The 41,542-nt window shown below is 69.6% G+C and carries 37 protein-coding genes and 13 pseudogenes (1 of these 50 running past the window's edge); 26 read left to right on the plus strand and 24 right to left on the minus strand.

The window, feature by feature from the left end:
* From Sdagh_RS36125 to Sdagh_RS36150, 6 genes and pseudogenes are all read left to right on the plus strand, one after another.
* A protein-coding gene (locus Sdagh_RS36125) for a helix-turn-helix transcriptional regulator (RefSeq protein ID WP_190078148.1) crosses the window boundary here: on the plus strand, positions 1-661 show its 3' portion. 194 nt of this gene lie to the left of the window's left edge; 661 of the gene's 855 nt are visible here — the last part of the coding sequence; its start codon lies off the left edge, out of view; the stop codon is at positions 659-661.
* Between the two features lie 600 nt (positions 662-1,261).
* Positions 1,262-2,060 (plus strand): annotated as a pseudogene (locus Sdagh_RS36130) (FAD-dependent oxidoreductase); the annotation flags it as partial.
* Complete coding sequence (locus tag Sdagh_RS36135) at positions 2,057-2,218, plus strand: hypothetical protein (RefSeq protein WP_226536247.1); 162 nt, start codon at positions 2,057-2,059, stop codon at positions 2,216-2,218. The pseudogene Sdagh_RS36130 and the gene Sdagh_RS36135, both read left to right, overlap by 4 nt.
* Before the next feature lie 268 nt (positions 2,219-2,486).
* Positions 2,487-2,708, plus strand: coding sequence for a hypothetical protein (locus Sdagh_RS36140; protein ID WP_226536249.1), 222 nt, complete (start codon positions 2,487-2,489; stop codon positions 2,706-2,708).
* Positions 2,709-2,860: 152 nt separating this feature from the next.
* Positions 2,861-3,724 carry a DUF1963 domain-containing protein gene (locus tag Sdagh_RS36145; RefSeq protein ID WP_226536251.1) on the plus strand — a complete coding sequence of 288 codons (864 nt, stop codon included), beginning with the start codon at positions 2,861-2,863 and terminating at the stop codon, positions 3,722-3,724.
* A gap of 192 nt (positions 3,725-3,916) precedes the next feature.
* Entirely contained in the window at positions 3,917-4,039 is a 123-nt protein-coding gene (locus Sdagh_RS36150; protein WP_372478508.1) for a hypothetical protein, read from the plus strand.
* On the opposite strand, the pseudogene Sdagh_RS36155 reads toward Sdagh_RS36150, so the two are convergent.
* Positions 4,006-4,286 (minus strand): annotated as a pseudogene (locus tag Sdagh_RS36155) (IS256 family transposase); the annotation flags it as partial. The gene Sdagh_RS36150 and the pseudogene Sdagh_RS36155 overlap by 34 nt on opposite strands.
* Positions 4,287-4,439: 153 nt before the next feature.
* On the opposite strand from Sdagh_RS36155, the pseudogene Sdagh_RS36160 reads away from it, so the two are divergent.
* A pseudogene (locus Sdagh_RS36160) lies at positions 4,440-4,541 on the plus strand (IS5/IS1182 family transposase); the annotation flags it as partial.
* A 296-nt stretch (positions 4,542-4,837) separates the two neighbouring features.
* On the opposite strand, the gene Sdagh_RS36165 reads toward Sdagh_RS36160, so the two are convergent.
* A complete protein-coding gene (locus Sdagh_RS36165) occupies positions 4,838-5,197 on the minus strand; it encodes a winged helix-turn-helix transcriptional regulator (protein WP_190011785.1) in 360 nt (119 codons plus the stop codon).
* A gap of 98 nt (positions 5,198-5,295) precedes the next feature.
* Between Sdagh_RS36165 and Sdagh_RS36170 the strand changes: the two genes are divergently transcribed.
* Together Sdagh_RS36170 and Sdagh_RS36175 are read left to right on the plus strand one after the other, a co-directional pair.
* Positions 5,296-6,135 carry an enoyl-CoA hydratase/isomerase family protein gene (locus Sdagh_RS36170; protein WP_189422397.1) on the plus strand — a complete coding sequence of 280 codons (840 nt, stop codon included), beginning with the start codon at positions 5,296-5,298 and terminating at the stop codon, positions 6,133-6,135.
* Positions 6,136-6,229: 94 nt separating this feature from the next.
* Positions 6,230-6,855 (plus strand): annotated as a pseudogene (locus tag Sdagh_RS36175) (transposase family protein); the annotation flags it as partial.
* Positions 6,856-6,960: 105 nt separating this feature from the next.
* Here the strand turns inward: Sdagh_RS36175 and Sdagh_RS37210 are convergent.
* The 5 genes and pseudogenes from Sdagh_RS37210 to Sdagh_RS36195 form a co-directional block, all read right to left on the minus strand.
* Positions 6,961-7,059 (minus strand): annotated as a pseudogene (locus Sdagh_RS37210) (IS5/IS1182 family transposase); the annotation flags it as partial.
* A gap of 42 nt (positions 7,060-7,101) precedes the next feature.
* Positions 7,102-7,404, minus strand: coding sequence for a transposase (locus Sdagh_RS36180; RefSeq protein WP_226536253.1), 303 nt, complete (start codon positions 7,402-7,404; stop codon positions 7,102-7,104).
* A gap of 103 nt (positions 7,405-7,507) precedes the next feature.
* Positions 7,508-7,603: pseudogene (locus tag Sdagh_RS37130) on the minus strand (transposase); the annotation flags it as partial.
* A 205-nt stretch (positions 7,604-7,808) separates the two neighbouring features.
* Complete coding sequence (locus Sdagh_RS36190; protein ID WP_306888635.1) at positions 7,809-8,681, minus strand: PaaX family transcriptional regulator; 873 nt, start codon at positions 8,679-8,681, stop codon at positions 7,809-7,811.
* Positions 8,682-8,923: 242 nt separating this feature from the next.
* A complete protein-coding gene (locus tag Sdagh_RS36195; RefSeq protein WP_189422401.1) occupies positions 8,924-9,229 on the minus strand; it encodes a hypothetical protein in 306 nt (101 codons plus the stop codon).
* 309 nt (positions 9,230-9,538) lie between these two features.
* On the opposite strand from Sdagh_RS36195, the gene Sdagh_RS36200 reads away from it, so the two are divergent.
* Positions 9,539-9,997: a phenolic acid decarboxylase gene (locus Sdagh_RS36200; RefSeq protein ID WP_229879917.1), complete on the plus strand. Its 459-nt coding sequence runs from the start codon at positions 9,539-9,541 to the stop codon at positions 9,995-9,997.
* Between the two features lie 79 nt (positions 9,998-10,076).
* Here Sdagh_RS36200 and Sdagh_RS36205 read toward each other — a convergent pair whose 3' ends face one another.
* Genes Sdagh_RS36205 through Sdagh_RS36220 form a run of 4 tightly spaced genes read right to left on the minus strand, consistent with a single transcriptional unit; the run spans position 10,077 to position 13,856 of the window.
* On the minus strand, positions 10,077-10,532 hold the full coding sequence (locus Sdagh_RS36205; protein ID WP_189422403.1) for a MaoC family dehydratase: 456 nt from the start codon (positions 10,530-10,532) through the stop codon (positions 10,077-10,079).
* The gene (locus tag Sdagh_RS36210) at positions 10,529-12,052 is read right to left on the minus strand and encodes an acyl-CoA synthetase (RefSeq protein WP_190078149.1); all 1,524 of its coding nucleotides are present in this window, start codon (positions 12,050-12,052) and stop codon (positions 10,529-10,531) included. The genes Sdagh_RS36205 and Sdagh_RS36210 overlap by 4 nt, the downstream gene beginning before the upstream one ends.
* 11 nt (positions 12,053-12,063) lie before the next feature.
* Positions 12,064-12,939, minus strand: coding sequence for an amidohydrolase family protein (locus Sdagh_RS36215; protein ID WP_189422407.1), 876 nt, complete (start codon positions 12,937-12,939; stop codon positions 12,064-12,066).
* Positions 12,936-13,856, minus strand: a complete 921-nt coding sequence (locus Sdagh_RS36220; protein WP_306888639.1) for an SDR family oxidoreductase — start codon at positions 13,854-13,856, stop codon at positions 12,936-12,938. The genes Sdagh_RS36215 and Sdagh_RS36220 overlap by 4 nt, the downstream gene beginning before the upstream one ends.
* Positions 13,857-14,139: 283 nt before the next feature.
* Between Sdagh_RS36220 and Sdagh_RS36225 the strand changes: the two genes are divergently transcribed.
* The 5 genes from Sdagh_RS36225 to ppk2 all read left to right on the plus strand — a co-directional run bounded on the left by Sdagh_RS36225 (position 14,140) and on the right by ppk2 (position 18,934).
* Entirely contained in the window at positions 14,140-14,565 is a 426-nt protein-coding gene (locus tag Sdagh_RS36225) for a MarR family winged helix-turn-helix transcriptional regulator (protein ID WP_190011823.1), read from the plus strand.
* A gap of 103 nt (positions 14,566-14,668) precedes the next feature.
* Complete coding sequence (locus tag Sdagh_RS36230) at positions 14,669-16,027, plus strand: MFS transporter (RefSeq protein WP_190011780.1); 1,359 nt, start codon at positions 14,669-14,671, stop codon at positions 16,025-16,027.
* Complete coding sequence (locus Sdagh_RS36235; RefSeq protein ID WP_190078150.1) at positions 16,024-17,391, plus strand: prolyl oligopeptidase family serine peptidase; 1,368 nt, start codon at positions 16,024-16,026, stop codon at positions 17,389-17,391. Before Sdagh_RS36230 ends, Sdagh_RS36235 begins: the two co-directional genes overlap by 4 nt.
* Before the next feature lie 295 nt (positions 17,392-17,686).
* A complete protein-coding gene (locus tag Sdagh_RS36240) occupies positions 17,687-17,929 on the plus strand; it encodes a DUF6411 family protein (RefSeq protein WP_190011778.1) in 243 nt (80 codons plus the stop codon).
* 36 nt (positions 17,930-17,965) lie between these two features.
* Positions 17,966-18,934, plus strand: a complete 969-nt coding sequence (gene ppk2 / locus Sdagh_RS36245) for a polyphosphate kinase 2 (protein WP_189422424.1) — start codon at positions 17,966-17,968, stop codon at positions 18,932-18,934.
* Positions 18,935-19,020: 86 nt separating this feature from the next.
* On the opposite strand, the gene Sdagh_RS36250 is transcribed toward ppk2, so the two are convergent.
* The 4 genes and pseudogenes from Sdagh_RS36250 to Sdagh_RS36265 all read right to left on the minus strand — a co-directional run.
* The gene (locus Sdagh_RS36250) at positions 19,021-19,182 is read right to left on the minus strand and encodes a hypothetical protein (protein ID WP_226536255.1); all 162 of its coding nucleotides are present in this window, start codon (positions 19,180-19,182) and stop codon (positions 19,021-19,023) included.
* 174 nt (positions 19,183-19,356) lie between these two features.
* Positions 19,357-20,165 (minus strand): IS5 family transposase gene (locus tag Sdagh_RS36255; protein ID WP_190078151.1). Its coding sequence is split into 2 segments (ribosomal slippage): positions 19,357-19,829 and positions 19,829-20,165, totalling 810 coding nucleotides; the frame shifts between segments, so codons are not numbered across the junction.
* Positions 20,166-20,292: 127 nt separating this feature from the next.
* Complete coding sequence (locus Sdagh_RS36260; RefSeq protein WP_190078152.1) at positions 20,293-20,760, minus strand: hypothetical protein; 468 nt, start codon at positions 20,758-20,760, stop codon at positions 20,293-20,295.
* A gap of 146 nt (positions 20,761-20,906) precedes the next feature.
* Positions 20,907-21,420: pseudogene (locus Sdagh_RS36265) on the minus strand (ATP-binding protein); the annotation flags it as partial.
* Here Sdagh_RS36265 and Sdagh_RS37135 point away from each other — a divergent pair.
* Together Sdagh_RS37135 and Sdagh_RS36275 are read left to right on the plus strand one after the other, a co-directional pair.
* Positions 21,404-21,604, plus strand: a complete 201-nt coding sequence (locus Sdagh_RS37135) for a transposase (protein ID WP_372478499.1) — start codon at positions 21,404-21,406, stop codon at positions 21,602-21,604. The pseudogene Sdagh_RS36265 and the gene Sdagh_RS37135 sit on opposite strands and share 17 nt — an antisense overlap.
* A 664-nt stretch (positions 21,605-22,268) precedes the next feature.
* The gene (locus Sdagh_RS36275) at positions 22,269-23,108 is read left to right on the plus strand and encodes an SDR family oxidoreductase (RefSeq protein WP_190011773.1); all 840 of its coding nucleotides are present in this window, start codon (positions 22,269-22,271) and stop codon (positions 23,106-23,108) included.
* Positions 23,109-23,149: 41 nt separating this feature from the next.
* Here Sdagh_RS36275 and Sdagh_RS36280 read toward each other — a convergent pair whose 3' ends face one another.
* The 4 genes and pseudogenes from Sdagh_RS36280 to Sdagh_RS37145 form a co-directional block, all read right to left on the minus strand.
* Positions 23,150-23,773: an ATP-dependent DNA ligase gene (locus Sdagh_RS36280; RefSeq protein WP_264201213.1), complete on the minus strand. Its 624-nt coding sequence runs from the start codon at positions 23,771-23,773 to the stop codon at positions 23,150-23,152.
* A 109-nt stretch (positions 23,774-23,882) separates the two neighbouring features.
* Positions 23,883-24,086: pseudogene (locus tag Sdagh_RS36625) on the minus strand (ATP-dependent DNA ligase); the annotation flags it as partial.
* A 382-nt stretch (positions 24,087-24,468) separates the two neighbouring features.
* The gene (locus tag Sdagh_RS37140) at positions 24,469-25,008 is read right to left on the minus strand and encodes an IS5 family transposase (protein ID WP_372478500.1); all 540 of its coding nucleotides are present in this window, start codon (positions 25,006-25,008) and stop codon (positions 24,469-24,471) included.
* 167 nt (positions 25,009-25,175) lie between these two features.
* Positions 25,176-25,310 carry a transposase gene (locus Sdagh_RS37145; RefSeq protein WP_372478501.1) on the minus strand — a complete coding sequence of 45 codons (135 nt, stop codon included), beginning with the start codon at positions 25,308-25,310 and terminating at the stop codon, positions 25,176-25,178.
* Between the two features lie 131 nt (positions 25,311-25,441).
* Between Sdagh_RS37145 and Sdagh_RS36290 the strand changes: the two are divergent.
* Positions 25,442-25,817, plus strand: a pseudogene (locus Sdagh_RS36290) (transposase); the annotation flags it as partial.
* Positions 25,818-25,864: 47 nt separating this feature from the next.
* Here the strand turns inward: Sdagh_RS36290 and Sdagh_RS36295 are convergent.
* A pseudogene (locus tag Sdagh_RS36295) lies at positions 25,865-27,494 on the minus strand (ISAzo13 family transposase).
* A 56-nt stretch (positions 27,495-27,550) separates the two neighbouring features.
* On the opposite strand from Sdagh_RS36295, the pseudogene Sdagh_RS36300 reads away from it, so the two are divergent.
* The 6 genes and pseudogenes from Sdagh_RS36300 to Sdagh_RS36325 all read left to right on the plus strand — a co-directional run.
* Positions 27,551-28,373 (plus strand): annotated as a pseudogene (locus Sdagh_RS36300) (IS701 family transposase); the annotation flags it as partial.
* Between the two features lie 207 nt (positions 28,374-28,580).
* A protein-coding gene (locus tag Sdagh_RS36305) for an IS5 family transposase (protein ID WP_372478509.1) occupies positions 28,581-29,440 on the plus strand; the annotation gives its coding sequence in 2 pieces (ribosomal slippage) (positions 28,581-28,931 and positions 28,934-29,440; 858 coding nt in all).
* A 445-nt stretch (positions 29,441-29,885) separates the two neighbouring features.
* Positions 29,886-30,218, plus strand: a pseudogene (locus Sdagh_RS36310) (FCD domain-containing protein); the annotation flags it as partial.
* 240 nt (positions 30,219-30,458) lie between these two features.
* Positions 30,459-31,226, plus strand: coding sequence for an IS5 family transposase (locus Sdagh_RS36315; protein WP_190078153.1), 768 nt, complete (start codon positions 30,459-30,461; stop codon positions 31,224-31,226).
* A 45-nt stretch (positions 31,227-31,271) separates the two neighbouring features.
* Positions 31,272-32,475 (plus strand): annotated as a pseudogene (locus Sdagh_RS36320) (IS3 family transposase).
* A 426-nt stretch (positions 32,476-32,901) separates the two neighbouring features.
* Positions 32,902-34,428 carry a LamG domain-containing protein gene (locus Sdagh_RS36325; RefSeq protein WP_226536273.1) on the plus strand — a complete coding sequence of 509 codons (1,527 nt, stop codon included), beginning with the start codon at positions 32,902-32,904 and terminating at the stop codon, positions 34,426-34,428.
* A 75-nt stretch (positions 34,429-34,503) separates the two neighbouring features.
* On the opposite strand, the gene Sdagh_RS36330 is transcribed toward Sdagh_RS36325, so the two are convergent.
* The 4 genes from Sdagh_RS36330 to Sdagh_RS36345 form a co-directional block, all read right to left on the minus strand.
* On the minus strand, positions 34,504-35,472 hold the full coding sequence (locus Sdagh_RS36330) for a TniB family NTP-binding protein (protein WP_190076872.1): 969 nt from the start codon (positions 35,470-35,472) through the stop codon (positions 34,504-34,506).
* Between the two features lie 80 nt (positions 35,473-35,552).
* Positions 35,553-37,655, minus strand: coding sequence for a TnsB C-terminal domain-containing protein (locus Sdagh_RS36335; protein WP_190076853.1), 2,103 nt, complete (start codon positions 37,653-37,655; stop codon positions 35,553-35,555).
* Entirely contained in the window at positions 37,652-38,410 is a 759-nt protein-coding gene (locus Sdagh_RS36340; RefSeq protein ID WP_190076854.1) for a TnsA-like heteromeric transposase endonuclease subunit, read from the minus strand. Before Sdagh_RS36340 ends, Sdagh_RS36335 begins: the two co-directional genes overlap by 4 nt.
* 160 nt (positions 38,411-38,570) lie before the next feature.
* Positions 38,571-39,968, minus strand: a complete 1,398-nt coding sequence (locus Sdagh_RS36345; RefSeq protein WP_190076855.1) for a DNA-binding protein — start codon at positions 39,966-39,968, stop codon at positions 38,571-38,573.
* A gap of 187 nt (positions 39,969-40,155) precedes the next feature.
* Between Sdagh_RS36345 and Sdagh_RS36350 the strand changes: the two genes are divergently transcribed.
* On the plus strand, positions 40,156-40,764 hold the full coding sequence (locus tag Sdagh_RS36350) for a hypothetical protein (RefSeq protein ID WP_190076856.1): 609 nt from the start codon (positions 40,156-40,158) through the stop codon (positions 40,762-40,764).
* On the plus strand, positions 40,758-41,542 hold a 785-nt coding region (locus tag Sdagh_RS36355; protein ID WP_226534812.1), incomplete at its 3' end, for a hypothetical protein. The genes Sdagh_RS36350 and Sdagh_RS36355, both read left to right, overlap by 7 nt.

Raw genomic sequence — 41,542 nt, forward strand, 5'->3', positions numbered from 1 at the left:
CCAGCCGTCGCAGCAGATGGCGGCGGCCATCGCCCGGGGCCTGCGCCTGACCCCGGACGAACGCGACCACCTGTTCCTGCTGTGCGGGCACCGCCTCCCGACACGGCACCTACGCGAAGCGCACATCAGTCCCGGGCTGCTGCGCGTCATGGACCGGCTTCAGGACACCCCGGCACAGATCGTGGGCCCGGTCGGTGAAACGCTGCAGCAGACACCGCCCGCGGTAGCGCTGCTCGGCGACGAAACGCACCACACCGGTCCGGCGCGCAGCGCCCTCTACCGATGGTTCACCGACCCCGCCGCCCGCCATCGGTACCTGCCCGAAGACCACCATCAGCACAGCCGCGTCTATGTCTCCACCCTGCGCGCCGGCGCCACCGCGCAAGGGCCCGGGTCCTCAGCCGCGCTACTCGTGGCCGACCTGCAACACAACGAGGAATTCGCCGAGCTCTGGAACCGCCATGAAGTGGGACTGCGGTGGAGCAGCGCCAAACGCTTCGTCCACCCCCAGATCGGACGCATCGACGTGTACTGCCAGACACTGCTCGACCCCGACCAGGGACAGTCGCTACTCATCTTCACCGCCACACCCGGTACGGAGAGCCACGACAAGCTCGCCCTGCTGACCGTGCTCGGCACCGACACATTCGCAGGCTCCTGACCCACTTGCGGCTTCGGCCGTTGACCTTCGTCTCGCCGTCGAAGCCCCTGGCTGCGGCATGCACCGACGCGGCTTCACCGATCGCGCGTCGATGATGCCGGTGGCCGGCTCCGCGTCCCGGCCGGCGACCTGCTGGACCCTCTCGCGCAGCCGGTCGTGGAACTCGGCGGTCAGGATCTTGTCCCGCCAGCGCAAGAAGAAGGCGGAGCCGCGGTACCACGCGGGGAAGTCCGCCGGCATCGCCCGCCAGGTGACGCCGCCCTCGCGACCAGGTAGCGCACCGCGTCGACCAGCTGCCGGTGGCAATGGCTCTCCGTCTGCCCGCGTCGGTCCTCCAGCCAGCCGGGCACCGGCATCGCGCCGCGTACGACGGCCCACTCCGCGTCGCTCATGTCGGACAGTGCTTTGGCCGTCTGTACGGCCGGTCCCGGCGTTCCCGAACCCGTTGTTGGGACAACGACACGTTAGGGAAGCCGAGTTGGACGGCATCGAGCCCGCACGGAACTCAACACCAGGAGCCTCCTGTTGCTCGATTGGATCTGACACCCAGGAGCTGTGCGGGAGGCCACGCTTCATGCTCGGTCAGTCAGAAGATCACCCGTGCGGGCCATCGGCGACGGCCGCCACCAGGTCGACTTCGCCGACAGCGCTCACCGCCGTCGCGGACCTGCTCATCGGCGCCGACGGAGTCTGGTCGCGCGTACGACCGCTGTTCTCAAAGGCCGCTCCGGAGTGCCTCGCCGTCTGCAGCGTGGAGACGTTCCTCTTCACCGCAGAAACCCTCTACCCCGCTTCCGCCGAGGCGGTCGGAGCCGGCTCGTCGTCTGCACTCGCCCCGGGCAGGGGACTGCTGGCCCACCGTGAAGGCGGCGGAACCCTGCACACCTACGCGCAGCTGAAGAAGCCCGGGACTGGTTCACTGACTGCGACATCACCGATGCCGTAGCCCTCACCGCACGGGTTGCGAGGGAGTTCCACGGGTGGGCTCCCGCACTCACCGCCCTGATCACCGAAAGCAACACTCCGCCGGCCCTGCGCCCCAACTTCACACTGCCGGCGGGGCACCGCTGGGACCGTGTGCCTGGGGTGACCCTGCTCGGCGATGCCGCCCACCTCCGGGCGCCGAACGGCCAAGGCGCCAACCTGGCCATGCAGGGCGGCGCCGAACTCGGCCGGGCCAGCCCTCGCCGCGCACCCCGGCGATGCGGAGACCGCACTCACCGCGCACGAACAAGCCATGTTCCCCCGCGCCGCCGCTGCGGAAGCGGACGACGCCGGCTTCTACCCGATCGTGATCGACGACCGAGCGCCCCATGGCTTGCTCGTCCTGATGACCGGAGCCGTACCTGCGGCACCGCTGCCGGGGAGTCCACGCGGCACTGAGGAAAGAGGTCCATGATGCCCACGCCCGGCTTCCCGCCGCATACGCTCGATCCCGAAGGAACACCGATGTGGATCACTGGTCTGGCCTCCGACGGCCCGTACCACATCCTGCACGTCGTGCACGGCATCGAACCGGCGGAGGCGCTGGAAAGGCTCGGCGCCAAACGAGGTTGACGCAGCCCTGCGAACTGCCCGACAGCAGGCCGGACGAGTGGACGTCACTGCCGTGCGCGGCTCGGTCTGGCCCCGGGATCGTCCGCGGCGCTGTTGGCGGGACGCGTCGGGGAGTGGACCTTCGTCTACGACGACTCCGGGTTCACCTTCGAGGATGCGGCGGAGGCATTGTCCGCCGATGGACGGACGGGGGCCACGAGCGTGTTCAGCATCAACGGGAACGCCGGCCTCACCTATGCCGTCGATGGCAAGCAGGTCGCATGGGTCGATGGTCGACGTCGGCGGTCTCGCCTTGGAGGAGGAACTTCCCCGTATGCCCGCCGAACTGCGCGCGGCATTCGAAGCCGCCGGCACCGTGGAGGAGGAAGGCATCGAGCCGGGCGAGGCCGACAGCACCATCGCCATGCGTGCCGTCTGCGCTCTGGCCGGCCTCCCGCTCACCCTGAGCGCCCTGCGTCAGGTTCCCCTGGTGGTCCTGCCGTTCGGCTGACGGTGCGTCGGTCGGGCGAGCGGCACCGTCCGACCGCCGGGGGAGCCTTCGGGGGGTCTGCCCGCGGCGCCCTGCCGTCGACCTCCAACGGGTGTTTCCTGCGGGGGAGATGCGTCGACGCCGCCCTCCGCTTCGTTCGGTACGGTGCGCCCATGACATCTGCGATACGGCACCGGTTCCGTCCCTTCCGTGAAGAAGCCGAGGTCCGAGGCGTGCCGGCCGACGATGTGGAGCGGTGGCTGGCCACAGCCCGTCCCTGCGCCACCCTGACACTGTCCGACGACGACACCGGACCGGTCGTGGGACGGTTCGGCGGACCCCTGCTGCTTCCGTCCGACACCCCGGACCCCGGACACCCCTTCGTGGCCGCGGTCGACCTGGCCGCACTGCCGGCCGGCGCGACGGACCTCCTCTTGCCGCCCGACGGCCGGTTGCTCTTCTTCGCCCTGCCCGAGGCTGGGGACCGCACCTCCATGGGTACGGTGATCCACGTGCCGGCCGACGCGGCTGTCACACCTCGGGATTCGTACGCCTGGAACTCGGCGAACATCGCCGAGTACGACAGGGTGTTCGCGAGCTATCCCGAGGGGCCGCTCCGGGCGCGGACCGACGTGTCGCTCCCTCACCACCAGTTCATCGTTCCCGCCGGTGAGGAGGAAGCCGTATACCTTCCCGGGCATCCCTACTGCTCCGAACTCGTCGAGATATGGGAGGACACCAAAAACCTCATCGCTCCCTCGGCGCAGATGCAGATCGGAGGATACGCGGACGAGGAGGCCGTGGAGTTCGACCCGGTCGACGTCGCGGCGTCCCTTGCGGCGCAGGCGGTGGACGCTGGCCACTGGGACGGTCCCGTCTCGGACGACGTGGCCGACTGGGTGCTCCTCGCCGACTGGTACGCCGGCAGGGACGTGAAGAGGCGGGAAGGTGCGACCGTCCACTGGGTGATCCAGCGCGAGGACCTCGCGGCCCGACGCTTCGAGCGCGTGTTCACCACCGTCTTCTGGAACCCCTGAGCAGGCCATGACGGGGCGAGCCGGAGCGGCAGGCCGCCGGCCTTCGACCACGAGGGCGTACAAGCGGCGCACGGGACCGCTTAGGCACGTCCGGGCGATCATGTGACCATCTCTTCCTGGGGCGTTGTTGTGGGCGTAGGGCGGGGTGATCTGACGGATGCCGAGTGGGGACGGCTGCGGCCGTTCCTGACGGTGAGCAACGGCCGTTGTGGCCGGTGGCGGGACCAGCGGCAGGTGATCGACGGGATCCTGCACCGGGTGCGGACCGGGGTGCGGCGGCGGGCTCTCTTCGGCCAGGCGGATGTGCACACGTAGACATAGTCGGTGGCCGGCGACAGGCCGGCCGAGCTGCCGAGGAACTGCTCGAGCGCGGGAACGAAGCCACCGGATGACAGGCCGTGGGGACAGAGCAGGGGGAGGACCTCGCTGATCTTCGGGGACTTGCGGAACCAAGGCGGCAGGATCGCCGAGGAGAACCGCTTGGGCTCGCCGGTGAACAAAACGATCCCTCGTCGTTCACTCGTGGCGCTTTGGCCTCGACCGTTCCGGCAGCCGTTACGAGTGGTTCCGTGGGCGTTTACCAGGCTGAGCACGGGCGTGCCTTCCCAGCCGGCGTTCGCAGCGTCGGCCTACTCGGTGACCTTCAATCGATCACTCGGGAAGGTACGCCCACTGCGTGCTCCCCGAGCCCCGACCCGCAAGTCCTGAGCATTGCCGAGCCATGGCACGGCGGCAGATCTTCCGCAGATCCCGCATCAGCCCCCACCGCATGAGCGTCATCACCGAAGCCGTCCTCACCCTGGAGGGGCAACGCTGAAAACGCTTACTGGTACCAGTCGCCGGTGGCCGTACGGCCGCCCCACACCAGCCGGAGCAGCAGTCCCACCCCGATCGCCGCCAGGACCACCCGACCTGTCAGGCCGAGCCCGGCTCACCGGGGCGCGTCTCCGGCCGATGAAGGGGATGAAGAGTCTGCGTCTCGGCCCTGTCCGCGGCTCTTCTCCGTAGCTCTTCGCCCCTCCGATCACCGACTTCTGTGGGGGCAACGTTCCCACGACGCGATGGTTCCGCTTCGGTCGCGTTCACCGCGCACGGACGGCGTGGGCCTCGGCTTCAACTGCGCGTGTGCCGCTGGTCGTAGCGGGAGCGGGAGGCGTCCACCGTGTCGAGGTGATCGCCCACCCACCTCAGCAGGGTCTGCAGAGGGTCCTGGAGGGTGCGCCCCAGAGGCGAGATGCGGTACTCGACCGCCACGGGCTCGGTGGACAGGATCACTCGCTCGATCACGCCGTTGCGTTCCAGCCGCCGCAGGCATGCCGTCAGAGATTTCGGGGTGACCGCGGGCAGGTGCTGGCGAAGCTCGTTGAAACGCCGGGGGCGATCGCACAAGGCGTCCAGCACCAGTAGCGACCACTTGTCGAAGAGCTGGTCGAGTAGTTGTCGGCCGTTGTCACCGAGCTCTATGTGGGTCACGCCGGTCTCCTCGGGGATACCTGATTTCGTTGCAGTATACCGGAACTACTAGATATACCTTGGATATCTAGTAGTTCGTTCCGTGAGGAAGGCTCCCTATGGCCGACACCTACTCGACCCTGCATGTCTCTGTCACCGACGGTGTGGCGTATGCCGTCATCGACAACCCTCCCGTCAACCTGCTCGATGCCGCCCTCATGACGGACTTGGACCGGTTCACGGGCGCCATGTTCGCCGCTGACGACGTCCGAGTGATCGTTTTCGACAGCGCGGACCCGGACTTCTTCATCGCGCACGGAGACATGCGCATCGCCGAGGACCCTCAGTCGTTCGCGGCGCTTGATGTCGCCTCGGAGCAGGACCCCTCCTTGAATCCGATGATGCGCCTGCACGAACGCATCCGGACCCTGCCGCAGATCACCATCGCCAAGCTGCGCGGGCTGACACGCGGAGGCGGTGCGGAACTGCTGTCCGCGATGGACATGAGGTTCGCGGCTCGTGAGCATGCCGGCTTGGCCCAGCCGGAGGACATGATGGGCATCATCCCGGGCGCGGGAGGCACCGTCTATCTGCCCGGCCTCGTCGGCCGCGCACGCGCGTTGGAGATCATTCTCAGCGGCCAGCTGGTCGATGCCCCGACCGCGGAACGGATGGGCTGGGTGAACCGGGCCGTGCCGGCTGCCGAGCTCGACCACGTCGTCGACACCCTGGCCGCCCGCATCGCCACCCTGGCGCCCGGCGTCGCCCGCGCCACGGTCGAGGCGGTGGACGCCGCAGCGGTGTCCACCGCCGGTGGCCTGGCCACGGCGAACGAACTGTTCGGCCAGCTCTTCAGCACTCCCCACGCGGGCCGCCGCGGAGAGGCGGCACTGGCCGCCGGCGCGCAGACCCGGGACGGGGAGCGCCGCCTCGAGGCCCTGATCGACGGCCTCGCCTGAAGAAGCTTGGTGAACCCTTCTCATCCTGGGGTGTGAGGCTGATGACGAAGGGCTGATGGGAGTGCGTGACGTGGCAGGGCTCCTGGTCGTTCGGCTGGTGATCTCACTCATCAACGTCTCGACGCAGGAGCCCTGCTGGTCCCGTATCGAGCCACGCTCGACCATCCCGCACAGGTGGTTGAGCATGTTTCCTGGCTCATCTACGCCCGAAGGCGTGAACTGCGTTCGCCTTGGCGGCGGCTGAGCTGCTTCCAGCAGGCTTCCCTTGTGCTGGTGCACCTGCGCAAGAACGAGACGCTGCACCAGGTGTGCGTCGGGTTCGGTGTCTCCACCGCCACCGCCACCGCCATCGCCCGACGGTACGTGACCGAGGCCGTCGACATTCTGGCCGACCATGCGCCCACCCTGCTGGACGCGCCGCAAGACCATGACCCGAACGAGTTCCTCATCCTTGGCGGCACTCTGATCAGGACCGACCGGGTGGCCGCCGACGAGCCGTACTACTCGCGAAAGCACCGCCACCATGGGATGAACGTCGCGGTCCTGGCCCGGCCGGACGGCACCGCACGGTGGTACTCGCGTGCACTGCCCGGACGCACCCACGACCCCATGGCCGCCCGCGCCCACGGCGTGATTCAGGCATGCTTGACCAGGCAGATCCTCGTACTCGCCGATCGCGGATACCGCGGAGCCGGCGCCACGGTCGGCACTCCCTACTACGGCCGTGATCAGTGGACGAAGAGGGCGTCTGAGAAGCCGGTCAGCGGGCTGGTCTTGTGAGGCGACGCGGCAAGGAGCATGTCCATGGTGAGGTTGACGGCGTTTCTCTGAACACGCGCTCGGGTACTCGTAGTCCTTCGACAGACGGCGGCACCGTCCCAGCCAGGCGAGCGTCCGCTCTACCACCCAATGCCCCGGGACCACCGCGAGGAGGGGCGCGGCCGGAGGCGGTGCCCCTGACTTCACTCAGGTCGAGCGGAATCCGCCGTCGCGGCGCTGCACGACCTCGACGTTGATGCCGGTGGTCTCTCGCGCCCAAGCGTGAAAAGGCGACGCAGCGATAGCCCTGGTCCGCCCACACGTGCGAAGCCGCGGGAAGGTGTCGGCGGCCCGGGAGAACAGCACTGCGGCGCCGTCGCGATCGCCGGCCTTCGCCGGGCTCACGCAAGCGGTCAGGACGGTGCCGCGGGTGTCGACGAGCAGGTGGTGCTCGATGCCGCTGATCTTCGTGCCGCCGTCGTACCTGTCCGTGCAGGCCACCGCGTTCACCGGTCCGCACGCTCTGGCTGTCCACGATGGCCGCGCTGGGAGCGGAATCCCGGCCGAGTCGCACCCGCTCGCGTTCGCGCAGCGCCGTCAGCATCCGCTCCCGCACACCTTCTTGCTGCCATCGCCGCCAGTAGTGGTAGACCGTCTGCCACGGCGGCAGATCACGCGGCAGCAGTCGCCAGGCGCGGCCGGCCCGCAGTCAGTACGCCAACGCGTTCAGGATCTCGCGCCGGTCGTCTCGTTCCCTCAGGGGCAAGCAGATCCAGTATCAGCGTGTCCACCACTCAGGGGGAGGCCCCGTCTCCGACGGCGGACGGGTGCCGCAGGGGCACCCGTCCGGTGCGTCTTGCCGGCTGTGCTGGTGTCCGCGGGCACCAGGAGTGAGCGGCGTGGGGCCGCGCCGCTCAGCCCTGTCCGCTCGCCGGCTCGGCCGGGATGGTATCCAGCACCGCGTCGGCCAACTGCTTGGCCGGTGCATCGTACTGCGCGGACAGGGTGCGAAAGACGCGCTCCGCTCGGATGGCGGGCCAGTCCGCGGGAAGGTGCTCGGCGGGCAGCCGGGGGTCGGAGCGGACGACCTGGAGCCAGTCGGTGTGCAGGAGCAGCTGACGGGCCAGATCGTCGGGGGCCGACGGCAGCGGGTTCGGGTGGTCCCACTGGCCGAGGAAGGCGCGGTAGCGCTCGGCGATGGCGCCCGTGTCGAAGGCCCGATGGAGCAGCTGGGACGCCTCGGTCGGCTCGGCCGCCTGTCCGCGCAGTACGTTGAGGTGGTCCTCCAGGCCGAGCCCGGCGACGACGGCGGGGACGTCCAGGTGGCCCGGTGCGATCCACAGGCCGTTCTGCAGGGGGCCGAAGCCTGCCCACATCAGGCGTGAGCGTAGGTCGTGCCGCTGGCTGCGCCAGGCCTCGGGCAGGGAGAAGCCGACAAGGGTCCAGGTGCCGTCCCAGTCGTGGTTGACGGCTCCGGCACCCCAGATGCGGTCGTGTCCGTCGCGCAGGACGTCGATGGAGCGAGCGGTGAGTCCGAAGTACATCTTGCGGCCACGGCGGTGGCGGGCCAGCAGGTCGCGTTTGACCATCCGGGTCAGGGTGGAGCGCACCGCGTCCTCGGAGACCCCCACACGCGCGAACACTTCGATGGCACTGCCCGAGTACACGGCGCTGCCGTGCTCGAGAACGTGCAGGCCCAGGAAGGCGAGCATCAGCGTCTGCGGCCGTGCGGAAGCCGCGGGCCCTTTCTCCTGCCCCGTCAAGGGCTCCGTTTCTGCCCTGGTCACGCGGCTCAGTGTAGGGGGCGGTGAAATAGTTCGGCACATCATTGACGGTCGCAACCGAAACACCTAGCGTCTGTCCCCCGGTGCGCCTGCAGGGCAAGGACGCACCTTCACCGCCTGAACGGCTTGCCGTGACCTGGGCGTTTGTCATCAGTGCATCGGACCAGTTCGACGTGTTCCGCGGAGCAGTCAGGAGTCTGAAGTCGTATCTGGCGGGGCTCGTCGGGACGGCATCGGTCACTCCCTCAGCCCCGCGCCTGCACGAGCGGGAAGCCGACCGGCAGGGTGTGCGCCACCTCTACCGGCTGCTGGACGCCGGTGCACCGTGGCGTGATGCTGGCATGGCCCTGCGCAGGCTGCTCCGAGGCGCTCAGAACGTGGGCTACGCCGGCACGGACCTCACCCATACGTTCAAGCGGATGGTCCTCCCGCCTGGACGGACTGGCTGCCACGGCCTCGCGGATGGGGGCCGTCAACACCGTGGTCTTCACGCCGGACGGCAGGACCATGGGACGCAACACGGACATCTCCGGGTTCACCGCCGCGTTCACCAGAGCCTTGCCCGGGGCGTCTCTGCGGCGTGTGGTGCGGGTGGCGCCGGCGCTGAGGCTGGCTTCGCTTCCTCGACCTGGGAGAGCACCTTGTCGTCGCTGATCCGGCGGCCGACCGGGCACGGGAGCTGGTCGGGGTCCTGAACAGGGGTGCGGGCGGCAAGTGGTTGCCGTCCGGTCGGGACTTCGACGGGACACGGCAGCCGTCCGCCGGGACGGAGGAAGGGAGGGCACGGTGAGTGCCGCAGCTCCTGTCACACACACCGGTGAACCGGACAGGAGCTGTCCGGGTTCACCGGCACCCACTTCATCTACACGTACGCCAACGGGTGGCGCTACGAGTGGTACGCCCGCAACGAGCGCGCGTGCGACTACCGCGTTCATCACGGTCGGCTCGGCGGCCGCTGGGTCAGGCGCCAGGAAACCGCCGTCGTGAAGTACGGCGACGGTCAGTACAAGGCCGACTGGCACGAGCCCACCGGTACCTGTGTCAACCTGATGTTCGACGTGCCCAGGCGGCTGCTGCATGGCACCGTCCTCTTCCCGCAGTGGATCGCGGGCGACGTCGGTCATCCCGAGAAGACGATGCGCTGTCAGAACGAGTTCGTCGACGACGTGCACCGCTTCCGCGACGAGGGCCCCGCGTATCCGTACGTGACGGTCCCGGAGTCCGCGCGGATCACCTACCTGGAGCAGGTTCGGCCGGGACAACGACGAGGTCGTCGCCGCGGCTCCGGGCCGACTTCCCGACGGCTGCACCGAGCGTGAGAACCGACGGGCCGGCCGTGCAGACGCCCCGGCCACGGCCGACCGTACGCCCGGCCTGGTGCCGGTCGGTGCGCGACGCTCAGGCGTAGAACCGGGACAGGCTGCGCAGCACGGCCGCGGGCTTGGCCCCGCCCTCGATCTCGATCGAGCCGTCGACGGCGATCTGCACCCCGCCGGGCACCTCCTGGACCTCGGCCAGCCTGCCCGTGAGCCTGATCCGCGCTCCCGCCTTGACCGGGGCGGGGAAGCGTACCTTGTCCAGGCCGTAGTTGACCTTGGTGGTGACGCCCTGGACGTCCAGCAGTCCGGTGAACAGGGGGATGAAGAGCGACAGCGTGAGGTAGCCGTGGGCGATGGTCGCGCCGAAGGGACCGTCCTTGGCGCGCTCGGGGTCGACGTGGATCCACTGGTGGTCGCCGGTGGCGTCGGCGAAGGTGTCGATGCGCTCCTGGGTGACCTCGATCCAGTCGCTGGTGCCGAGGTCGCTTCCGGCCAGCTCCTTCAGTTCGTCGATGCCGTTGACCGTGATGCTCATATGCCGTTCCTTGACTGGGAGTCGTTGGCGTACCGGGAGCGGACCCGGGACTTGAGGAGTTTGCCGGAGGCGGTGCGCGGCAGTTCGTCCGCGATCACGACCGACTTGGGGATCTTGTACCTGGCGAGGTGTCCGGCGAGCGACGCGAGCAGCTCGTCGGCATCCGAGGTGGCGCCCTCGCGGAGCACCACGACGGCCCGCGGCACCTCGCCCCACTTGTCGTCGGGCACACCGATGACCGCGCACTCGATGACGTCGGGATGGGCGAGGAGCAGGTCCTCCACTTCGGCGGGGTACACGTTCTCCCCGCCGGAGATGATCATGTCCTTGATGCGGTCGACGATGAACACGTAACCGTCCTCGTCGACGCGGGCGGCGTCTCCGCTGCGGAACCAGCCGTCGGCGAAGACGGCCGCCGTCTCCTCGGGCAGCCCCCAGTAGCCGGCCATGACGTGCGGGCCGCGCACGACGACCTCGCCGGTCTCGCCGACGTCCGCCGGGGTGAGGTCGGGCCGCACCACCCGGACGTCGCTGAAGAAGTGCGGCACACCGGCCGAGCCCGCCTTGGCGAGCGCGTGCTCGGCGTCCAGGAAGAGGGTGCCGGGCGCGGCCTCGGTCATGCCGTAGCCCTGGAGGAAGGTCAGGCCGCGTTTCTGGTAGGTGCCGATCAGCGGGGTGGGGACGGGTGAGCCACCGCAGGTCAGCATCCGCAGGGAGGACAGGTCCGCTTCGGTGAAGCGGGGGTGCCGGGCCACCTGGTCGAACATGGTCGGCACGCCGAACATGAAGGTGACGCGGTGCCGTTCGACCAGGTCGAGCGTCTCACCGGGGTCGAAGGACTCGGCCAGGACGCAGGTGCCGCCCTTGAGCAGCACGGGCAGGGTGAGCATGTTCAGCCCGGCGGTGTGGAACAGCGGGGCGGAGACCAGGGCGCGTTCGTCGGCGATCAGGTCGTGGTCGACGAGGACGTTGACCGCGTTCCAGATGAGGTTGGAGTGGGTGAGCATCGCGCCCTTGGGACGGCCGGTCGTGCCCGAGGTGTACATGATGACGCAGGTGTCGTCGGCGGTGACCGCCTCGTCGATGGGGTCACCGTCCGCCTGCGCGATCATCTCCTCGTACTCGGCTCCGACCTCGACACAGGCCCGGACATCCGTGCCACCGGGCAGACCGGCGACCAGCCCGGCGTGGGACGGGCCGTGGATCAGCGCCTTGGCGCCGGAGTCGGTGAGCTGGTAGGCGATCTCCGGGCCGGCCAGGCGGGTGTTGAGCGGGACGAAGACGGCGCCGAGCGTGCCCGCCGCGAACAGGGTCTCCAGGTAGGAGGGGTGATTGGGGCCGAGGTACGCGATCCGGTCGCCGCGCCGGAGGCCGCGGGCACGCAGGGCGTGGGCGAGGCGGGTGGTGCGTTCGTGCAGCAGCGCGTAGGTGACCGTCGTGTCGTGGTGGATCAGAGCGGTGCGGTGCGGGGTCTTGCGGGCCCGGCGGGCCGGCCACGACCCCAGTCCCTCGTTGCGCATGTCGCGCCCCTTTACGGTGTCGTCAGCCCGAGCAGGCGGGCGGCGTTCTCCTTCAGGATCTTCGGCTTCACCTCGTCCTTGATCGTCAGCTTGGCGAAGTCGGCGAGCCAGCGGTCCGGGGTGAGGACGGGGAAGTCCGAGCCGAAGAGGACCTTGTCCTTCAGCAGCGTGTTGGCGTACTGCACGAGCTGCGGCGGAAAGTACTTCGGCGACCAGCCGGACAGGTCGATGTGTACGCCCGGCTTGTGCGTGGCGACGGCGAGGGCCTCGTCCTGCCAGGGGAAGGACGGGTGCGCCAGGATGATCTTCAGGTGCGGGAAGTCGGCGGCGACGTCGTCGACGTGGAGGGGATTGGAGTACTTCAGCCGGATACCGCCCCCGCCGGGCACGCCGGCGCCGATGCCGGTCTGGCCGGTGTGGAAGAGGGCTATGGTGCCGGTCTCCTCGATGACCTCGTACAACTCGTACGCCACCGAGCGGTCATTGGGGAAGAAGCCCTGGATGCTGGGGTGGAACTTGAAGCCCTTCACCCCGTACTCCTCGACCAGGCGGCGGGCCTGTTTCACGCCCGCCCTGCCCCGGAAGGGGTCGATGGAGGCGAAGGGGATGAGAACGTCCGCGTTGGCGGCGGCGGCCTCGGCGACCTCCTCGTTCGGCACAGGCTCGGTGCCGGTGGCGGACTCGGCGTCCACCGTGAAGATGACGGCGGCCATCCGCCGCTCGCGGTAGTAGGCCGCGGTCTCCTCCAGGGTCGGCTTCCGTTTGCCCTCGACCTTGAAGTAGGCGGCGGAGGCGTCGTGCAGGTCGTCGTCCAGGGAGGCGCGGCCCTTGGACGAGACCTCCGCGTGGGTGTGGACGTCGATGGCGGCCAGGTCGTCGATGTTCACGAGACCTCCGGGAGCTTGGGCGCGGGGATGCCGACGGTCTGCGGTTCGGCACCGACCGAGGTGGGCCAGGCCGCGGCCAGGGAGTCGGGGGTCCAGCCGCCGTCGGCGTAGGCGGCCCTGACCTCCTGCGGGTGCGACCAGAGCGCCACCTTGTCGCCGCCGATGCCGACGCACTGGCCGGTCACGCCACGGGCCGCCTCGGAGGCGAGGAAGGGAACGAGGGCCGCGCAGTCCTCGGGGGTGCCGAAACCCTCGCCCTTGCGCAGGAAGTCGGGAAGCGGTTCGCCGTTCCTCATGGCCTCGATGTACGGGGCGAAGGCGGGGATGGTCTCGGTCATCGCGGTCGCGGCGACCGGCACGATCGCGTTGACGGTGATGTTCGCCCGGGCCAGCTCCATGGACCAGGTGCGGGCCATGGCGGCGATGCCTGCCTTGGCGGCGGCGTAGTTGGTCTGGCCGAAGTTGCCGCGCTGGCCGGCCGGGGAACCGACCAGGATCAGGCTGCCGCCCTCGCCCTGCTCGCGCATGCGGACGGCGGCGGCGCGGGCGCACGTGAAGGTGCCCTTCAGATGGGTGGTGACGACCGCGTCGAAGTCGTCGTCGGTCATCTTCCACAACACCTTGTCCCGCAGGATGCCCGCGTTGGTGACGAGGACGTCCAGCCGGCCGAACTCGTCGACCGCGCGCGCCACGAGACGGTCGGCGGCCTGTGTCGTACCGACCGCGACGACCTCGGCGACCGCGGTGCCCCCCGCCCCGGTGATGGACTTCGCGGCCGCCTCGGCCACCGCCGCGTCCACGTCGTTGACGACCACGGACGCACCGTGGGCGGCCAGGGCGTGGGCATAGGCGAGGCCGAGACCCCGGCCGCTGCCGGTGACGACGGCGGCCCTGCCGGTGAGATCGATGCTGGACACGTGCGAGTCCTCTCGACGAGCGATGAAGGCGAAGGGATGCGTGGAACGGGCAGACGCCGGCGTGGTCCGCGTCCGCGACGTAGCGAGGCGACGGCGATGCGGCCGTGAGATCGAAGCTAAGAGCAATGATTGCTGACGTCAATAGTTGTTCCAGTCGGAGAGTTGCGCGAAACTGGTTCCCGTCCACAGCGCCCGCCCGAAGACCAGGGAGTCCGCCATCGACCGCCAGCCGCACACGACGAACGCCACCGCCTCCGCTCCGATCGACGCCGACGAGCCATGGATGCGCGGTCTGCACGCCGACACGGGCTACCTGCTGTACCGCCTGGGGCTGCGCTCGGGGCAGTTGTTCAACGCCTCTCTCCAGGAGTCGGGCCTGCGTCTGCGTCACTACGCCGTACTGCGCTTCCTCGCCACCACCGAAGGCGCCCTGCAGCGTGAGCTGAGCGCCCGGCTCGGCTACGACCCGAGCGCGATCGTCGGCCTGGTCGACGACCTCGAGAGGCTCGGTTTCGCGGAGCGCCGGCCCTCACCGGAGGACCGGCGCAGCCGGATCGTCGCCCTCACCGACGAAGGGCGCGCCTTCCTGCGGGACGGCGATGAAGCGGGCCTGCGCGTGACCGGCGAGCTCCTGGAACCGCTCGACCACGGCGAGCGCGAGACCCTGCACGCGCTGCTGCTGCGGATCACGAAGACCGACCTCCGCTGACGTTGCGCACATTCTTGACGGCTGCACGATCAGTGCCTAACTTCACCCGGGCACCGGTGCGGTCCCCCGCCGGTGGCGCATCCACGGCATCTGGGAGCTCGCCATGCAGCCATCCCGCTCGTCCGCCCCCCGGCCTTCCCCGGACACCGGGCAGTTGCGCCGCGTCGCGCTGTCCGGTCTGCTCGGCACCGCTGTCGAGTTCTACGACTTCCTCGTCTACGGCACCGTCGCCGCCCTGGTCTTCGGCGACCTGTTCTTCCCCGGCGCCGATCCCGCGGTCGGCACCATCGCCGCCTTCGGCACCTTCGCCGCCGGCTACGTGGCCCGGCCGCTCGGCGGCATCGTCTTCGGCCATTACGGCGACCGGATCGGCCGCAAGTCGATGATGCTGCTGACCATGGCTCTGATGGGCTGCGGCAGCTTCCTCATCGGACTGCTCCCGACCTACGACTCGATCGGCGTGTGGGCACCGGTCCTGCTCGTCACCCTGCGCGTGGTGCAGGGCATCGCGATCGGCGGCGAGTGGGGCGGCGCGACCCTGATGGTGGTCGAACACGCCGAGCGCACCCAGGGCTCACGGCGCGGCCTGTGGTCCAGCTTCACCCAGCTCGGCGCCCCGATCGGCTCCGTGCTCTCCGCCGGCGTGGTCACCCTCGTCTCGGCCCTGCCCGACGACGACTTCCGCGCCTGGGGCTGGCGGGTACCGTTCCTGCTCAGCGTGGTCCTGCTGGCCGTCGGCCTGTTCGTACGTCTCAAGGTCGCCGAGAGTCCGCTCTTCCTCCAGGCCGAGCGGGAACCGGCACGGAAGCCGCCGGTGGTCGAAGTGCTGCGGCGGCCGAAGCCCGTCCTGCTGGCCGCGTGTGTCGGCATCGGCGCTTTCACCGCCCAGTCCCTGCTGACCGGCTTCATGATCTCCTACGCCGTCGACGAGGGCTACAGCCGACCGCAGGTCCTCACCGCCGTCACCCTTGCCTCCTGCGTCGCACTGGTGGCCCTGCCCGCCGCCTCCGCCCTGTCCGACCGGGTCGGCCGCCGCCCCGTGGTCCTCGCCGGAGCCATCGCCTCCGCCGCCCTGGCCTTCCCCGTCCTCGCCCTGGTCGACTCCGGCTCCCCCGGCCTGCTGATCCTCGCCCTCGTCCTCGGCCACGGCATAGCCCAGTCCACGATGTACGGCCCGCTCGGCGCCCTGCTCACCGAACTCTTCGGCACCGAGGTCCGCTACACCGGTGCCTCCCTCGGCTACCAGGGAGCGACGCTGATCGGTGCCGGCTTCTCCCCCCTGATCGCCGGCAGCCTGCTCGCCTCGTACGGCGGCGGCAGCACCCCCGTCTCCCTGCTGCTGTGCGCCGGTGCCGCCATCACAGCCGTCACCGTCTGGCGTATGCGCGAGACCCACACCGACACCCTCGGCTCTCCCGCGCCCCGCCCCATAGCCCCCGCAACGGAAGGAACCCCGCGTTGAGAAGGCGCCTCGCTCTTCTGACCGTCTCCCTGTGCGCCGCGACCGCGCTCCCCGCGCACGGCGCCGCCCAGGACGCCCACCTCGAAGGACGGCTCCCCTCCGGGGCGGCCTACCTGATGGACGTGCCCTCGTCCTGGAACGGAACCGTCCTGCTCTACAGCCACGGCTACCAGGCCGCGGGCGAGGCCAACCCGGCCCAGAACGCCCCGGACGCGCGCACCCGGGACAAACTGCTCGACGAGGGGTACGCGCTGATCGGCTCTTCCTACGCGACGACGGGCTGGGCCGTCACCGACGCCGTACCCGATCAGCTCGCGACCCTCGAAGCGTTCACCGGACAGTTCGGCCCGGCCCGGCGCACCCTCGCCTGGGGCCGCTCCTACGGCGGATTGGTCACCACCGCGCTCGCCGAGCGGCACACCGACCGCTTCGACGGCTCGCTGTCCATGTGCGGACTCGTGCAGGGCGGCGTCGCCAACTGGAACAGCACCCTCGACCCGGTGTTCGCGCTGCGGACCCTGCTGGCCCCGGACTCCGGCATCCCCCTCACCGGCTTCGCCGACCAGGCAGCGGCCCGGAGCGCCGCGACCGAGCTCTCCGCCGAGGTCGACGCCGCTCAGCGGACCCCCGAGGGCCGCGCCCGCATCGCGCTCGCCGCCGCCCTGCACCACATCCCCGGCTACAACAGCCCCGGCCAGACCGAACCGGCCCCCGATGACCGGGCCACCCAGCAGGCCAACCAGTACACGGCCGTGAAGGGCCTCGTGCGGAGTGCCGCCTTCGGCTGGCGGCAAGAGGCGGAGAGCCGTGCGGGCGGCAACCCGTCCTGGAACACGGACGTCGACTACACCGCCGTGCTCCGTACCTCACCGCTGTACAAGGAGGTGACTGAGCTGTACCAGAAGGCGGGGGCGTCCCTGCGGGCGGATCTCGACGCGCTGAAGCGCGCGCCCCGTGTCTCCGCCGACCCCGCGGCCGTCCGGTGGATGCGCCGGACCAGCGCGTTCACCGGCAGACTCACCGATCCCCAGCTGTCCGTCCACACCACCGGTGACGCGTTGATCCCGGTGGCGGCCGAGAGCGCCTACCGACGCGCCAACACCGCCGCCGGCTCCGCCCGGCTCCTGAGCCAGGCCTACGTCCGCGCCCCCGGCCACTGCACCTTCACCCCGGGCGAGACGATCGGCGCCCTGCACACCCTGGAGCACCGACTGGACACCGGCCGCTGGGACGCCTCACCCCGCACGCTCAACTCGCGCGCCCGGCAGGTCGACCCCTCCGGCGACACCCGCTACACCGCATACCGGCCGGCGTCCTACCCGCGGCCGTACGACCTCTCCCACCCGGGCGACGGCCGCCCTTGACCCTCCGCCCGTGAGAGCGGCTGCCTACCCGCCCGGACGTCTGTCCGCGCACCCCCCGGTGCCGCGCCGACCTGTACCTTGCCTCCCGCATCTCCTGACCCGCCCGCCTCCTGCCCTCCGGACGGAACGGGGGTCGTGGCCGGCGGCCGCTGACAGGCACGACGGCCGCCGGCCACGGTCTTGCCGCTGCGGCCCTGTGGTGAAGGGCCCCTGCGGGCGCTTCCGCGTTGCTCCACATGGGTGAGGCGCGCGGGGGCACCCGTGTGTACGTCACCCATGTGGAGGGAGCACGATCATGGTGGTCGCCGCAGTCATCGGCGTATGTGTGGTCCTGGCCGTCCTGGCCTTTCTCGTCCCCCGGCTGTCCCGCCACCCGGAGCGCGGCACGCAACGGACGCTGGGCGCCGGCGCCCGGGCCGGAAGCAAGGCGCCCGGCGTGCTGGGCCGGCTCTTCAGCAAGCCCTTCCACTCCAGCTCGCGAGCGGTGAGCCGCAGTGGTGCGGCGGGCCGCCGTTCCCGCGGCCGCATGCCGTTCTGACCGAATGACGGAACGGACCGAACGGGGAGCCGGACGATGAACGCCGAACACGCCCAAGACGCGGACAAGTTGCTGGAAGGGCTGACCGTCGACGACAGCCGCCAGGAACAGCCGATCGTGCTGGACTCCGACGGGCGTCCCATCCGGACGTGGCGCGAGAACTACCCGTACGAACGCAAGATCGGCCGAAAGGAGTACGAGCGGACCAAGCGCGTCCTGCAGATCGAACTCCTCAAGCTCCAGCGGTGGGTGAAGGACACCGGAGCACGCCTGGTCGTGGTGTGCGAGGGACGCGACGCGGCGGGCAAGGGCGGCACGATACAGCGGTTCACCGAGCGCCTGAACCCGCGCGGCGCCCGCGTGGTCGCCCTGGACAAGCCCACCGAACGCGAGACGGGCCAGTGGTACTTCCAGCGCTACATCGCACAGTTGCCGACGGCCGGGGAGATCGTCTTCTTCGACCGTTCCTGGTACAACCGGGCCGGCGTGGAGCGCGTGATGGGCTTCTGCTCCAAGGACGAGTACGAGCTCTTCCTCGCGCAGTGCCCGGCCTTCGAGCGGATGCTCGTCGAGGACGGTGTGCTGCTGGTGAAATTCTGGTTCTCGGTGTCCCGCTCCGAGCAGCGCACCCGCTTCGCGATCCGCCAGGTCGATCCGGTGCGCCAGTGGAAGCTCTCGCCCACGGACTTGGCCTCCCTGGACCTGTGGGACGACTACACCGAGGCGAAGGTCGACATGTTCCGCGCGACGGACACCGCCCACGCCCCCTGGACCGTCGTCAAGAGCAACGACAAGCGGCGTGCCCGGCTGGAGACCATGCGCAGCCTGCTCTCGCGCATCGACTACGCCAACAAGGACCGGGAGGCCGTCGGCACTCCCGATCCGCTCATCGTCGGAGCCGCCGACACCCTGCTGGAACCGGGGGAGGAGGACACCAAGCTGTCACCCACCCCGTTGTCCCCGGGCGCGGACGGCCCGGGCAACCATCCGCAGACCACGCCCTGAGGTGTACGCGCCCTCACGCCGTGACGAGGCCGGGCCCCCTCCCAGGAGGAGGGGGCCCGGCCTCGTCACGAGCGGCTTGCCGGTCCTCACCCCCACTGGGCGGCGGCGCGCGACCGGGTGCGGCGGTCGAAGTACGTCCACACGGTCATGGCGACCGAGGCGGTGGGACCGACCGTCAGGACCCGCAGCCCGCCGCTGGTCAGGCAGGCGATCAGACCGGTGAGCCCGGCACCGCAGAACATGATCACACGGCTGGCGAGACGGTACTCGGGCGGCTGGGGATCCTCCCGGTCCCTCAGGTCGTGCGCGGCGTCCTCGGCCGGGTGCGAGGAACCGCGCCGGGCCGGGCTTCGCTACGCCAGCCCACAGCCGATCACGGAGTAGAGCGCCAGAGCGCCCAGGACTCAGAGTTACTGATCGTTTCAGAATGAGGTTGTGAGTCGTCTCAGGCAGATGATGCTGCAGGCGAGTTGGAGGAGTCCGAGGTGGAGGTCGGCGCGTATCTCGTAGCGGATGCGGAGCCGTTTGAACTGGTGGAGCCAGGCAAAGGTCCGCTCGACGACCCACCGGGTCTTGCCCAGGCCGGAGCCATGCGGGGCTCCACGGCGGGCGATCTTGGGTGTGATGCCGCGAGCTCGGATGAGACGGCGGTACTTGTCGGAGTCGTAGCCGCGGTCGGCGAACAACCGCCGGGGCCGGTGCCGTGGCCGGCCGCGCAGACCACGGATACGGGGCATCGCGTCCAGCAGGGGCATGAGCTGAGTGACGTCGTGGCGGTTTCCGCTGGTCAGAGAGACAGCGAGCGGAGTTCCGTTCCGGTCGACGATGAGGTGGTGCTTGCTGCCCGGCCGCGCTCGGTCAACCGGCGAAGGTCCGGCGTGAGCCCCCCTTTGGGGGCCCTGACGTGCGAGGCGTCGATCGCCGCGTCGTCTATCTCCAGCAGTCCGTCTCGACGAAGTTCTGCCAGCAGGACTTCGTGCAGGCGGGGCCACACTCCGGCCTCGGTCCAGTCCCGCAGACGACGCCAGGCCGTCACCCCACTGCACCCGACCAGCTCCGCGGGTACGTCCCGCCAGCTCACACTCTTGCGCAGCACGTGAACGATCCCACGCAGAGCAGCACGGTCATCGGCAGGCAACCGCCCCGGGTAGCGGTGCCGACGCGGCGCACGAACCGGCAGCAGCGGAGCCACACGCTCCCACAGGTCATCAGACACAAGATCAGCAGACACCCAACAGATCCCGCCGAAACATCACCCAACTGCCAAGAGTCACATGAAACTTCATTCTGAAACGATCAGTTAGTTCACGTGCAGACGACGCCCTGGCACGGGTGAAGGAGGCCGCGGGGCCGACGTCTCAACTGTTTCGTGTGAGGGTGTTGAGGTCGCAACTGTCGGGATCGCCGACGTATTCGTAGAGGTGTGGGTTCTCTCGACCGCCGCCGACGTAGAGACCGCTTCCGTAGTAACCACCGCTGACATCGCTGTCCCAGAAGCCGCTGATCTTGTGGAAGCTGAAGGAGACGGGCCAGTCGATGTCGTGGTCGGGAGTCAGCTTCCAGGTTCCGCTTCCGGTTCTGTCCCGGGAGTTGCCGGAGGCTTCTTCAAGGTCTGCGGGCCACCCGACCGTCGTGAAAGTCCCGTCGTTGCGGAGAGTCAACCGTGCGGCAGAGTCTTCGTAGGTGCCGACCAGGTCCTGCGTGTTCAGTCCCTCGGGTCTCTGGTCCGCTCCTGGGCATGGGGAGTATCGGCTGGAGCATCCGGTCGTACTCACCGATGCTGCCAGGACCAGCGTGCATGCGAGGCCGAACAGCCTGCGGTTCATATGGACCCCCACCCATGAGACTGAACTCGTTCAGTGTCTCAGTCAGGCGTGCGGGGGCTTGAGCTGGGTGCCGCTCGATGTGGGTGTTGATGCGTGGTGAGAGCGAGGGGGCATGCATCGATCTCACCACGGGACCGCTCTCGCGGTCAGGCGGCAGCCGCCTTGCGCTTGGCGGTGGTGCTGGCGAGGCGGAAGGACTGGGTGCCGGTCTCGATGATGTGGGCCTCCAAGGTGAGCCGGTCGACGATGGCCTGGCAGAGCCGCTTGTCGGTGAAGGTCTGGCCCCACTCGGTGAACGGCCTGTTCGAGGCGATCGCGATCGCGTGCCGTTCCTCGCGTTCGGTGAAGATCTGGAACAGCAGCTCGGCGCCGTACCGGTCGAGCTTGACGTAGCCGAGTTCGTCGAGACAGAGCAGGTCGACCCGGCCGTACTACTTGATCGTGCGGCCCAGCTGCTTGTCGCTGGCTGCCTTGGCCAGCTCGTTGACCAGGTTCGCCGCCGTGGTGTAGCGGACCCGACCGCCGGCCTCCGCGATCGCGGTGCCGAGCCCGATCAGCAGGTGGAACTTGCCGAATGCCGGAGTCGCCGATCAGGCAGAGCGGGTTGCCGGCCGGGACCCAGCCGGGCTGGGCGAGGGTACTGATGACCTCGGGCGGAACGCGTCGGGAAAAGCATCCGTGGCGGCGGATCGTGGACGCGATCTTCTACGTGGTGCGGACCGGTTGTGCCTGGCGGCAGCTGCCGAAGGACTTCGCCCCGTGGCCGACGGTGTACTGGTATTTCACCTGGTGGCACGACGATGGCACCGTCGAGCCCTTAGCTGCGGGTGGAGCGGGTGCCTGAGTTGCGCCTCGAGCTCCGCGATCTCCTCGGCGGTGGCCGGCGATCGCAGGGCTGCGTGATCAATGGGAGCGTACACACGGAGCCAGGACGCGAAACGGTCCCACGACACATCGAGCGCGGCAAGGCCTGTGTCAGTCATGCGATGACCCTAGACCGCACCACTAACATGTCGGACCTGACGAGCCCCTGGCACTCGGTCGGCTCAAGTCATTCTGCGCATCCACGACACCGGCTGAAGTTTGCGGCCCCGGTCCTCCTGCTCAAACTGCTGAGCAGGAGGACCTCGCGCGGGGCGACGCAGGAAATCGAGGCGGAGCTGCGAGTCGAGCGGGAAGCCGCCAGCCAGGCCGAGGACGGAGGCCGGTGACTGCCCCGTAGACGCCGGCGGTGGAGGCAACGAACGCCATGAGCTGGCCGGGCTGTTCGCGGTGGGAGCCCCTGCCCATGAAGAACCAACGGGCACGCGAAGGCTCCCCATGTGCGCGCCTGAAAGGCACCAACACGTGATCCACAATGAGGGACGTGCGACGGGAAGCGCGGGCCCGACGGGTCGTCTCGGACGGAGACTGTGCCGGAACATTCACGGTCGCCGCCAGGCGGGCCGGGCACACCGGGATACGGAAACGCCCGTCCCGAGCCGGCCGGCCGTCCTAACGTGGGGGATATGACGGTTCTGATCGTTGGTGCGAGCGGGTTTCTCGGCGCGGAACTCGTGCGCCGGGGCCAGGAGGCGGGCCGGGCCGTGGCTGCCACCTACCGCTCCCGTCCCGGCCCGGCCGCAGACGTGCCCTGGCATCGTCTTGACCTGCGTGACGACCGGTCGCTGACCACCGTGCTGGACAGCGTGACGCCGCACGTGGTGATCAACGCGAGCAGCGGTGGCGCCGACTGGGCCGCGACAGCCGAAGGCGGGGTCCGCATGGCCCGTGCTGCGTCGGAACGTGGCATCCGCCTCATCCACGTCTCGAGCGATGCCGTCTTCGCCGGCTCCGAGGAGCCGTACGGCGAGCAGTGCCGTCCTGCCCCGGTCACGCTGTACGGGGCGGCCAAGGCCGCAGCGGAGACGGCCGTACGGCTCCTGGTGGAGGACAGCGTCGTCGCGAGGACCTCGCTGATCATCGGCGACGGCCGGTCCGAGCACGAACGCATGGTGCATGATCTGGCCAGCGGCGCCCGGCGGGGCGTCCTGTTCACCGATGACGTCCGCTGCCCCGTGCACCGGATCGACCTGGCGGCCGCGCTGTGGGAGCTGGCGTGCTCCTCCGTCACCGGTGTCTGCCATCTCGCCGGCGAGCACGCGGTCACCCGTTACGAACTCGGCACTCTCATCGCGCAACGTGACGGGCTGGATCCGTCCCTGCTGCCTGCCGGCCGGCGCTCCGATGACGGCCCCCCGGGCCCCCTGTGCGTCCTGCTGGACAGCCGGGAAACCCAGAAGCGCCTGGGCACCCGTCTTCGGGGAGCGCGGGAGTTCCTGTGTGGCCCAGCCACGGCCTGTCGCTGACGCAAGCGAGGTACCGGCCGGCGAGGACCGACGTGCCGAGGTCACGGCCAGCGGGGCGTGTCGCCGGCGGCGAGGTCGGGGCGGGCGCGGTGGAAGCGGGCTGCGTGCCGCCACCGGCCTGCCCCGTCGCGTGCGACGTCGACGCCGACCTCGACCACCAGTTCCGACTCGACGAGCGCGGCCTCCAGGGTTCGCTGACTGCCCCATCCCGCTGAGAACGACCAGCCCCTCCAGGGATGCCCGCTTCCGGCGGGAACGAGGTGAGCGCCGACGGCTTCGCCGGCTGGCCGGGCGAGCGCGGTGGTGCGGCCCGTGTACTGCAAGCGGCCGGCTGCGTCGAGCCTGCCCAGCAGCAGCGTCCGGGGCGCCGCCACGGGGCCGGTGACCGCCCCGACCACGGCCTCGGTCGTCTCGCGCGGCTTGTACTTCTTCCACACCCCCCGCACGCCCGGACGGTAGGTGCTGTCCAGCGGTTTGAACACCACCCCCTTCAGAGCGGTCGGTGTGGTCCAGGTGAGCCACTCGCGCGTGGTGGCCGGGTCGGTGGTCGACGGACACAGGGCCCTCGGCGCCTGAAGCCGCTGATCGGCGAACAGGTCCTCCAGCGCGATCCGGCGCCGCCGGTAGGGCCATCCGGTGGTGTCGGTACCGGCAAGGCGCAGCACGTCGAACGCGACGAAGTGCGCCGGCCACTCCCGCGCGGCCCGCTCCGCGCCGCCGCAGCCGGTCCTGGAGCCGGGTGAAGGCGAGCCGGCCCTGCTCCCAGACGATCAGCTCACCGTCCAGGGCCGAGGCGTCCGGGAGCTGCGCGGCCGCGGCGACGACCTCGGGGAACGCAGGCCCCATCTGAGTGCCGTTCCTGGAACGCAGCACCACCTGGCCACCGGCGGCGGACAGCCCGGCGCGGAAGCCGTCCCACTTGACTTCCGCCGCGTGTCCGGGCGGAAGGTCAGGGCTGTCCACGGCCGTGGTGAGCATCGGCTCGGGCAAGGTCCACGTAACCGTGGATGCGTTCCCCAGGGGCGGCAGAGCCGGTGTCCGCCGTCCCGGTGTGCCTGCCAGGACCTCGTCGGCTCAGCGGTCCCCCTTTTGCAACTGGCCGACCACACGCCCGACGTCCAGTCCGTCCGCTGCCGCCCCCTCCTGCGCCGCCTCCGCCGGGACCCGCATGCGCTCGGCACACAGCGCCACTCACCGCCGTCGACAGGGCACTATCACATGCATGACGTCCACGCCCACCGCTCACGACGCGACAGCCGCGAAAAGCCTGACGCCCACCATGAGCGCCACCTCCTACCATCACCCGGACGCCCGCCGCCTGACGCAGGCCCTGCGCGCGGAACAGCTAGGGGGTCCGTCTTCAAACGGATCTTGCCCAGAGCAGGAGCGACGCAAGAGTTACCGCTGCCTCGTGAGAGGTGGCGGTCTTGTCGTATCTGGTCGCGATGCGGCGGAAGTCCTTGAGCCGGTTGAAGCAGCGCTCGACGAGGTTGCGTCGGCGGTAGATATCCCGGTCGAACCCTGGCGGTCGACCACCACGGCTTGCGCGCCGTAGCCGGTGCCGCCGCTGGTCGGCCTTCTCGGGAATGGTGTGCGCGATGCCGCGTCGCCGCAGGTAGGCGCGGAAACCGCAGGAGCTGTGAGCCTTGTCCGCGATGACCTGGTCGGGGCCGGGGCGGCAGCGTGGCCGGCCGGGGACCGCTGCGGGGAACGCGGATGCGTTCGAGCAGGATGCGTCCGCAGACACCGTCGTGGCGCTGGCCAGGCGTGACGAGGAGGGCCAGAGGACGGCCAGAGGACGGCCCTTGCCGTCACAGGCGAGATGGACCTTCGTGGCCAGTCCGCCCTGGGAGTGGCCGGGGGCGTGATCGTCCGTTCGTCCGGCCGGCGGATCCCCCATTCTCGGCCGGTTGCGGCGGCGTGCTGGTGGGCGCGGACGATGGTGGAGTCGATCTGGACCAGCCAGTCGATGTCCCCGACGGCGTCGGCCCGGGCCTGTATCTGCTGCAGGGCCCGGGTGAACACGCCGTCGATCGCGTACCGGCGGAAGCGGGTGTAGACCGTCTGTCAAGACCCGTAGCGTTCGGGCAGGCCACGCCACGAGATGCCGGTGCGGATCTTGTAGACCATCCCGTTGATGACCTGGCGGTCCGACGCCCGGGGCCGACCCGTCGCGGTCCGCGAGATCAGCGGAGCGAGCAACTCCCGTTCCTGATCGGTGAGTTCATGACGACGGAACCATGATCCACTACCCAGATGATCTTTGAGGACGGACCCTAGTACTGCAACGGTGCTTGCCGTGACGGGTGGCCAGGTCGGTCGTTGGTGTGGTCATGGGCGGGGACCTTGCTGATGTCAGGTTGTGGGCGGGTGAACTGGAAGCTGTGGATGGGCGGTTCGTGCACCGTTTCAGCAGGTCGGAGCCGCGTGAGTCGGCACTGGCTTATATGCGGGGACTGATCGCTCCGCTGCAGCGGAAGAACGGCTGGACGCTGGCGGAGGAAGCCGGTCACGCGGGCCCGGACCGCATCCACCGGATGCTGAACCGGATCGAGTGGGACGCTGACGAGGTCCTCGATGACGTGCGTCAGTACGTGGTCGACAACCTCGGCGGCCCTGGCGCCGTCCTGGTCGTGGACGACACGGGCTTTTTGAAGAAGGGGACGCGGTCGGCCGGGGTGCAGCGGCAGTATTTCCGGCACCGCCGGGTCCTGTATCTAAATAACTGTCAGGGTTGATCTTTCTGGTGGTTCTCGTCAGGAAGGCGGATCCGGAGCTGTTCGTGAGTCCGGGCGGGTGACCCGGGCAGTGGTGTGACGACGATGCGGTGCAGGTCCAAAAGGCGGTGGCCGTCTTGGAACTGGTTGGAGAGGTTGGTGCGAGTGACGCCCAGCAGCTGGGCCAGGAGTGTGCTGGTGATCGCCCTGCGTCGGCGTAAGAGCGCTGCCAGGAGGCGGTGGTAGTGGTCGAGGCTGCTGGTTTGCGGGTGGAGGTAGCTGCGCGGACGGTGGAAGCGCCGCTGGAAGGCGGCCTCGGCCAGGGCATCCCAGTACGGCTCGGAGACTGCCACCAGGCGCTCGAAGTCGGGCCGTGGCATGCCGGTCAGGGCCGGATTACTGAGCATCTCGGTCAGGGCGGGGGCGATCCGCCGGGCGGCTGCCAGCGCCTTTGGAGGTCGCGGTGGGACGGGAGCGAGGGTGTAGTTCCAGTCGCCGTGGAACGCATCGGGGGTGATCGGCAGGGCCTGGAACCCGGCAGCGGTAACCGTAGAGCCCAGGCGGTAGCTACCGGTGTCCAGCCCGGCGCCGATGGTCAGCCCGGTCCGGGTAGTCGTCGCAGCGATGGTCTCGATGACGACCTCGTAGCTGGTCAGCGGTCGGCCGCGCCAGTTCGCGGTGATGTGGCAGAACATTCGATGTTCGATCTTGTTCCACTTCGACGTGCCCGGCGGGAAGTGGCAGACGGTGATCTCCAGGCCGCTCTCCAGAGCGAAGGCGGCCAGGTGCTTCTTCCAGGTCCAGCGGCGGGGATCGTTGGAGCCGCCGGCATCGGCGGTGATCAGCAGCCGGGTGGCGTTCGCGTGGTGCACCCGTCCGCGGTGCTGCCACCAGCGACGTATGGACTCGACAGCGAACTCGGCGGTGTCGTGGTCGGTCCCGACGTTGACCCAGCCGGTGTTGTTGGCGATGTCGTAGATTCCGTAAGGGATGGCGACAGGTTGGTCGCTGGTGGTGAAGGTGTGGCAGTCGACCTTGATCGGGTCCTTGCCCGGTCGCCAGGTGCGACCGGGCCGGTCGCGGTTGCCGAGCCATTCCTTGGCCTTGGCATCGACGCTGATCACCGGCTGCCGGTCGTTGAGGAAGGCGGTGGCCGTGGCGTTGAGGTGGGTGAACTGGGCGTCGCGGTCCGGATGGCCGGCGCCTTCGCTGGTCTTGACGGTGCCCTGCAGGCTATAACCCAGGCTATGCAGCAGGCGCCCGACGGTTGCGGCACTGACCCGATGGCCTTGCGACGTGAAGGTGGAGGCCAGAGCACGCAGCGACAAGGTGGTCCATCGCAGCGGCGAGACGGGGTCGCCTCGGGTGTGCGGCTCAATCAGCGCCTCGAGTGCCGGCAGCAGCCCGGGGTCAGTGACCGACAACGGCTTACGTCCGGCTCCCGCAGCCCGGACCCTCCGTATGGGCACCGGGCCCCGGCCAGCTCGGTCACACCGCGCGCGACGGTGGCGGTACTGACCCCGGATGCGGCAGCCACCAGGGCGATTCCACCGTGACCGATCGCTGCGGCCTCGCTGGCCAGGTAGAGCCGACGACGACGCTCGTCGAGATGCGGCAGGATCCGACCGAACTTGGCCCGCAAGGCGGTAAGCGGAGGACGCACAGACATGGTCCACCATCCCACCAACTCCACCAGAGCAAGCAATAATTGAAATACAAGCCCCCGGGCGGACGGAGAACTGCCAGGTCGGCGTCTTCCTCGCCTATGCCACCGGCCGTGGACGGACGCTGATCGACAGGCGTCTGTATCTGCCCACATCCTGGACCGAGGACCGCGAAAGATGCCACCGGGCCGGCATCGGCGACGAGGTCGCCTTCGAGACCAAGGTGGCCATGGCCAAGGCGATGGTCCGCCGGGCGATCGCGGACAAGATCCCGTTTCGGTGGGTGACCGCGGATGCCGCCTACGGCTTCTCCAAGGGCTGGCGGTCGGAGCTGGAGCGGGCGGACATCTTCCACGTCATGGCCACCACCCGGCACGACACCGTGGTCACCCGCTGGGCCATCGACCACCCCGTCCACGACCTGTTCAACGGCCTTGCCCGGCAGAAATGGAAACGTCGTTCCTGTGGCAACGGGGCTCACGGCCCGCGGATCTACGACTGGGCACGAGTCGAAGTACGGCCCTGGCACCGGCACGACCGCCGCCACGGGGTGATCGCCCGCCGCAGCGTCGTCCGCCCGCAGGAGATCTCCTGAGATCTCCTACTACATCGCCTACTGCCCCGCCCAGACCACCCTGGACGACCTGATCCGCATCGCAGGCAGCCGGTGGGCCGTCGAAGAATGCTTCCAGAGCGCCAAGCAGGAGTGCGGCCTGGACGACTACCAGGTCCGCCGCTACCCCGGGTGGCACCGCCACATGACCCTGGCCATGGCCGCCCACGCCTGTCTGACCGTCCTGCGAGCCCGAGAGCTGGATGCCGGGAAAGCAGAAACGGATCCTCCCAGCTCATCCACCTCAGCCTCGCCGAGATCAGATGGCTGATCACCCGCCTCACCAACCGCCGGCCCACACCCGTCGAGCACATCCCGCACTGGTCCACCTGGCGCCGACGACGACAACACCAGGCCCGAACCAGTCACTACAAACGACGCGGACACATCCCCTGACCTGGCCACCCGTCACGGCAAGCACCGTTGCAGTACTAGGGTCCGTCTTCAAAGATCATCGGGGGTGGATCATGGTGGGGTGATACGCCGCCATGAACTCACCGATCAGGAGTGGGCGTTGCTCGCTCCGCTGATACCGCGGGCCGCGGCGGGACGGCCTCGCGTGTCAGGCCGTCAGGTCATCAACGGGATGGTCTACAAGATCCGCACCGGCATCTCGTGGCGTGGCCTGCCGGAACGCTACGGGTCTTGGCAGACGGTCTGCACCCGCTTCCGCCGGTACGCGATCGACGGCGTGTTCACCCGGGCCCTGCAGCAGATACAGGCCCGGGCGGACGCCGTCGGGGACATCGACTGGCTGGTCCAGATCGACTCCACCATCGTCCGCGCCCACCAGCACGCCGCCACCACCGGCCGAAAAGGGGGATCCACCGGCAGGACGAACCGGACGATCACGCCCTCGGCCGATCCCGCGGCGGACTGACCACCAAGGTTCACCTCGCCAGCGACGGCAAGGGGCGGCCTCTTGCCGTACTCATCACGCCGGGCCAGCGTCACGGCAGCGTCTGTGCACGGACCCTGCTGGAGCGGATCCGCGTTCCTCGCACATGCCTTGGCCGGCCACGCTGCCGCCCCGACCATGTGATCGCGGACAAGGCATACAGCTCCCGTGGATTCCGCGGCTACCTGCGGCAACGCGGAATCGCGCACACGATTCCCGAGAAAAACGACCAGCGCAAACACCGCCGCAACCGCGGCCGGCGAGGCGGCCGACCGCCAGGCTTCGACCGCGAGACCTACCGCCGTCGCAACGCCGTCGAACGGTGCTTCAACCGCCTCAAGGGCTTCCGGGGCATTGCCACCAGACACGACAAGACCGCCACCTCCTACGAGGCAGCGGTCAGTCTGGCGTCGCTCTTGCTGTGGGCAAGATCGCTTTGAAGACGGACCCTAATTCTGCTGCCTCGCAGGGCCTGCGCCACCTCATCAGTCCATGTCAGTGCAGCGCGCACCTCACTCTCACCCATGAAGTGCAGTCTGCCACCGCTGTTTGACAGACGGCCCACTGCCGTCTCCGGCGGCCAGCGATCTTGGGGAGTTGGGCGATATGCGGTTCCGGGCTCGGCCGTGCGGCGAGCAGGCCCGGTGACGGCTGGCCGCATGGTGCCCCGTGCCTGCGGTCCCTCTCGTGATCGCGAAGCACCCTGTCCTGCTGCCTCCCTCTCTGACGCCCCTGGATCGAGCAGCAGATCGCCCGGGGCAGAACTCCCTCCATGCTGCCGACCCCAGCCCCCGCCGAGGGCTCAGGCGCTCTGCTCCTTCCCGGACGCCCTGCGCACAGGCCGCGCAGCCCAGACGGCCTGGCCCAGCAGCTCAACCACCACGGGCGGACCGGCTGTCGGACGGGACGGCCCAGGCACGCCACACGGTAGCCTTCCACCGGGAACTGGTCCGAGCTGCTGGCAATTCGGTTCTTCTGCACACGTGGGAGGGCCTCGGTATCGAGGTGTTCACTGCCCTGTCGATCCGTTGGCTGGGGACGGTGCAGCGGTCGTACGCCGAGGAGCACGAGGAACTGGTGGCCGCTTTTCATCGCCGGGACCCGCGTATGGCCGAGACCGTGAAGGCGCATGTACTGGGGTGCGCGCCGCGAACGGGTCGGAGCGGTCGTAGCCTTTGGCGGGGCCATAGAACACCATACTGGTCAGCAGCACTTTAGACGGCTCTGGGCGTGAGTCCTGGTTCATCCGTCCCCGAATAGCGCACGGTTGGAACACTGCCTCTTCCCCAGTCATCCGCCGTCCGTCCGGCGGTGGGCCTTGACCCCTGATGTTGAACACACGAGACACTGAGCTCTTTCCAACCTGTTCGGCTGGAGGGGCAGTTGGGGTGACAGACAGGTGAAGCCCCTGGTAGATGGGTTTTCGACCAAGAAATCCGTCTCCACCAGAGGCTTCGTGTGCTTGTCTACCCGTCGGGCGTCGACGTGTCCAGTTCTGCCCTGCGCTTCCTGTCCGCCAAACTCCGCCGGCGCCGCCAAGAGCTCGGTACCCGTTGGCGGCGCCTGAGTGCCGGCCGTCAGGCCCTGCTCACTCTTGCCCACCTCCGCAACGGCCACCCGTATGCCCAGCTCGCGGCCGGGTTCGGCATCGGGACCACGACCGCGTACCGGTACATCACCGAGGCCGTCGAGGTCCTGGCCGCTCTCGCGCCGACTCTTGCAGAGGCAGTCCGGACGGCGTCGTCGAAGGCGTTCGTGCTGCTGGACGGGACCCTGCTGCCGATCGGCCGGATCGCCGCGGACCGGCCCTACTACTCGGAAAAGCACAAGAGGCACGGGATGAACGTGCAGGTCCTCGCCGATCCCTTCGGCCGGCTGCTGTGGGCCTCACCGGCCTTGCCCGGAGCTGTCCACGACGTTCGCGCGGCTCGCGAACATGGCATCGTCGACGCCCTCGCCGAGGCCGGCATCGCATGCTGGGCCGACAAGGGCTACCGGGGTGCCCGCGGCACGGTCCGCACCCCGTGCTGGGGGCGGTGGGAGACCCTGTCCACCGGTCAGCAGGCGGTGAACCGGTCCCATGCGAAGATCCGCGCACTCGTCGAGCAGGCCATGGCCACCCTCAAGTCCTGGCGTCTCCTTCGCAAGATCCGATGCTCGACCACCCGGATCACCAGCCTCATCCAAGCCGTCCTCACCCTGCATTTGGCCAGCTCAGGCCGATGATGGAAAAGCCTCACTGGATCCTGCGGATCTGAGGGCGGACATCTCGTGGTCATGAAGAACTACCCGCCGCAGTTCAAGGCGGGCGCGGTCGCGCTGTACGGGTCGCGGCCGGAAGCGACGATCAGGTCGGTCGCCGCCGATCTGGGGATCAACCCGGAGACCCTGCGGAACTGGGTTCGGGCAGCCGGGGTGAGCCGTCCCCGGGGGAGGCGGACGCGGGAACTCTCTCAGCCGCCGGCGCCGCTGGAGGCGGAGAACGCCGCTTTGCGGAAGAAGGTCCGTGAGCTGGAGGAGGAACGCGAGATCCTGCGCAGAGCGGCGAAGTATTCCGCCGGCCAGACGCGCTGGTGAACCGCTTCCAGTGCGTCGCCGACCTCCAGCGCCGTCACGGCGTGAAGCGGCTGTGCAGCATCCTCGGCGTCAGCCGCTCGGGCTTCTGCTACTGGCGCCGGACAGCCGCCGACCGGGCCGCCCGGCAGGCGGCCGACGCCCGCCTGGCGGCCCGGATACGGGCGGTGCACCAGGAATCGGACGGCACTTACGGAGCCCCGAGGATCACCGCCGAGTTCCGCGAGACGAGCGGTGAGGCGGTCAACCACAAGCGGGTCGCCAGGATCATGCGGGCGTCGGGGATCGAGGGGGTCCGGTTGCGTCGCCGGCACCGCACCACCGTCCCCGACCCGGCCGCGGCCAAGGCACCGGACCTGATCGGCCGCGACTTCACCGCGGACAAGCCGAACACGAAGTACGTCGGCGACATCACCTGCCTGCCCGTCGAGGGCGGGAAGTTCTGCTGCCTGGCGACCGTCATCGACCTCGCCTCGCGCCGTCTGGCCGGCTGGGCGATCGCCGGCCACATGCGCGCGGACCTGGTGACCGACGCCCTGGCCGCGGCGATCCGCACCCGCGGCAGCCTCGCCGGATCGATCACGCACACCGACCACGGAGCCCAGTACACGAGCAGGGCATTCGGCCAAGCCTGCAGGTCAGCAGGGGTTCGGCGCAACATGAGCGCGGTCGGGTCCAGCGCGGACAACGCACTCGCCGAGTCCTTCAACGCGACCTTCGAACGCGAGACCCTGCAAGGACGAAAAAGCTGGCCGACCGAGCGCGAGGCCCGACTCGACGCCTTCCGATGGCTCCACCGCTACAACACCCGACGCCGACATTCCCACCTCGGACAACGATACCCATCGCCTTCGAAAACGCCTTCCACCTCACACCAACTACGCTGGCCCAAGCCGCATAACCGGTGTCCAGAATTCCGGGTCAAGGCCCGTCCTCGAACAACTCGACTGCCCGAACACGACGAGCCTCCGCCAACTGCGGCCGCGACAAAGGAGGAAGGGAGGCGCCGGCAACCGAAAGGGAAGGTTGATAAGCCACGCCGACAGCCTCCCACCCACACGCCCACCACACCCACCGAACTTACGAAAAGATCAGTAGGCTGGGCCACTTGGAAATGTCGGCCGGGGGCCGACGGGTGGCTCACGCCAGGCGCCTGCCCGGTACGACGAGGGCGCCCGCGGTGCGCTGGCCGACTGTTTCGGTGCGGTCGCGGCGCCGGGGACGGTGGGCGTGGGCAGGAAGGGGGCTCCCCGCTCGTGCCGTGTACCCGGGAGGGACCTTGTACGTAAGAGCAGCAGTCCGCACCGCCTTGGTCGCCGTGCTCGCGGTGGCGACGCTCACGGCGGCACCTTGGTCGCCGGCCGCTGTCGGCCATCCGCTGTCCCGGCCGTCCACCGACGCCTCGGCCGCGTCGGTCGCGGCGAGGGATGGGGAGGAGAGCCCGGCTGAGACCCCGCCAGTGGCCGCCTGGCGGCTCGACGACGGAAATGGTTCCGCGCGGGCGGCGCAGTGGGCGGGGTCCTACGTCGGGCTTCCAGGCCCGGGCGTCCGCCTCGGGGAGCAGGGTCCTGACGGGAAGATGCCGGGTGCCGCCTACTTCGACGGTGGCGATTACAGCTACTTGATCACCGAGGGAATCGCCGTGGACACCACGCGCGCCTTCACTGTCGGGGTGTGGGTGCGTCCCGAGGTCACCGGCCAGGAGATGGTGGCCGTCAGCCAGTCCGGTATCTGGAGCGCACCTAACTTCGCCCTCGGCGCGACCACCGACGGGGACGGGAAGCCCACGTGGGGCTTCGCGCTGCCCACGGCGGACGGGCAGGTCACTGTCACCGGCGGGACCCCGGAGGCGGGCGAGTGGGCCCATCTGGCTGGGGTCTACGACCCGGCCACCGGTTCAGCCCGCCTCTACGTGGACGGCACGGCGGTAGCCGCCCGGGACGCCGTAGTGCCCGCGGACACCGCTCTGTGGCACTTCGTCATGGGCGAGGCCCTGGACTCCGACGGTTACACCTTCGGTCAAAAGTGGCGGGGAGACCTCGCCGACGTCAGGGTCTGGAACGCCGACGTCCCCGCCGCGGAACTCGCCGAGTTGGGCCGCCGCAAGCCTCGACCCTTCGCCTACTGGCCGATGGAGTCCGTCCAGACTCTGGAGAACGGCATCGCACGCATCCCCGACACGCACCACAACATCGGCTTCATCCTCGGTGGCGACGCCCGCCTCAGCAACGAGGAACCGCTGGCGGGGAGCGCCGACATCACGCTCGACGGCGACGGCGACCACCTCTTCAGCGACATCCCGCCGCTCAACACCGACCGAAGCTGGGCCGTCTCCACGAAGGTCCGGCTGCACGGCGCTCCCGACCGAGACATGGCTGTCCTGTCGCAGACCGGCTGGCAGGCGGACGCCTTCACCCTCCGCTACCACGCGGCGGACCAGACCTGGCGCGCCGTCCTCGCCCACGCCGACTCTGCGGACGCGGACACCACACAGCTCAGCGCGCCGGCACCGGGCGGGGCGCAGAACCTGTTGCTCCAGTACGACGAAAAGGCCCGTCAGGTGCAGCTGTACGTCGACGGGATCCTCGCCGACAGCGCACCCTACGCGGAGACCGACGCCTGGCAAGCCGGCAGCTCTCTGCAGGCAGGACGGGACTCCGCCGCCGACGGCGTGGGGGCCCACTTCCTCGACGGTGATAACGCTTGGAGGGGGGTTTGTTGGTGTGCTGAGGCGTTGCTGGTCTGGGGTGTTGTGGGTTTGCTGAGAAGTCGAGTGGGCGGTTGGGTCGGGGTGGGCGGGGTGTGTGAGCTGGGGTTATGTGTGGTGTGTGGAGGGTGGCGGGGTGGGTTGTAGGTAGTTCTAGCGTGTAATGGCTCGGTTTGTGTTTGTGCTGGTCAGAACTGTTTTTCCTAGTTGGTTGGGTTGGGGTTAGCGGCTGGGGGTGGGGCGGTTGTGTAGTTCGGCGAGGTGGTCGAGTTGTACCGCGTCGAGGGTGGTTTTGGTGATGCGTTCGGTGCCGTCGTGGATGGCGGTGATGGCGGCTTGGCGGATGAGTCTGGTGAGGGATCCGATGCGGCCGGCGGTGCGCTGGTGGAGGTAGGGGGCGTGGCGGGGGAGGGTGCCGGGTTTGTGGTGGTGGAGGTCGAGGGCGTTTTCGATGTCGGTGATGACGTCGCGGAAGGGGCGGTGGGTGCCGTGTCGGGCGGGGAGGGGGCCGCAGGTGATGAGGGTGGCCCGTCCGGCGAGCTGGGCGCCGCGGGTGCCGCTGAACAGGGGTGTGTCGGTGACGTTGATGCCGGCGTAGACGAAGGTGGCGGCCAGGCGTTCGGTGAGGTCTTTGAGGAGGTCGGCGGTCTGGGCGCCGGTGGTGGTGCGGGGGTTGAGGCGGTGGATCTCATCGATGAGGACGAGCTGGACGCCGGCGTGGGTGTAGGTGTGGCAGACGGCGTCGGTGATCTGGGTCTGGGTCATGCGGGTGGTGACGGGGATGCCGAGGTAGCGGGCGAACTCGGTGATGAGGGTTTTCGCGGTGGCGCCGGGCGGGACGAGGACGTAGGCGACGGGTGCTGTGGCGTGGGCTGATCCGGGCGGGGGCGGGTTCTTGCGGGTGTGGGCGAGGTGGCAGGCGCGGCCGACGTTGAGCAGGGCGGTGGTTTTCCCGGCGGCGGCGGGGCCGGTGACGATGAGGGAGGGCCGTGCGGTGGTCTGCTGGTGGCGGCCGAGGATCATCAGGGTGCGGACCTGGGTGGTGAGCTGGCTGATGGCGGGGGTGCGGATGGTGACGAACGCGGAGTGGTAGGCGAGGCGTTCGTCGGTGCTGCGGGGCGGGTCGCCGGGCTGGGGCGGGGAGACGGGGGCGGTGGTGGCGAAGTGGTGCCAGCCCTGCCAGGTGGTCAGGGGCCAGGACAACTCGGCCGTGGCGTTGCTGTCCGCATCGGCGGGTGCGCTGGGTGGTTGGTGCGCTGCGGGGCGGGTGTTCACCACTTTTCGGCTTCCTTGTGGGCGTCGTAGAGCCCGAATCCGGTGGCCGCGGCGGGGCGGGTGCCGTCGTCGGGGAGGTCGTCGAGGTCGTCGATGCTGTCGTCCTCGTCGTGTGGTGCGGGCTCGCCGGCGGCGGGTGCGGTGCCGTGGTGCGGGTGCCGGGCGGCGGGGACCGGCATTGTGGCGCGGGCGAGGAGGGCTTGCTCGGCGGTGGTGGCGTGGCCGCTGGTCACGCGGCGCATGAGCTGGTCGAGGGCGTCGGCCAGGGCCGCTTCGTGTTGCTGGGTGTCGTCGTGGTTGCTGTGCTGGGCGTGGGTTCGGATGTGCTGCCAGGTGTGGTCGTTGAACGGCTGGTGGACGTGGTCGCGGTGGATCCAGGGGATTTCGGTCAGCCCGCCGTCGGTGAGGCGTACCCAGATCTGGCGGACGTCGTGGGGGTTGTAGTGGATTTCCCATTTCCCGCCCCGGCCGGCGACGGGGGAGGTTTGGCCGCGGTAGGGGGCGAGGAGATCGGCGTCGTAGGTGCGGTGGTGGATGGTGATGCCGGCGGGGGTGATGGCCTGCCAGCGCACCGGGAGCAGTTCGAGGTAGTCGTGGCCGGTGAGCGGGACGGGGACGTGTCCGGCGACGGCGACGAGCGCGGCCCACATCTGGTTCGGGGTGAGGGCCTTCTTCGGCATCAGCGGGTGGCGCAGGCCTTCGTGGGGCCGGTGGTGGTAGTGCACCAGCCATTCGTCGAGGAGGTCCTGGAGCTGGGGGACGCTGTAGCAGGCGTCTTTCTCGGTGTCGGGGCCGCGGCGGGTGACGTCGGAGCCGGTGTAGCCGGGCAGGTGCTGGCAGAACAGGTGGTTGATGGTGCCGAAGGTCCGCTCGACGATGCCTTTGGCGGTGGGGGCGTGGGGCGGGGCGGGCTGGACGCTGATGCCGAGGTGTTCGCAGGCGGCGGTGAACGCGGTGGAGACGAAGACTCTGCCGCGGTCGACGACGATCGTCTCGGGCAGGACGACGGGCCGGGCCGCAGCCCCGGCCAGGCGCTCGTCCAGCGTGGCCAGCCGCTGGTGGGGGAGTTGGGGGGCGTGGTCCATGCGCAGGATGTCCGGCCAGGTCGGCCGGGCGGGGTGGGGTACGGCCATCTCGGCGAGCAGCAGGGCCGCGTCGACGGCTTTGGTCGCGCGCGGGCACAGCACGGCGGCGAGGATGGCGCGGGTGGCGACGTCGACGGCGATGGTGAGCTCCGGGCGGGCCAGGCGGCCGTCGTCGAAGAGGGCGAGGACGTCCAGGCGGGTGGTGTCGATCTGGACCTGCTCGCCGGGCCGCAGTGCCGTGGCGGGGGTGAACGCCGGCCCGTCGACGCTGGCTGGCACCTGCCGCACGGGCCCCGTGGGCAGTTCACCGGGCCGGGCCAGAGCGGTGACGAGCCGGTAGAGCGTGGCCTGCGACGGTGCGGGCACCGTGCCGGGGCCGTGCCGGTCGGTGAGGATCTGGTGGATGAGCGGGAACAGTCCGTTGATGGTGCCGCGGGAGCGGCCGCGGCGGCGGCGCAGCGCTTCGCGGACGGCGGCGACGACCCGCTCGTCGGCCCGGCCGGTGGGGCTGGAGGCGCGGGTGGTGCGGTGGTCGAGGAGCCCCCACAGGCCCTGTTTGCGGTAGGCCAGGCGCATGCGCTGCACCGTGGTGCGCGATACCCGGCCGAAACCCAGCGCGGTCAGCTCTGCCGATTTGGCCTGCTCGCGTTCGGCCAGCGTGTGCCGCTGCGGGTCGTACTGCGGCCGCACCGTTCCTTCGCTGCCGGGCCCGCCGGTGAGCCCGCATTCGACTTCCCGCACATGCCGCTGCCAGGCCAGCGCCTTCTCACGCGCCGCGGCGGGGGCGGTCTCGAACAGCCCCCACTGCGGGGCCGCCTGCGGCGTATCGGCGCCGATGACGGCGAAGCCGGGGTCGGCGAACAGGTGCCCGGCGAGCACGGCCTCACCACCGCCGTCCGGGCCGACGAGGTGGATCTCCTGCCCCGACAGGGCAACGACCTGCCACGTCACGCCGCCGTACCGGACGCGCGCGCCGGGCTTCACGGCCGGCCGGGCATCGCGCCGCGCGCTCACCCGGCACCTCCCGTCTCGTCCGGGCCGCTCCAGCCCCGCGGGCCGACGAGGGTTCGTTCGTGTAGTGGCGTCGTGAGGCCGGCCGTCAAATGCCCGTGCCACAGGGCGTGGAAGACGCAGGGGAGAACCTCGATCGGGTCGCCGACCGCTTCGGTTCCTTCGATCAGTGGACGCGGCCGCCTGAACGCCTCCGCAACCGCCGTCGCCAGACCGGGGCGGCCGGCGTTGCGGGGGTGACGGTAGCCGGCCAGCCATTTCAGGTTGGCGGCCGCGACGTCGTCGAGCGGTGGGAGGCGCCGGTAGGTCCAGCCGATGTGCACGCACGCCTCGGTTACCGCATGGGCGGCGTTGAGGGCGCGTTCGCCGCCGGCGTCCGGGTGGCCGGGGCAGTCGGCGAGCAGCGCGGTGCCGTCGGCACGGCGGGCGAAGAGCTGCGGCACCCAGGAACGCGCCTGCCCGCGGGGATTACGCCAGAGCAGCCGCACGGGCCGCCCCGCCAGGCCTGTCACGTCCGGGTCGCGGTCCAGGACCATCAGCTGGGTGCGCATCGCGTTCGATCCCGCGGCCACGTGCCGCCCGGTGGTCGCCGACCACCACAAGCCCGGCCCCCAGCGCCGCCCCGGCACGGCCGGGAACGCCGATACCGGCGGCAGATCTTCGAACGCCACGGTCATGGCGGCATCTGCCCACCGCTGCTGGACCGCCTGCCCCACCGGGTCGAGGAACACCGCCTCGAACCCGCCGCCCTGGTCCACGCCCGCTCGCCCTGCCCGGCTACGGGGCCGGGCCGCTCCTGTGCTGGTCACCCGCGCCAGCCAAGCCACTCCCGCCAGCAGACGCCGCCGTTTTCAGTATTCCTGCCACGAACGAGTGCCGTATCAGCTAACAGTCGATCCGTCCCTCGGCGCGTCGCTCTCAGCCGCTGTCTTCCTGCCCGCCCGCGGTCAGCATCTCCCGGAGCACCTCGACGGGTATGTCCACCCACCGGGCCACCTCTTCCAGGGGCACCCCGCCGTTCACCGCCGCCACCGCGGTCCGGTTCCAGGCGTTCTCGATCAGGCCAGCACTGTGACCGAGGCCGCGCAGCAGCCGCCGGGCGACCTCGGCGGTCGGCCCGGTCTGTACCCCGCGCAGCTGCAGCAGCTGTTCCTCGGTGCTGTCGATAGCGCTGGTGATCAGCCTGCGCTGCTCGGCGGGTACCGCAGCCCGCCACATCGTCCCCGAACCGGGCGCTTTCTTCTCCTTGCCCAGCACCCGCAGCTGGCCGGCCATGGTCGAGCTCTGGTGTTCCTGCCGCAGCCACCACGGGTCGTTGTCGTACCCGGGCGCCCCGCCTGCGCCGCGGCGAAGGCGGATGACGCTGCCCATCCACGCGATGAGCGGCCCGCCGTGGTCGGCTGCGGCCAGCGGCCCCAGCCACGCACGCCCCAGCAGCTCACCGAGCCTGCGGCAGAACATTCCGTCGGCAGGCAGCGCCTGCGGGCGTCCGGCACCGCTGTCCGCCCACACCAGCTCGGCCATGTCCGGGTCCAGCAGCGCGTCGGCGAGGGCCACCACCTCGGGGAAGACAACCGCGTCCCGACCCACGATCCGCCACCGCTCCAGGTCCCCTCCGGCGTTGCCGCCCGCCACCTGGTGCAGACGCCGCGGCCAAATGGTCTCTTGCTCCCAGTGGAGGGCCTGCCCCCACCACCGAGCCACCACCGCATGCGCCAGGGCGAACACCCTCGCTGGCTCGGCCCCGGCCCGTACCGCCCGTCGCTCTACACCGGCCCACCGCCGCTGCGCCGCGACACCCTCCGGCAGACCCCGCAGGTCGAGGTGCTCAAGCGGTTGGTCGGCGTCCGCGTCCAGGAGCCACCGCCCGTGCCGGACACACACCCGCTCCCATCGCGGCGCGTACCGCACCACCCGCACGGCCGTCCCCGTACGTCGGGCCGTGCACAGACGACAGCCGAACGCTACCGGCCCGGCGACCGCACCGCCGGTCCGCCACGCCGCCGCCGGCTCCCCGGCATCCGCGGCCGGCAGGCGGGCATCCTCCCGCCCCCAGGACGGCAACGCCCGCGCCAGCACACCCTCCTCCACGCCGCACAGGCCTGCCAGGAGCTGCCGCCCCGCCGTGTTCAACAGCACCTCGGCGTCCGCCCGCCCGCCTCCGCCGTCGTGCCGAGGCTTGTGGCTGCGCCACTTCCAGCAGGACCGCAACGCCGTCGCTTCCAGTCCGTAGCGGCTGGCGATGCGGCAGATCAGCGACGAGGTCGTCTCTCTGTTCAGGGGAGCGGTTCGCAGAAGGCCGGGGGGAAGGGTCACTTCACCACGGTCTCGTGTCCGTCGATCAGGGGGGCGTCTTCGCGGCAGTTCCTTGCGGCCTGCGGCCGTCCTTGGCTCACTTCCTCAGGGCCGCAGCGGCCCCTTTCTGAAGCCGACGGCCGCAACGTGACGGGAGATTAGCCCGATCGAGCACATCGTGATGATCCGATCGCACTAAGCTACGCCTGTGGTGGTTGGCGAAGACGCTCAAGTGAAGGGCTTCTCGGGAGCTCGAAGAGCCAAGCAGTGGCTCGAGGGCACGATGCGCATCTTCGGTGCGTACGCGAACACGGACTCGGAGTCCTGCGGCCGTCGGCTGACCCTCGCCTGGCCGTACGGAGGTCGGACCTTCTCCTTCGATCTGGGCGGCGCCATGCGCGGCGATCCTTACCAGAACGACATGTTCTGCGCAGAGGTCAAGAACTATGCGCAACCCAGCGACCAGGGGACGCAGTTCGACGAGTTTCTCGCCAAATGCTACGTCGCCGCCCAGGCCCAGCACCATCTCAGCGACCACTTCATGTGGATCACTTGGGCACCGTTCCGGGCGAACTCCTGGTCCACCCTCAACTCGCCTGACCAGGTGGAGAGTGCAGTCCTTCAACACAGCAGTCGCGTTCTCGGCACCAGCAACCCCGAGGAAGCCCGAAAACTTTTGGACAGCGAACTCGCCCAGTCGGTTGCCGCACGCCTGTGGCTGATCGTCCTCTCGGACAAGCAGGAAACCCTCCTGCCGCTCAAGGACTGGGCAGCCATCGTCGCTGCCGAACTCACCCGCAGAGAGGGCTCGTGGTGAACCTCGTCGAACAGTCGATTGCCCAGGCCATGGACGAGCCCGACGACCGGATGATGTTCACCCAGGTCAAGGACATCGTCGCCCGGCACCTGCGCCGCATGGACCCCGGCGCCACCGTCACCAAAACCGAATTCTTCAACCACACCCACGTCCCCGACATGGTTCTGGAATGGCCCAGCCGACCGCGCACACCCCGCCGGTTCATCTACCTGCGCACCACATCGGACCAGCGCGAACTAGAGGACGACCTGCAACGTCTTCCCCGCGCGGACCGGCCGGTGCTTCTCGCCCTCGGTCAACTGTCCTCCACGCGGCAACGAGGAGACCTCCCTCCGCTACCCGGCACCAGCACGTCGCTCCTCCTCGACACTTCCGCGCTCGGCGCACTCCAGCCGGCCGACGACTCTCCCGGCATCCCTCAGCTGGTGTCCCGCTCCGTCCTCGAGGGCGGCCGCGGCACCCTCGACAGACCGGCCACCGAGGAATTCCTGAATACGGTCGTCCAGGGAGCGGAAGCCGCCCGCGCGGGAGAACACGTTCCCACCCGCGATGCTGTCGACGCCCTCACCGCGCAGATGACCACCGACGTCGCCGACCGGATGTCAGCCTTCCTCGCCGCGCTCTGGCAAGGCGGCGGATCCACACTCGCCAGCTTCCCCGCACCCCAGCGAGGCGTCGGCCATCTCGACGAGACAGCCCTGATGTACCTACTGGAATCCGAGGACATCACCGACACCGCGTTCTGGGACCGGGTCGTCCGCATGATCAGCCTCCCTAC

Source organism: Streptomyces daghestanicus (assembly GCF_020521275.1).
Taxonomy (GTDB): Bacteria; Actinomycetota; Actinomycetes; order Streptomycetales; family Streptomycetaceae; genus Streptomyces; species Streptomyces griseoviridis.

What these genes read in the sequence shown, in the direction of transcription:
- Sdagh_RS36135 (WP_226536247.1), top strand. Translation starts at nt 2,057, where the DNA reads ATGATGCCCACGCCCGGCTTCCCGCCGCATACGCTCGATCCCGAAGGA.
- Sdagh_RS36140 (WP_226536249.1), top strand. Translation starts at nt 2,487, where the DNA reads ATGGTCGACGTCGGCGGTCTCGCCTTGGAGGAGGAACTTCCCCGTATG.
- Sdagh_RS36145 (WP_226536251.1), top strand. Translation starts at nt 2,861, where the DNA reads ATGACATCTGCGATACGGCACCGGTTCCGTCCCTTCCGTGAAGAAGCC.
- Sdagh_RS36170 (WP_189422397.1), top strand. Translation starts at nt 5,296, where the DNA reads ATGGCCGACACCTACTCGACCCTGCATGTCTCTGTCACCGACGGTGTG.
- Sdagh_RS36205 (WP_189422403.1), bottom strand. Translation starts at nt 10,532, where the DNA reads ATGAGCATCACGGTCAACGGCATCGACGAACTGAAGGAGCTGGCCGGA.
- Sdagh_RS36210 (WP_190078149.1), bottom strand. Translation starts at nt 12,052, where the DNA reads ATGCGCAACGAGGGACTGGGGTCGTGGCCGGCCCGCCGGGCCCGCAAG.
- Sdagh_RS36225 (WP_190011823.1), top strand. Translation starts at nt 14,140, where the DNA reads ATGCGCGGTCTGCACGCCGACACGGGCTACCTGCTGTACCGCCTGGGG.
- Sdagh_RS36230 (WP_190011780.1), top strand. Translation starts at nt 14,669, where the DNA reads ATGCAGCCATCCCGCTCGTCCGCCCCCCGGCCTTCCCCGGACACCGGG.
- Sdagh_RS36240 (WP_190011778.1), top strand. Translation starts at nt 17,687, where the DNA reads ATGGTGGTCGCCGCAGTCATCGGCGTATGTGTGGTCCTGGCCGTCCTG.
- ppk2 (WP_189422424.1), top strand. Translation starts at nt 17,966, where the DNA reads ATGAACGCCGAACACGCCCAAGACGCGGACAAGTTGCTGGAAGGGCTG.
- Sdagh_RS36260 (WP_190078152.1), bottom strand. Translation starts at nt 20,760, where the DNA reads ATGAACCGCAGGCTGTTCGGCCTCGCATGCACGCTGGTCCTGGCAGCA.
- Sdagh_RS37135 (WP_372478499.1), top strand. Translation starts at nt 21,404, where the DNA reads ATGACCTCGGGCGGAACGCGTCGGGAAAAGCATCCGTGGCGGCGGATC.
- Sdagh_RS36275 (WP_190011773.1), top strand. Translation starts at nt 22,269, where the DNA reads ATGACGGTTCTGATCGTTGGTGCGAGCGGGTTTCTCGGCGCGGAACTC.
- Sdagh_RS37140 (WP_372478500.1), bottom strand. Translation starts at nt 25,008, where the DNA reads ATGGGGGATCCGCCGGCCGGACGAACGGACGATCACGCCCCCGGCCAC.